Consider the following 56,836-nt stretch of genomic DNA (forward strand, 5'->3'; position numbering starts at 1 on the left):
GCCCACCACGACCCGCGGGACGTCGTCTTCGTCGACGGCTGGACCGGCAATACCCGCTCCGCGGGTAAGAGCCTGCTTCGCAGGCTCCCAGCGAACCCCCGCGCGTTGCGCGGGGGTTGACGGAGTGACACCTCCTCGCTGCGCGAGGAGGTTCGGTTCTGCGCTGCGCTTCGAACCGAAGGATTGCTTGCGCTGCGCTTCAGCAATCCGTGCGGGCTGCTAACGCAGCCTTAGGCGGCCCCGGTTTCCGGGGCCTTGAAGGTCCGTCCGCTGCGCTCCCGGACCCAAGCCCGCTTCGCGGGCTGCTGGCTAGGGGAGCCATGCGGGCTGTTTCCTTCGTGTAGAACTTTCCAGGAATCCGGATTCGGGGTTGGTGCCCCTGGGCTGGAGATCATGGTGGGTTGGACTGTGGGGGTGAGTGTGGTGATGTCCGTTCCGCTTCATTGGACAGACATCGAGGTCTGTCACCCTGTTGTGTGCGCCACGGCACCAGGCGGAGGGGGCCGATGCTCTGTCGCCTCGGCCGGGTGAACCTCCCCTCGTCCGGACTGACTCATCCCAGCATCTCGACGGAGTCGGTGACGGTGCGGCCGAGAGGGGGCAGTTCGTGTGGCGCCCGGTCCTCGCTCAGCACTCTCTGCCCTGCCTGCCGCCACAAGATCTGCTCGTCTGACGGCACGCCGAGCACGTCGAGCACAGAACCGAAGAAGAGGTCGACCGTTCGCTGTCCGGCCATGATCTGCGTGACGATGGTTTGCGGGGCCCAACGCCCTATGCCACCTATGCGGGCGGTGCGGTCGGCGATCTCCGCGTCGGTCGGGGAACCGGCCATCGTGCGCAGGACGCCCAGCTCGGCCACGAGATCATCAACGGTGCGCAGCAAGTCCAGTTTCTGGCGTAGTCGCCACAGGTGAGGCACCTTGCGCTGGACGCGTACGGGGCCGTTCAGGGTGATCACCCGGTCCCATGCCTCCATGCACTGGGCACGCAGGGGTTCGTGGACTTCAACGGCGTCGAGGAAGGCCTCGAACTGGTCCCGGTCGGCGGGGATCGTCCTCTTGGTGACGAGGCGGTGCGCCGTGGAGTGCCCGAGCCGGCCGTCCGTACGGTCCTCCACCTCGCTCATCGACGGGGCGCCGTTCTTCTCGTACAGCTCCTCGACGAGCGCGGCCAGGTCGACGACGGTACGCACCAGATGCGCGGCGGGAGCCTGGGGGCGGGGGCGGTCGGCCAGCCGCTGGTAGTAACGGGCCTGCCTCCACAGGGCGATGGCTTCCTGCTCGGGTCCGCCGCAGTGGGTGACGGCGTCCCGCGCGACGTCCCGGCGCGGCGGGCGGCGGCCGGAGGCGGCATTGCGCAGGGTGCTGGCGGACCAGCCGGTGGCGTGCGCGAGATCCTCGTACGTCAGGCCCGCCGTCGCGCGCCAGGCCCGCTGGAAGTCGGCAAGCCTGCCGACGGCGGGCACCTTCCGGACGACCGGGTTCTCCTTGCGTCCCACGGCCGTTCACTCCTCCCCGGCGAGTTTGCCGAGCTTCCCGATCCAGGCGCGTACGGGGATCCGGCCCGTCACCGACGCCAGGACCACTGCTGCCAGCCCGCCCACGGCGGCGACCATCCGCATGACCTCGCCGAACGACGACCCGGCAAGGTGCAGAACCACCGCTGTGGCGAAGACGACGGTCATCATGGCGGCCTCGGCCCCGTTGAGCCTCTTACTCCCGTTACTCCCGGGCGAGGAGACCCGGCCGGCCGGGGGCACGTCGACGGTGGCATCCGCACGCGGGAAAGGGGACACGGGGCTGTCCTCGGGGGACATCACAACTGGCTCCTGGATGCGACAGGGGCTCCGGCAGCGGGGCCCGACAAGGTTGAGGACGTGGCGTCGGACCGCGGGGCCGAGCCCGACCGCGTCCCTCCGGCACGTGTCTTCATCGTTGCAGGCATCCGGCCAAGCCCCGTACCGGAAAAGGGCTGTTGCAGCGGGTTCCGCAGCGAGCATCCCAGTCGTCCGAATGCCGCTGCGAGAACGCCGCAGTCTTGTGTCGGGCTCGTGCCGCAGACGGATCGCGTGCGCGGCCGTACCCGTTGCGTCCTCCGCCCGTCCCTCGGGCTTTTGAATTCCGCATCTGACATCCCAGCCGCCCGACGAGCACTTCGATGACCGCCGGGGTCGTCTTCCGGGCTGCGCTCCCGGCCACCAGAGATCTGGTGGCCACCTGCAGTCCCGGTGAGCGGAGCCGTCGACGTGTGAACGGACATCCTTCGGCCGTGGAGCCGCGCGCGTACGGCGGCCATGTGAGCGGTGAAAGCCGCCTGCGGCCGGACGGCATGTCGTTCTATGGGCGGTCGGGATACCAGGGGGCGAGACGCAGCAGGAGGTGGAGGGTGCGGCGCGCGGCGGTGCGGTGGGCGGGGGTGGGGGCGTAGGCGGCGCCGAGGGCGAGGGCGGCGGTGAGGACCAGGAGCAGCAGGAGGCCGGTGCCGGCGTACGCGAGTGCGATGCGGCCGCCGGCGGTGGGGGCGAGGAGGAGCGCGGTGGCGGCCGCGGGGGCCGTACGGGCGGGCAGGTTGCGGGCACGACGGGATGGGGGCGGGGACGTCGAGGGCACGCGGGCATGGGCGAGCGGCTCCTTCCAGAGACGTACGGAGGTTTCCCGGGCCCTTGTCGTGGGCCGGTGGTTTTCCCAGTTCAGCGGGTATGTGGAGGACGGCCTACGGGTACCTCGCGGGGTTCTAAAGTGAGTGGGTGGCAAGAGGAGAGCCGAGTCCGGCGGATGTGGAACTGATCGGACGTCTGGCGGCGCTCGGTATCACGGTGTCGGCGGCGCATCTGGAGCGGTGGCGGGGTCTGGGGCTGCTGCCCGGGCACGCGCGGGTGTGGCTGGGGCGCGGGCGCGGTTCGGTGTCGGTGCTCGCCGAGGAGACCGTCGCGGTGGCCGCGGCGCTCGGGCGGCACGCGCGCTCGGGGCGGGATGTGCGCTGGACGGTGATCGCCTGGTATGCCGAGGCCGGACGCCCCGTCCTAGCCGGGCAGTTGGCGGTACCGGAGCCGCCGTGGCCTGCCGTGCGCGAGGCCCTGGTGTGGGCGATGCGGCGCTCGGCGGCGCATCACCTGGTCATGGCGGCCCGCGGGGGTGAGGAGGAGCAGGACGCCTTCTACGCCGAGGCCGGGCGGGTGGTGGGGCGCGGGCCTGCCGGGCCCGCGCACCCCGACACGGTGCGGCGGGTCCTGGAGGATCCTGACGCCGAGCTCGACCAGGGTGAGGACCGCCGGCGGCGGCGCGGGGCAGTGAGCATGGTCGCGGCCGCCGCCATGGGCGCGGGCGAAGTCGGCGGCGAGCGGCTCGTCGACGCGCTCGCCACCCTCACGCCCGGCCTCGACTGGACCGACGTCGCCGCCAAGGCTCGGCAGGCCGAGGAGACGGGCGAGTTCGACGGGTGGGTCCGGGCCGGCGCCGTCGACCCGCTCGGCCTGCTCCAGGCGGCCGGTCCCGAGGAAATGGCCGCCGCACGCCACGCTGCCACCGTGCTCGCCGGGATCGGCGGCCTGTACCTGATGTACGGGTTCGGCATGCCCGACAACCCCGCCCTCGCCCGCCTGCGGGCCCTCCTGGAGGAGTCCGGGTTCGCCCTGATCGCGGCCACGATGGTGCCGATGATGATCAACCCATCGGGCGTCGTGCACGCCCTAACCATGTGCCTCGCCCCCGAAATCGCCGCGCTCGCCACCTGGGTGGAGTCAGTCCTCACCGAACAGGCCGGCACCGGGCAGGGGCTGCTGCGGCTGCCCGGTGCCGAACAAGAGGGACCGGAGGCGTTCATGCAGGCATGGATCGGCTACATCCACCAGCTCGCCGACCGGGCACGCGCCCGCCGCACCGGCGCCGCCGAGGACACCTGCGGAGCGCGGCCGTCCACCCGAGCGTCGTCAGACACCGGGCCAGCCGGGAGCAGCACGGAGCACGGCCAGTGATCGACCATGACCGAGAAGGACGGTCGAAGTCAGTCGAAGTCAAGGGACTGCTGCAGGTTGGGTGACACCTGACCTGGCTTGCTGATAGGCGGCCTGGAACGATGTCGCAGTGCCCAAGCCGTATCCCAAGGAGTTCCGCGAGGACGTCGTGAGGGTCGCGCGCAACCGCGAGCCCGGCGTCACGCTGGAACAGATCGGCGCCGACTTCGGCGTCCACCCGATCACTCTGTCGAAGTGGCTGCGCCGCGCCGACACCGAAGAGGGCGCCAGGCCCGCAATGGCATCGGATGCGTCGGCTGAGCTGCGCGAGGCCCGCAAGCGGATCCGGCTGCTGGAGTACGAGAACGAGGCGCTCAGGAGGGCGGCGATCGGGACTCTCGTCGAGCGCACCACCAGGTTCACCATGCTCGTCCACCTGCCGCGCGAGGAGGGCTACGGTGTGGTCCCGCACACGAAGAACGGACCCGCTCTGGCCGGATACGGCGCCATCACGATGAAGAACGCTCTGGCCAGGACGATGATCACACTGCCTGAGCAACTCCGGCGATCTCTCACCTGGGACCGCGGCAAGGAGCTGTCCGCGCACGCCGCCTTCACGGTCGAGACCGGCATCCCTGTCTACTTCGCCGCCCCCCACAGCCTCCGGCAACGCGGAACCAACGAGAACACCAACGGCCTACTGCGTCAGTACACCGTCTGCCACGGCCCGTACTCCGGCGGCAGATCCCTCCACGGCGCACCGGTCCGCACTCACCAACGGATCCCATTGACCAGTCTCCGGCGGCCCACCGACGGCCGTCCCAACACCGCGACCGGCAGCATCGGCTCCAGCACCGCCCACTGATCGTCAGAAAGATCCCCTCGCCCCACACCGCGATCATCACGGCGCAGGGCGAGCGGCGAAGCCCACTTCCAAAACACGGCCTAGCTGGCCGTGGCTCCGGTTGTCCGACACCTGCACGTGCTGGCGGGCGGCTACACCTGGGTCGACCCCGCCGCGGTCATCCTCAACGCCGAAGAGGTCTGACGTGGCGGCCCGTCGCGCTCGGGCGTCTGCTGGCTACCGGCGCAGGCGCGAGAGCAGGCCAGGCCGCCTGGGTGCCTTCGGATCGGCATCCGGCACGGCGGTCTCGGGAGGCTGCGCGCCGCCGATGTCACCGGTGTCTCCGAAGACGGCGTGTCGCACGGCATCCCAGTCTTCGCGGCGCCACCAGTCGAACAGGCGGGCGCTGCCGATCACCGGCACGGTCAGGGTGTCGGCGAACACGCGGTCGGTGTAGACCTCGGCGTCCCGCTGCGCGGGGTGGAGCTTGATCTGGTGGTTGACCACCAGGATGCCGCCGTCAACGGGCTCGGTCCCGGTCAGACCGGGCCAGGTGTTCAGGTGCTTGAGCAGTTTGTCGGGCAGGCTGTGCGGTGGCCGGTTGTTCGCCGACTTCACCTCGACCAGGACTCGGCGTCCGCCGTGCTCGGCCAGCAGGTCCGCCGACTTGGTGCCGTACACGTCGTCGAGGCGGGTCACCGCGGCGCCGGCCGCCACGAGGACGTCGTGCACCGCATCCTCCAGCGCGCGGCCGGTGCCGAACAGCAGACCGTCGCGCAGCGGATCGGCCACGGCCCGCAGCGCGGCGAGCTGCTGCTGCAGCTCGGTCTGCCGCCGCTCGTGGTCGCGCTGCCCCTCGGCGATCGTCTCGACCAGCCGGGCTTCGGCATCGGTGGCGAACGCCGGATCGCGCACCAGGGACGATCGGACGCGGGTCAGCGCGCCGGGCACGTACGCGGGCAGCGCTTGCTGGACCAGCCACTCCACCAGCAGCCGCTGGTCGGTGCCGTGGGGAACCACGAACCACCGGGCACCGCCGCCCGCCGGCATCCACACCCCCGCCACCGGGTCACCGAGGCCGTCGACCAGGACCGGGCGCAGCTCCCCCTCCCCTGGCGGCGGCCACACCCTTGCAACTCCGGGGCGCGAGGACCCCGATTCCTTGTGGTAGGTCAGGCGGAACCAGGTGTCCGGCGGACGGTTGAGCAGCCGGGTGCCAAGGTCGTGCTCGGCGTGGTCCAGGCCGTCGGCGAGTGCGGGACTCACGCCGAGGGGGAGCGAGTTGGCGGAGATCGAACCGAAGCGGTCGGGCAGGTGGATGCCGGGAGCGACGGTGCCGGAGAAGACGTTGTACCTACGTTCCCCCACGCCGGTGCAGGCGACGACGAGGGCGGTCTCACCGCGCTGCCGGGCCCCGGCAGCGTAGCGCTTGTAGGGCTCAAGACCGGTGGCGGGTCCGAGGACGGGGGACAGAACGGCCGCGCAGTCGCCCGTCTCCTGATCCTTCCACCGTGGCTCCACCCCTAGCGCCGCCCAGTCCACGACTCCCGGCCGCACCGCCGGGGCGGGCCGGCGTCCCGGCACAGCGGACATGCTGATCACGTCGGGGGCCGGGGGCGCCGGCGGTTCGCCATCGATGTGCAGAGGGATCAGGTCGGCGCTCGGGCCGGACGTGCTCATGGTGGAAACGGTAGCCGCTCCTGGGTCAGTGTGGCGTTGAAGGGGTTGGACACTGTGCGGGGTTCGGGCAGCGGGGTGGCAGGTGGCCGTGGGCATCGACCTGTTGGCGGCCCCATCGGGCCAGGACGTAGGCCGGGAAGTACGGAGCCTGGCCAACGCCCGTACGGCGTGGGTCACTGCGGCAGGTCTTCCGGCCGGGCGAGCAGCCCGGCGGCGGTGGCGACAAAACGTCCGTGGACCGACGGGCGCGGGCGCTTGTCCGGGTCCATCCTCATCTGGCCTGGGCTCGGGCGTGGTAGCGCTCCTGCAGCCGGCGCAGCATGATGCGGCAGTACTCGGCCAGTGGCCGGTGCTGGTCCTCGTCGATGACCAGAGCGATGGTGTGGACGCCGTCGGCTCCCGGTATCGCGGCGCGAGGCTGGGAAGCGCGCAGGTTGGGCCAGTAGCGGCCGTGCGCGAACCCGGAGGCCGCCCGCCAGGCGGCGCCCACCTCGACCGCGGTGAGGCCTGCCACGGGGGCGGCGGCGAGCAGGATCTGGTGGGTCCTGGGCGCGGTGAGCGGGGCCAGGGCGAGGTGGTCGGCGATGGCGCGGATCTCTGCCCGGCGCTGCGCTCCGCTCAGGCCGCCGCCGGTGGGGAGGTGGCCGGTGTCCTGTTCGTGCTGGTGGCGGTTGCGCATGTCCTCGTCCCACAGGGACAGTGCGCGGCGCCGTCGTTCGGCCCGGCCCGCGCCGTCCAGGAGCCACAGGCCGGTAGCGAAGTTCTCCAGGGCGCCGCGCAGCAGGGTCCAGGGGCTGGTGGGGTCGACCTCGCCGGCCGCCGTCAGGCGGCGCAGCGCGTCAGCGTGGGCCAGGCCTGCGGTGTAGGAGGCGCGGATCAGGTGAGCGGCCGCGTAGGCGCCAAGTGGTGCGTCGTCGGTGGCCAGGCTGCTGGCCGGGGCGGGGGCGGGCAGTTGCCGGTAGGCGCCGTCTGTGCGGGCCTGCTCGACCTCGTTGAAGAGGGGCAGGAGGTAGGCGCCGTTGAAGTCGCGCGTGCTCATGACCGGCCACGGTAGAAGCGGAGGAGCAGAAGGGGTAGCGGATTTGTGTGCTGCCCAGGTCGGGGGGTGTCTGCACTCGGTCTGGGCTGGCTCCCCGTGTCTCCCAGTGGGTCGGTCCATGCCGGTCCGTAGGTACGGCCGTCCTGGGCAGTGCGTCAAGTCTGCCGCCGCTGCGGGTCTGGCCCTCTCCGCCGCCGGGCCGCTCTGTCCCGGGCCTGCGTTGCTCCGGGGCAGAGCGGGTGCAGGAGGGGTTATGGGTTGGTGTCCTTGGCGGTGACGCGGTCGTCGAGGTAGATGACGGCAGTCGGCCCGTTCGCGCCGTTGGAGGGGATGACGTTGTCCAAGGCCTGGGAGATCGCGGCGCCGACACGGCGTCCGATCGAGCGGTCCAGTTCGGTCCAGGGGCTGCGCAGAGTGTCCGGCTGGATGTTGCGGCACCAGCTGAGCACGGCGGCGAGGGTGGTACCGGACAGCGGCACCGTGACCATCGCGTCGTCCTCGGCGGTGACCTCTTCCTGCGCGGGGGGGCCGGAATGCGCTGCCCTGTCCTCGTTCGTGCCCGGTGATGACCGTCTCGCTGTCTTTGGGGACGTTCTCCAGCAGGTAGGCCCAGGTGTTGCGGTGGCAGCGGATGCGTGCCACCCCCAGGCCTGCGGCCTTGGCCATGTCGCCGCGGAAACTGTCGTAGCTCGCGGGCCAGTTGCTGTAGGGCGGCTTGCCTAACAGCTTGGCGATGAATCCCAAGAGTGCTCCTTGTCTGACGGTGCACCGACTTCAGGCACCGGTGGTCGGTCTGAACGTTAGGGAAGCCTGCCACCACACGCCCAGGTCCATCCCACCGTTCACGGGCAGAGAGGCCGTCGGTGCGCGGGGGTGCGGAAGGCGGTCGCGGTCAGCAGCACGGTCGCTCCACTCCCCCGGCGTCGTCGTCGGCGCCCTGGTCTGGGAGTACGAGACCGGCCCAGGCATCTGGACTGCTGGGCTGCCCCACCCGGCCGGCTGCCTCACGCTCGCCGGCCGCACCCACGCCCTCACCGGCGCCATCCGCGTACGGCTGTGGAACCCCGCGAGGGCAACACCTGCTCAGGTGGCGGAGGCTCGCTCCTTCCTCGGCGCACGTGAAGTCCATCAGTCCTACGACCAGACCAGTCACACCGCCTGACGCCAGTCCACCCGTCGACGCGGACAACGTGCCGTCGGACGCCCGGCGGCGCGTAGCTGTGACCTGCTGGTTTGATCAAAACGCGGACGCTGTCGAGAAAGATGGCTACGCTGGCCGCGTTGTGCGGGCTGTGACCCATCTGAAGGAGCCGCCCGACCGCTGCCGCCGCTGAACCCTTGCGGCCCAGCGCCCCGTTTCCCCACCTCGACCTCTTGCACAGGGCCTCGCTGCCGTCGGCACGGGGCCCTTTTGCATGCCCGAAAACCGCCGAACCGGAGGCAACCCCGTGGCCGAGCCGCGCTTCACCGATCCCGAACTGACCGCGATCTGGTGCTTCCTGCGCCCCCACCCGACCCCCGTCCCGACTCACACGGACGTCGCCCGAGGCGCGCGCCGACGCACGCCCGACGCCCAGGACGTCGCCGCCCGCGAAGGCCTCGACCTCGGACCGGAACTGCGACGCGTCCTGCGCCGACGCCCCCAGCCGGCGAAGACACAGCCGCGGCCCGCCTCGCCGACGGGCGCGGCGCCCGGCACCGCCACGCAGCGGCGAGGCTCCACCGCCGCCCGCGCCGTGGAACGCTCCCGCGTGATGCGGCTCATCGCCCAGCTCGCACCCCGGGCTTCGCCACCACCAGCTCCGCGAACGCACGACCGCCTGGGACGCACTCAAGCTGACAGCCCCGGAGCTGGAGACCTGGATGAGGGCCCTGGGCGGGGACGGCGCCGCGGCCGCACGGGCGTGCCAGGTCTTCGGCATCGGGCCTGCCGCCCTCGATGTCGTCCTGGACGGCCGGCAAGTCCGCCGCCGGCTGCGCGAGGGCACAACGGTCACCGCCCTGCTGGCCCTGGCCACCGAGCGGGGCGTCGACCTGCGCCGGTGATGACCTACGGCGAGCCGACCCGCAGCGCGTGCCGGCCGAACCGGCACGCGGCTACGGGCACTTCGCGACACACTTCACCCAGACAGGCCGTCTGCGACCGGGGCAGGGCGGACCGGAAGAAGGGACGGGCGCCGGTGGCCGAGACGGACTGGAAGAAGGTGGCGGCATACCTTCGCGAGCTCAGCGGCGAGTTCACCCCGGCACAGCGGGACCTCGCCGCCGCCTTGGGCATGCCGCTCGCGCCCGGCACGACGATGCCGGTCGCGGCCGCACTCCTTCGCGCTCACCTCACCGGGCCGCTGCGTCTGAGGAGGGCGCAGCCGATCGACGAGGAGGAGTACAAATACCTCGAACTCGTCGCCGGTGAGGCCGCCATCAAGGTCCCGCCGCAGAACCTCATCGACCACCGGGACATCCTGGAGGCGTGGCTCGAAGTGGTCTGGGCGCACCGGTCGGTGATCCATCTCGAGCGGCTGTCACCCGAGCCGGGCGATATCGCGATCGCTCCCGGGCGGCGAGGCTCTGATCAGGTCCAGCACGACATCATCGCCTCGAGTACCGGCAGATCTGCGCGAAGATCACTCACCGGGGGAACTGTCGGCCCCGGCTCGCAGCGCCGGGTGTCGGCGGGCACCAGCTCCGGGCGCATTCGGTGCCAGCGCGCCAGGTGGCGCCAGCGTCCGGCACCGTCACGTGCGACCAGGGCGGTCAGCGGCATCAGGAGCCGGAGCATCAGCCTGCCGTGTGGTCCGAGGAGCCGGATGTGAACGTCGCGCCGCTGCTGGTGGTTCCAGCGGGCGCCCCATCAGGCCAGCCAGGGGGCGGACTCCTGAGGGAAGACCGACTGGATGACGGCCACGACCAGGACGAGGAAAAAGCAGATGAAGGCCAGGGAGGTCAGCCACCACGGGGCGCCGATCAGGACCAGGACGATCGCGCGTGGTGTTGTCCGTGGAACCGGTCAAGGCGAGGACCAGAGCGGCCAGGGGCCTGTGTCGAGGACGTGGCGGGGCAGTTCAAGCTGTCCCGTTCTCCGGCTGTATTGAGTGGCGTCCCTCTAGACACAAACGGGACGATGACCTTGATCGTGGGACGTCGAGGTCCTGGCATCTGTAAACAGCCGCCCTCGACGTCGTCGAAGCGGATGGAGGCCATCGTGTGGGAACAGAGCATCGGGACCTTCCCCGTGGACTTCACCGAGCACGGCAACGAGTGGGCCCACCACCTTGGGAACGCCATGGGCGGAGGGTTTCGCCGCATCAGCGGCACTGACAGCCACGGCGGCCCGGTGGAAATGGGGCCGCCCCTCAACGACTCCATGACGAGCATCCTGCGCGTCCAACCTCACCCCGACGGCATCAGATGCACGGTCGTCAGCGACGTCGGCACCCCGTCAGCGGACCAGATAGACCCCTGGCTGACTGGCGCGCGGAAGGCCGTGGACGAGATCGGGCACCACCAGCGGACTCACGTATGGGATGCGCTCGTTGGGGTCAGCCCGTCCGCCGGGCAGGGATTCCACCCCTTGGAGCAGATCAGGGCGACAGACATAGGGCCGCTGACCCTCGCCCCCGGTGGTGTCCACATGCGCGAGTTCCGAGGGCAGGACCGAGTCGACTCGCAGTTCATCACGATCTCCCACAGCTTCCCCGTCGTCGTCACCGGCCAGGTCGAGACCTACCACTGGGACCCCGTTGTCCCGGTCGCTCAGGCGCAGTTGCGCCGTCTCTGCGCTCTCCTGACGCTGCACCGGAGGCATCTGTGGGAGCCCCGGACACTCCCCTGGCCTCAGGGCCCCGACGGGTCGGTTCTGAAGATCCCGACTTCGGTCGGTCCCGAATTCCCCAGCCCGCACGGGGAGGAGTGGACCGGCGAGGTCCCTCCGGGGACAGGAAACTGGAGGCTGCCGCTGTGGGTGCTTGGGGCATGGGAGAGGCTGGACGGCGACCCCGAACTGGAGACCGCGCTCAGCGCGTACTACGAGGCCGTACGCCTGGGGAGACGTCATCCGTCGCTCTCGCTGCTCACCTTCGTAGCCGCGATCGAGGGCGTCGGTATGAGGTCCGTCCCAGACTCCATGTGCGATTGCCATCCCGAGTGCAAGCACCGCAAGGGAGTTGCCGAGAAACGGTTCCGGAAAGCACTCAAGACCGTGCTGACGCAGAAGCAGGTGAAGGAGCTGGCGGGCCCGCTGTACGACCAGCGCTCACATACGGGGCACCGAGGGACGTTGTTCGGATCGGAGCAGGTCCTCGGCTACGGCGGCCATGCGGGGCCGTTCCAGGTCAATCCGTACTTCCAGTTCGAGGCGGTGCAGCTTGGCCGACTGGCGCAGGTCGCCAATGCCGTTCTGGTCAAGGTGTTGAGTGAGCCGGCAGTGGACCCGGGCCATAGCTGACACGGGCGGGCAGGGGTCTCAGTCGCCGTCCTGCGGGGGACAGCCACTCAGTGCTTCTTCAACGGCCGTCGCACGGGTTGTCGCCCACAGGCATCGGCTTGGTGCCGGCTACCAGGCAGGAGGAGTACACCCTCGGCGGAGTGGGCTGCGGTTGTGGTTCCCTCTCGGCGCTCACGGCGATGATCGCCACGGCAGCGGCGCTGCTCAGCCCTGCTATCACGGCGAGCCTTGTACGGCGACTCACCGGTCGCCGCTGAAGTGGTCGAGAACTTCATCGCTGCAGTCGTCCGCACCGACCCGGGTTCGACTGAAGGCCAGCACGCCATCGTCGTTGCCTTCCCTCTTGGCCTTGGCCAGCTGCGTCTCGATGTCCGCGATGTACTCGGCGCACTCGGCGCTGACGGGCTTCTCGGGCTGCGGGTCAGGCGCCGGAAAGGCGTTCAGTGCGGCGGTGGCAGCGATGCCGGCCACACACAGCACCGCCCACACGGCAACCCACGTGCAGCGGCTCATCCGTAACGGCTTGGGCATTTAGGCATCCTACGAGCGTCGCAGCGGTGCCGTCCGCTGCTCCCCCAGAGGGGGGCAAGGCCGCATGTCTACAGGGCGCTGGGAGGCTGCTTCGGTTCGAAGACGCTTCGTGGGGTGCTCGGGTAGGGGGCGGACGCCTGGGGCAGGACCTGGGCCAGGTCGCGGTGGATCCGGTCGGCTTCCCCGCGGACCTGGACGGGGACGTCGCCGCGTTCGGCGACGAGGCGGTCGTAGACGGGGGTCTGCTGGAACACGGTGGGGCGGTTTCCCTTCAGCGGGCGGTACGCCGGACCGGCGCAGCTTACGGGCCCGGGTCACGGCGCGTGGGAGGCAGGTGGTCAGGTCAGGACGGCAAGGAGGGCGGCTTCGGTGGTCCAGTCGCCGTCGAAGAGCGTGGCGACCATGCGGACATGGCCGTCGGGGAGTAGGCCGGAGGGCAGGTCAGCCATCCGCGGGCTGGGCCTTGCGGGGCGCCCATGGAAGCGGCGTCGGTACAGACCCGCGCGCCACGTCACAGACGGTCCTTGCCGGGGAGGGTGACGCCCTGGGTAACCGAGCACGCCGGTCGGGCGCCTGTGTCACAGTGAGCGACGAGAGCGGATAGGCGACAAGGGGGCGGGCTGTCGTGCGGCGTGACCGAGGGCTTCCGGTGCTGCGGGAGAAGGAACTGCTGGCGGCCGGAGTGGACGTCGGGCCGCTGCGGCGGATCACCGTGGTCCTGGGGCGTGCGGGCGGCGGGAAGTGGCACGTCCCTGCCAAGGAGGCGGGGTGGCGGAGCCATTGCCGGTACGCGGAGCGCCTGACGGGCAGCCCGCTCGCGCTGCTGGACGTCTGCGAGCATGTGTGCCGCCACTGTGCCCCTGTGGTGAGCGTGGAACCGGGCGAGGAAGTGCTGTGGCGGGCAGCGGCCGACGTCGTGGCGGCTGACGGGCGGGTGCGCAGGCTGGAGGAGCAGGAGGCGGGTCCGCGGTCCTGGGAGGGGTATGCGCGGGTGCTGTGGGAAGCGGCACGGCACCGCGATGTGGAGGTTCGCCGCGGGCTCGAGGCGTGGACCGCTGATCCCTCGGTCGGTGCGGGCGCGCGACAGATGCTGCGGGCGTGGTCGGGGGTGCTGGAGCGGTCGGAGGCTGTGCTGGCCGGCTGGCGGGCGGCGGCGCCCGCGGCGCGGGAGGTGACGTCGGTCAGCGGGGCGTGTGATGCGGTGGCCGCCGACGGGACCGTGCAGCGCGCGGGCCAGGAGTTGGCGGCCGCGGTGCTGCGGTCCCGGTGGGCGGAGCCGTTCGACGTGTGGGCGGCCGTCCGGCGGGCGTGGAGCGGTGTGCGGGACCAGGGCGGCGAGGCGACTGCGGCGCGTGCGGCGGCGATGCGGGCGGTGGAAGCTGTCTGGGGCGGGTTGCGGGTGCGTGATGTGACGGCGCTGCCGGAGCCGGCCCTTGTGGCGGGTGCCTGGTTTGCTTCTCCCGCGCAGTGGGCGGATGCGGAGTTCCAGCACCGGTGGCAGCAGTACGTGGTGGACTGCTGCGACAGGCTGGAGGAGGCGCTGGGGGCGGCCACGGGTGACGGCGGCGAGGGGTGGCAGTTGGTGCTGGTGAGCGGCTGGCCGCTGACCAGTAAGCGGGATGCGGAGCTGGCCTACCTCGCGCAGTACGGGCAGCACGGGCCCGCTGTCCCGTTCGGTGGCCGGCGTACCGGCTACGGCTTTGAACCCGATCACGCTGTCGTGCTTGCCGTCCCCCGCTTCGCCGCCCGGCACGCCGCCGACCACACCCGCGGCGACCGGCAGCGGGTCGTCCTCGGACCGGAGCTTGTCGCGGGCACCGCCGGGCCGGACGAGCGGGACGTGCTGGCGCTGCTGCGCGGCGCCTACCCGTATCTGTCTGTTGACGCTGAGGGAGACGGGCCGGGCGCCGGGCCCACGGCCATGGTGACGACGGCCCGGGCGGTGCGGCGCGCTGCCCGGCTCGGGCGGCGGGCCGCCTACAGCGGGCCCGACTCGATGGAGGTCTACAACGACCTGGTCGTCGGCAAGTACAGCTGGGTCCCCGACGACGAGCACCCCGGCCCCGCGGCCGCCGAGATGGAGAACCTGCCCGTCCACTGGCTCAGGGACTGGATGCTGTGCCTGGACGTCGAGTGCGGGATGCGTGACGAGACCGTGCTGCACCGGCTGTACGGCACGGTGACCTCCTACGAGCCCGGCACCGGCCGGGTGGGGTTCTCCCCCACAGGCGGCCACCCGGCCATCTTGGTGCCCGTTCACCGGATCGTCGCGCTCACCGGTGACCGGCGGCGGCGCAGTGACGGACAGGTGCCCGCCTGCGAGCCGTACGAAGGGTAGAAAGGCCGTCCGCCTCGGTCCCGAGGGCGGCGTGTTGGGGACGATCCAAACGACATTCGTGTCCGTCAGATGGTGAACCGGCCATCTGCTTGGACGAGCACAGGGCCGACGAGATCTCGTGCCGGATGGTCCGGCCGGTCCTGCCGCTGTGGCCCTATCGACGCTCCGGACCGGCATCGGTCGGTTTTTACGCATCGGGTCGACTCCCGCGATCTCCGAGGCCGAACGGCTGGCATCCCGCCGCCCGGTGTTCGCGCAACGGCCGGTCCGCAGACGGTGCCGCAGGGGCGCGGATGCCCGTGCAGACCGCTGCCGGACCGTGCGGGCAGCGCGAGGTGCCGGGCCTGGGGTCCGCCATTCGGGAGGGGTGCAGTGTGGTGATCTGGCGGTGGAGGGCGTGCAGTTCGGTGCATCGCGGGGGCCCGGTTATGCCACAATGGTCTCTGCGTTCAGGGCGTTTCCCCACTCGCGTGGGGGTGTTCCGGCTGCAGCAGGAGACCTCCTGTGCATCGAGGAAGCATGCTCTGGGCAGCAATTTTCCACACTTGCGTGTGGGTTCGCGAAGTCCCGTTCCAGACCTTGGATGCGGGACTTTCGTCTTATGCCGTGCGGTGCGTACGGATCCGGCCGGTGGAGCACGGGGCGAGTGTCGGGGGTGCGGCGTGGCAGCAGGAGCGCTGCGGACGGTGCCGGTGGCCGGGGAGCTGACGGCGTCACTGATCAGCCGGGCCGCGGCGCGTTACGGCCTGCCGGCCGCGGGCGTGCTGCGGCTATGGACGTGCCGCAACTCCCCCGCCCAGCACAAGGGCGGCGGTGCGCGGGCCGATGCCGAAATCGTCCTCAACGAGGCCGGGCGGGCTGTGCTCGCCGGGCTGTGCGGGGTCACACCGGCGGTGCTGTCGCGCGCGCTTCCTGCGTTCACCGTGGAGGATCCCACAATCAGCACCGGGCGGGAGGCCGCCGTGGCGCAGGCGCGATGGCGGGCGGCGGGCACGGTGGCAGGCGATGCGGCGTTCGGCTGCCGCTCGTGCACGGCGCGGCGCACCGGCCAGGCAGTGCGTGCGGTGCGGTATCAGCCGCGCTGGCGGCGGGTGTGTGCCCGGCACGGGCGTTGGCTGCTGGACGCGGACGCCGACCAGCCTCTGGAACACCTGGAGTTGCGGTGGCTGCCGGAGGTGGCGGCCGCGCAGCGGCGGTGGGCGGGGGTGGCGCACCGTGCTGTGCGGGCGGGAGCAGAGCCCGCTCAGGTGTTCGCTCTGGCGCACGCGGTCGTGGCCCGGTGGTGGAAGGAGGCCCTGCACTGGGAGCAGGAGGAGTTCTGGCCGCAGCGGCTGCACCAGGTGGCAGGCGGCAACGCCGAGCCGGATTTTGAGCGCACAGCAGACCGCCTTCCTCCACCACCTGGCCGACCGCCTCCACCTGCCCCGCCTCGCACCCGCCGACCACGACCTGCTCTGGCACCGCCTGTACGCCCGCTGAACAAACCCCGCCCCTACCAGCCCAGAACAGCCGCCAAACCAGCCCTGCCTCTAGACACGCCGACCACCCTGCGCAAAAACCGCCGCCTCGCTCAGTTCACTGCACAGCACAAACAGCCAGCTCAGCCCATGTACCGCCCGTCACCAGCACCTCGGCTCGGCGGCGAGCCTCTCCCGGGAAACAGACGCGTCACTCAGTACATCTGAGCAACAGCAGGCCACACTCAAGATCAATAAGCAGACTCAACAGTTACGCCACAGGTGCCGTATCCGATACCGGCCGGGACGGTCTACCGTGTCGCGTCATGACGGTCTTGGTCATCGGCGGCAGCGACTTCCTGGGCACCGAGTTGATCCGGCAGACGGCAAGGGCCGGGCACACAACGGTCGCGACCTACGTGACCAGGCCCGGCACTGCTTCCCACGCCGCGTGGTACCCACTTGACCTGCGGGATCCAGGACGCGTGGATGCCGTCATGGCCGAAGTCGGCGCGGATCTTGTCGTCAACGCATCGAGCGGCCACGCCGACTGGGCGGTGACGGCTCAGGGGCCCGTCCGGCTGGCGATGGCGGCGGCGAAGTACGGAAGCCGCCTGGTCCACGTGTCCAGCGACGCGGTGTTCTCCGGCGCCCGGGTCCACTACGACGAGTCGTGCCTGCCTGACCCCGTCACCCTGTACGGGGCGGCGAAGGCGGCGGCGGAGACCGGGGTCCTCCTCGTGCATCCGCAGGCCGTTGTCGCCCGCACGTCGCTGATCATCGGCGACGGGGGTTCCGTGCATGAGCGCGTCGTGCATGAGCGCGTCGTGCATGAACTGGCCGCCGGTACCCGCGACGGCGCCCTGTTCAACGACGACATCCGCTGCCCGGTGCACGTCGCCGACCTGGCCGCCGCCCTCCTGGAGCTGGCGTGCGGCGACGCGGCCGGCGTCCACCATCTCGCAGGGCCCGACCCTGTGAGCCGTCACGAGCTCGGCATCCTCATCGCCAGGCGTGACGGCCTGGATGCCTCCCGGCTGCCCACGGGCCTGCGGGCCCACAGCACACTTCCCGGCGCCCTCGACGTACGCCTCGACAGCCGGGCCACCCAGCGGAATCTACGCACCACGCTGCGCGGTGCCCACCAGTTCTGCACCACACCAGCGTGACCACCCAGCCCGACACCGAGCTGCGGGCCCAGGCCCGGGCCGGGGCGCAGGTGGAGGTGGATGTCGCCGGGCACGCTGGACGCGTGGACAGGGTGATCCGCCGGCTGACGCGGTCAGGTCAGGCGCTGGCAGCCGGTCCGGGACGGTGAGCTCAAGACGGGTACCGCAGCGGAGCGTCGCTGGGGTCGCTTGCGTGGGTGGGTGGAGGTCATGGGCGTGCCGTCCTCGCGGCCGGTCCCACGATCCGGCGCCTGCTGGGTGGCGTGGCCACACGTGCGGGGCGCTGTGAGTGACGCGGCGCGTCTGGGGCCTACCTGTCCGCGTCGGTCGTGGGCTGACGCGGCGCTCGGCCGGGCACCGTCACAGCGCGGGCAAAGAGGCGGCACCAGCCAGGACAACGACAGTCGTCCCGCCGGAGTCACGGCGCTGCGGCACCGATCTGCCAGGCCCCAATTCGGGTGCGGTGTGAGGGCCGGCAGCCGAAGGGACGCGGCTCGGCGTGCCTGATGGCATCACTCGTCGTCCATCGACCGGAGATGTTCGGTGAAGGCCTCGTCCTCTGCGGCGCCCGGGGTGCGAATGTAGGTGCACACCAGGCATTGTCCGTACCCCACCCGGCCGAAGACAGGGTCGAGGCCCTCGACGCAGAACGTCTCGTGCCCGCAGACGGGGCAGGTGTCGAGGTCGTGCCCGTGCGGGTTGTGCTTCGGGTGGTAGGCGTTGGGGTTGGTCACGTTCTCGGCGCGCCGGGTGGCTTCTTCCTCACCGATCCGTTCGAGGTATTCGGCAGCTCGTTTCTGGGAGGTCGCGTCTTCTCTCTGCGCGATCTGCTGGATCCGGTCCTGCTGTTCCTCTCCCATCACGCCGAGGCTCCGGTGACCGTCAAGGGCTAGCAGGGCCTCGATGTGGCGACGCTGCAGCCCTCCGGCACCGCGGCCGTGGCGGGCTGCCTGACTGGCCTCGATCCCGTTCTGGAGCGTGCGCACATCGATCCGGGTGTGCGACGAAAGTCGCGGCGCTTGGAAGAGCGAGTCCGTGTCGCCTTGGGGGATGTCCGGCAACGGGTGCTTGTCATGAACGAGGACGATGCCGTCCGTGGAAGGGACGTGTTCCTCGATCAGCTTGAGCAGCGCGCTGGCCGACCGGACTCGTCCCTTGCGGTCCGCTTCCTCGCCCGGCCACTCGGAAGCGACGATCGCAGCCAGGGCGTTGGACAGCGCCTGATCGAAGACGCCCTCCCGGCCGGCCATCGACGGAGCGAAGGGATCATCACCTGTCGGGGCGGGAGCGGCGAAAGGATCCGCTTCCTCGGGATCGGCGGCCGCCGCGCCGCGGTGTCGTATCTCGCGCAACTCCGCGGCCAGCACGACGGCGCACCGCGCGAATTCTTCAGCTCGCTGATCCCTCATGGAGAGCATGGTGCCGTGTGCCACCGGACTCAGGTAGGCCACCTGCGGCTGGTGGCTCCCGTCCCGGCTCGGGGGTTACACGGGACGGGAGCCCTATGTCCATCTTCCTCGCGGTACGGGCCGGACACACTGCCAGCACACTGGTCCGACAGTTGCAGAGGTCCGGTGTGGCGCGAGCCCGACCATTTACTGCCGAGAGCGCAGGCCTAGCGGACCCAGGCTTCCCCCTTCCGTGCCAGCAGCGCCGGGACCAAACGGCCCATTGAGGCAGCACCACCGGGCCCTGAGCCCGCACCTCAAGCGCACATTTCGCGTACCGGATGTGCGCGGACGGCGTGCCCCGACCCCGCATAGTGCGTGCGCGCAGGGGCGCCTACGGGCCCGCCACTCGTTCCTCTACCAACAGTAGAGGGAAGCGGTAGAGTGAGGAACATGGCAGCAGACGAGACGAGCATCAAGGTGAGCACGGCCGCGCGGGACCGGCTCGCCCAGCTGGCGGCCGAGCACGGCACCACCATCCGCAGCCTGGTGGAGGACCTCGCGCAGAGCACGCCCACGCAGGCCGAGTACTCCGAGCGTGCCGAGCTGGCCCGCGCTGAGCTCGCCTCCGCTCTCGGCAGCGCGCCGAGCCCGGAGGCCGAGGCGAAAGCGAAGGCGCTGCTGGAGCGCCTGGGCGGCGCCGCGCACGGTCCGCGGGCAGCCGCGTAGTGGCGCCGATCGCGGTCGTCCTGGACCACACGACCGCCGCGGCGCTGTACGACCCGAAGGATCCGTTCAACGAGGCCGTCGCCGCGTTCTACGTCCAGGCATCCGGCGGACTTGGCGACCTGTACGCCCCGGTGCTCTCCCTGACGGCCGGCGACGCCGAACGGCCCGGCCTGCTCGGCTACATCAATGGGCTGCGGTTCATCCGGATCGAGGCGTTCGACACCGACGCCGCGGTCACCGCCACCGAACTGCTGCGGTTCGGGCACTCCTGGGCCGCTGTGCACGCCATCCACGCCGCCCGGCCCTCCCCCGCCCACCCCGGCGGACGGTTCCTGCTCACCCTCACCCCCAAGGCGTACGCCGGGACCGGCGTCCAAGCCGTCCACCCCGACCAGTAACCGCCAGCCTGCCGCCGACAGACCGGCACGATCGTCGCGTCGGCCCGGGCTTGGTCGGCCGCAACCTGACAGCCGCGAAGACCCGGTGCCGCTCTCTCCGGGAGCAGTACCGCTCGCACAGGGCGGTTGCGTTGCTCACCACGAGGACCTCTTCAACCGCCAGCCGCCCTGACCACCCCTCACACACGTGGTGTTCGCCCTGGCCCCGTTGCCAGCTTCGGCCCTGCCCGCGGCCCGCGCACTGGCGACGAGCGTGGAAGTCGAGTACCCCGGCGGCCTTGCGGTCGACGTCACCGGGCTTGCCTGGCGCCAGGCCGACCGGCCGTACGTGACCCACCATGCCGACTTCGCCCCCGCTGTCGCAGCCGCCATCGCCCCTTTCTCCGCGCAGTAGGCCAGTGCCGCATACCGGGCTCGCTACGACGAGGAGGGTTTCCTGCGTGCTGCGGCCTGGGGCGGCGCGCGACCCTTTGCCGACCGGGCAGCCCAGATTCAGGCCATGGCCGAACGGCTCCTGCGGGGCCAGACCGCACGTGCCCTGACATCACGGCCACCCGTCCGCGCCCCCGCAGACAGCCGTGCCGCAGCCCCCCGCACCCGAACAGGGTCCGCAGGGACCAAGCCGGCGCGCTTGAGCGGATGCGCTCGTTTCAGCCCTGCCTGCGGTTACCCCTCCGCTGCGCCACTTAGCTGTCGCTGGTTCGCCGATGAACCGGGCGGAGACGGCTCCGGATCTGTCATGCCCTTCAGCGCTTCGTATGCCACGTAGCCCTCATGCCAGATGAAGTCGTATTCGTCTGGGTCGCCTCCGAGCTTTTCGATGATGGCGAGGAACTCCGTGCGGGAGGGCATGAAGTTCTGATCATGCAGCCACCTGCTCACCGTGCGATCGGATTTGCCGATGTGGGCTGCGAGGTCGGCGTTGGTCAGTGGCTTGCGGTGGAGGTAGCGGCGCTGTTCGTCGCTCTCCTTGCGCAGCTTCTCGACGCATGCCCAGGCACCTCGCACAAGCTCTTTCAGAGCCTCATCTTCAGGTTGGGCCGCCCGTGTCGGCAGGTGCGTCCGCTCACCCGAGCTGCCCGTCTCGCGTCCCGGCGCAGACTCCTTGCCACGCTTGCGGCCGTATTGGCCGCTCGCGGGTGCTTGGGCAGAGCCTTCGACTTCGTACGCACGGGGTTGGTCGGGATCCCGACGCAGGTATCCCTTGCGTTCCAGCGCCATCAGTTGGTGAGCGACCGACGACATGCTGGACAGGCCTACGGCTTGGCCGATCTCCCGCATCGATGGGGGATATCCGCGCTGCTGCACGGAGTCACGGATGACCTCAATGATCTTCCGCTGGCGGTCGGTCAGGCCCGATTGGGCAGTCGAGCCCTGATGAGGCGCCATGGCCGAGGTGCTGCGGGGGGTGCTCCGTGGCTCCGACGGGGTAGGGGATTCAGCCTTGGTAGCCGAAGTCTGGACGTTCTCGCTGTCCTGCAGGGCCGCCAGAAGGCGCTGGTAACGCTCCGCAGCTTGGGCCTGACCGTCGGCGAACAGTTCGTCGATCGCCTGAGCCGCCTCCTTAAGGCGCTCGTTGATCCTCATGCGTCTCCCCCTTCCTTGTCGTCCCCGAGCATCGCCTCAAGGGTCTTGCGAGCCTGATGTACATGGGCGCGGACCGTGGCGGGTGAGGCGCCCATGATCTCTGCGATCTCCTTGTACGGCAGTCCGAACTGTTCGCGCAGCGCCACGGCTTCTTGTTGTCGGGGCGGGAGCTTGCTGAGGGCGGCGAGGATGTCGAGCCGCTGATCGCAAGTGGTGATGGGGTCGGGATGGGCCGTAGTGTTGTGCATCGCATCGGTGCCGATGAGGATGCCGTTGCGCCTATGCGACTCGCGGGCGTCCTGTAGTCGTTGGCGGGCCACCTTGAACAGCCAGCCGGTTGGGGGGTCCATCTGGCCGACGCGATCCCAGTATCGGAAGGCGCTGACCATGGTCAGCTGGGCGGCGTCGTCGAGGATGCTGGGTTCGGCTTCTTGCCAGATGAGATATCGGCGCACCATCGGCTCGTAGTGGCGAAAGAACTCTTCGAAGCCGGGCGGCCCGTACTGCGCTGCGCTCGTGGGAGGGTGTGGCTCGGGCGGGGCCTGGTCGGAGTCAGTCACTGGCGGCCGCCTTTCCTGCGGGACCGCGCGCGGGCCGGGGTGACCTCGTAGGTGCGCTGACGTCCGCTGTCGTCAACTTCGTCCACGCGCCCACCGTGGGGAAGCCGATCCAGGATCTCCACTGTGGTGGCGCGGCGTTCCCTCTCGGATGCCGCAGCCGAACGTGCCCGCGCAAGTTCCAGCAGGATTTCTCCCAGCCCCGTATGCCCGCGACGGCTCATCAGCCGCATCGTCAGTCCCAGCGCAAACACGGCGCCGGTTGTGACCATGGTGGCAACTTCTCCGCCCATCCCCAGCCCTTCTCTGGAGAGCTGTTCCGGGCTGCTCTGATGCAGCCCACGCTCTCGTCCCACCCCACATAAGGGTTGGCGTCTCAGGAGTGTGTAGTCGGGACCAGAAAAATGTTCCGGCTCCGCGCCCTGGCCCGCTGTGGACTGCACTCCGCCGTCGGCATCCTTGCCGGCAGCGGAGGGAGAGATGGGCGCGCGGTACCCGATACTGGCGTTCCAGACGGCGCCTGTGAGGTAGGCGTGCGGGGCGTGCTCGGCACCCTACGGGCCAGCCCTGACAACGGCGGAGCCTTCCGCACCGGTCGTCCGCCGCGGGCGGGGGCGGGCGATGTCCTCGGCCGTCCAGTCTCCATCGCAGAGTGCGGCGGCCAGACGGGTCTGGTTGTCGGGGAGTTGGCCGTCGCAGTGCCTGGTTCCGCGAGGTAGCGCGGCCTGGCGGGTGACGCGCTCGCCCCGGCTGCCGTACGACGAGCCGAGGGCGACGGTCCTGGGTGTGAGAAGCGGGCTCATGAGCTGTGGACAGGGTCTGCTCACTTCTCAGACTGGCCTGCGGCTTCGCGCCACAGGAGGGAGCAACGTCGGGTCCGGGCACAGGCTTGTGGAGGTCGCGGGAGCGGGGCGGGCGGTGCCACCATCAGCTCACCGCGCCGGGCACGCCCCGGACCGCGGACGTCCCGCCGCACCGTCTGGAGGCCCCGTCATGCTCACTCCCCCGTCCACCACCGAACCCGCCGGCACCCGGCCGGTGGCCCCGGCCGAGGCCACCACGGGCAGGATCGGTGCGGGCGAGGCGGCCGTCATCATCACCGTGGTCGCCGCGGTGACCGTGCTCGCCGTCCTCCAGCGCCCGATCCCCCTGGTGCTGACCCTGCTCGCGGGCGCCGTGGGGCTGCTGCTCGTCGGCCGTCGCGCGGCCCAGCTCCTGGCCGTCGTCGCCGGCGGCGGTCGCGGGTGAGCCGCCGGGCGGCCGAGCCGGTGGAACTGGCGCAGTTGCGCGGCTGGTTGCGCGCGGCGAAGGGACGGCGCACCTTCGCTGCCCTGGCGCGGCGGGCCGCCGCCGGGAAGCTGTCGGTCTCGGTGTGCACGCTGCGCCGGGCCCTGGACGGGCGGCTTCCCACCCTGCGCACCGTCCAGGCGTTCGCCCGGGGCGCGGGCGCCGACGAGGAGGAGGGCGCGCGGGTGTGGGCGGCGGCCGCATCTGCCGTGCGCCCTGGACCCGTGCGGAAGCCGTCCGCGTACGTGCCCGGGCGCGACATCACCACCCTGGCGGGGCTGGCCGCGGCCATGGAGAAGGTGAGGGCGGCGGCGGGAGGGCCGAGCCTGCGCCGGCTGGTCGACTCGCCCGAGGCCGCGGGCCGCCTCTCGCGCAGCGCCCTGCACAACGCCCTCACCGGCCGGCGGCTGCCCAGCGAGGAGTTGCTGGCCGGCTTCGCCGCGGCGTGCGGCGCCGGCGAGGACACCAGCCGTGCGCTGCTCGCCGCCCGGGCCCGGATCCTGGCCGGACCCCGGCCCCGGCCCTCGCTGATGTACCCGTGTGGCGTCGTCGAGGAGGCCGAGGCGCGGCGCGAGCAGGATGCGGCGGTGCGCCACTGGATCCGGGACGGGGATGACCTCGACTGGTACGAGCGGCAGTTGCGTGATGAGGAAGAGGCCGAGCAGCAGCGGGCGGAGGCCTGGGTCGACGATCTCACCGACGACGTGCTGGAGGAGTTGCAGCGGGCGCGGGACGGTCTCGGCGCAGGGCAAAGCAGCCTCCGCGCCGAACTCGCCGCGTATGCCCGGGCGGCGGGCGTGCCCGACGGCTGACGGTCGCGGTCGTTACGGCTGCGCGCGCTGGTCGCGGGCCGAGAAGAGCGCGGCGCGCAGCCGCCCGTAGGCCGTGTCCGGAATCGTGACACCAGCGGGGCCTACACCGGGCCAGCCATGCCACCTGACACCAGCCCATCGTTCGACGTGAAGTACGCGCCGTCGAACGTGCGACGGCAGGCAGCAGTGACCTGCGGCTTTGAGTAAAATGCTGGCGGTGAAGCGAAGAACGGCTACGCTGGCCGCGTTGTGCGGGCTGTGACCCCTCTGAAGGAGCAGCCCGACCAGGGCCGCCACTGAATCCCTGCGGCCCGGCATCCCCCTTTCCCCACCACGACCCCCTACTCAGGGCCCCGCTGCTGTCGGCACGGGGCCCTTTTGTATGCCCGAAAACCGCCGAACCGGAGGCAGCCCCGTGGCCGAGCCGCGCTTCACCGACCCCGAACTGACCGCGATCTACAACTTCCTGCGCCTCAGCCCGACCCACACCCCTTCTTCCGCGGACCTCGCCCGAGCCCCGCGTCGACGCACACTCGACGCCCAGGACGTCGCCGCCCGCGAAGGCCTCGATCTCGGGCCGGAGCTGCGACGCGTCCTGCGCCGACGCCCCCAGTCGGCGAAGGCGCAGCCGCGATCTGCCTCGCCGAGAGGAGAGGCGCCCGGCAGCACCCTGCAGCAGCGAGGCCCCGCCGCCGCCCGCGCCGTGGAACGCTCCCGCGTGATGCGGCTCATCGCCCAGCTCGCACCCCGGGCTTCGCCACCACCAGCTCCGCGAACGCACGACCGCCTGGGACGCACTCAAGCTGACAGCCCCGGAGCTGGAGACCTGGATGAGGGCCCTGGGCGGGGACGGCGCCGCGGCCGCACGGGCGTGCCGGGCCTTCGGCATCGGGCCTGCCGCCCTCGATGTCGTCCTGGACGGCCGGCAAGTCCGCCGCCGGCTGCGCGAGGGCACAACGGTCACCGCCCTGCTGGCCCTGGCCACCGAGCGCGGCATCGTCCTGCGTCGGCGATGACCTACGGACGGCCGCCCCGGCACCGCGTGCCTGTCAAATCGGCACGCGGCTATGGGCACTTCGCGACACACTTCACCCAGACAGGCCGTCTGCGATCGAGCAGGGCGGACCGACAGAAAGGACGGGCGCCGGTGGCCGAGACGGACTGGAAGAAGGTGGCGGCGCACCTTCGCGAGCTCAGCGGCGAGTTCACCCCGGCACAGCGGGACCTCGCCGACGCCCTGGGCGTGCCGCTCGCGCCCGGCACGCCGATGCCGGTCGCGGCCGCACTCCTTCGCGCTCACCTGACCGAACCGCTGCTCCTGAAGAGGGCGCAGCCGATCGACGAGGAGGAGTACGGCTACCTCGAACTCGTCGCCGGTGAGGCCGCCATCGAGATCCCGCCGCAGAACCTGATCGACCACCGGGACATCCTGGAGGCGTGGCTCGAAGTGGCCTGGGCGCACCGGTCGGTGATCCATCTCGAGCGGCTGTCACCCGAGTCGGGCGATATTGCGATCACTCCTGGAGAGCGAGGCTCTGAGAAGGTCCAGCACGACATCATCGCCTCGATCAGCAACAGTGGCCGCCTCAACTTCCGCGGGGGCCGGGGCCGCGGGGCGCGGCCCCACCGCGTCACGCGCCTGGTCAAACAGGACGCGCCCCACCACGCCGACCTCGTACGCAAGGCGCGCGAGGAGGCACTTGCCCGGGACCCCCGTCCGGGACGGGTGACCAGTCGCGAACTGGCCCTGCTGCGCCCCTGGCAGGTCACCCGCAGGCCCTCTCTGGCAGAGCAGGAGGCCTTGCGCGAGACCTTGGAGACAGCGACGGCCGAACGCGATCTCCAGGAGGTCCTGCAACGGCACCCCGCCCTGCTCGGACACATCCTCACGGGCAACCACGGCACCTGGGTGAGACCAGAAGTGGGGTTCGGCAACCACTACCGGGCCGATTTCCTCATTGCCGGCCGCACCTCCGCGGGCCTGCAGTGGGTGCTCGTGGAACTGGAAAGCCCGCACGCGAGGCTGACCAACCCGGGTAACGGACGCGAGTCCCCCACTCTCCGTCACGCCGTCGATCAGATTCGCGACTGGCGGGAGTGGCTGTCGACCAACCTCCTCCAGGCGCGCAATCCGCGGGAAGACAACGGACTGAGCCTGCCGGGCATCACCGCCGACGCCCGCGGGCTGATCATCATCGGGCGCGAGGACGACAGCGAGGACTCCGCACAGGTGCGCCGCCGCCTGTTCACCGACAGCAGGATCGAGGTACGCACCTTCGACTGGCTGCTGCGAGCGGCCGAGCAAGCCGATTCCCGCCTGCTCGGCAGGCTCGACCTCGAGGCAGGTGACGACACGGACGAGTGGTGACCCACTGTCCGTATACCGAGCCGGGCTTCTGGCGCGCAGGAAGGTCGCCAGTCAGGTCCCAGACATCGATGCGCGGGTAGTGGCCGGCCACTACCCGCGCCGTTTCACGTGTACTTACATCTGGTGGGCGTGGATATCTCCTGCGGTGATCGGGGCGTCATGCAGTGCAACTCCCCGCCGCGCGTCGGTGGTGTGCGGATGCTGTCCGGCTGCTCGGTGATGACTGCGGTTCGCGGATCGGCTGCCGAGCTCGCCGAGGCCGTTGTGATGTGCGTCCCGCAGCGGTGCGGGCGGTTCGCTCGGGCTGCCGCCGGGCCCGCGATGTGACGGTGCCCCGTCCGGCCTTGCAATTCTCGGCCGAGAGCGGGGACGGGGCATCTACTGTGTGGGGGCAGGGATTGGGAGGCGTCGGTGCGTGACTCGCGGCTTGTGCAGACGGCGGTGATCGGCAACGAGCATTCGGACGTGCCGGTGGTTCTGCCCGTGGCAGCCATCGAGCTGGATGCGTTCCGGCGGCGTCATCGTGGGGACTCCTTCTGGTGTGGTCTGCTGCTCGGGGGGTGCGGGGCTCGTCTGGCGGACAAGCTGTACGTCGACAGGCAGTGCCACTTCCAGCACTATCCCGCCGGGCAGCACGGGGACGAAGCGGTATGCCGGCGTCGCAGTGTCGGCGAGTCGAGCGCCGACCACCTGTACGTGAAGGGCGCGATGCAGGCGTCCTTGGCGGATCACGGGCAAGCGGCCCGGTTCTCCTATCCGGACCCGATCGGCTCCGCCCTGGACGTCGCCCTGGACGGCGGACGGCAGTTCAGGGTTCACCTCGACGGGAGGGTGCCTCCGGCCCGCAACGGCGGCATCCCGATCCTGGGGGCCGGTGTTCCGCTCGAGCCTGGAACGCTTGCTCGCTGCCGGTATGTGTACCGGGTGCGGGTGCAGAGCGAGGGGACCAACCGCCGGGTCTGGATCGGCACCGAGAGCCTCGCCCGCCCCACGGAATGGGTGCCTCTGGCAGATTGCGGGTGGACGGCAGACGGGTTTGTCACCGAGGCCGCACAGCGGATCCTGAAAGAGCTTCCGGCAGACCCGCGCACGCAGCCGCTGCCGGAAGCGGTCACACGACTGATCCGAGAACTGGAATCAGCACAGCGGTCCGGTACGGTCGAGCACGTCCGCCGGCTCTGCGAGGGCAGTGACTCCTTCCTTACCACCCTGGAGCCGCACGCGCGGACGCAAGCGCAGCAGGCCCTCGCCGAAGCCCGCACGTGGCTGGACGGCCATATGGGCTACCAGCAACGCGTGTTCGCGGACCTGGAGCGCGCGGTGGACGAAAAGCGTGCCTGGGATGTGCGCGAGCACTACAACCGGGCCACCGCCCTGACCCGGCGCGGGACCAGCGACGCCGAGCTGCGGATGCTGCAGAAGGCTCGCCTCTTCCTTCAGGAGAAGAACCACCGTCCGGCGCCGGACACGGCCGCCCGTCGACGCCAGGCGCTCGACCGACTCGCTCCGGCCCCGCCGCGCGCTGGAGCCGTGCGTCCGCCTCGGCCCGACGCGGACGACGCACGCGTGCGACGGCAGCAGGAAGCCGTGCTGAGGGTCCGGCGCCTGGTGGCCGAGCACCAGCAGACGCATATGTCGCCCAGACGCCGCGAGGAGAAGCTCCGGGAACTCCACGACGCTGTGACCGCAGCTGATGGTGCTTTGACCGGCAGACTCCTGTGGCAGATCCGGGAGGTGAGGGAGAAGTACGCCGTGGACGAGACGGCGCCCTCACGGCGCGCCCCGCGCCCTGCCGCAGGCCTGTCGGACGAAACCCTCGCCGCGGCGGCCGCAGCGGTGCGCGGTGCTCTGATGCGGGTGGCCCGTGCCCAGCAGACCCTCACCTGGGCCGCCCTGCAAGGACAGCTGGGCACCGCGTTGCCCGACATGACGGACCGGGAGCGGAAGCGCCTGATCGCCCTGGTGGATGCGGTGTCGGAGCGGGACGAGCCGCTGCTCTCCAGCGTCCTTGCGGCCGGCGATCCACATCTGGCGGAGGCGTACCGGCTGTCCGCGAACCTCCTCGGCGGTCACCTGCCCGCAGACGACCGCGAGGTCCTGCGCGATGTGATCGACGCTGACGTACGTCAGACGCACGCGTACTGGCGCTCCCGGTGACGAGGCTCGCGAGCCAGGAAGTGGCGCGCGAAGGAGGTTGTGGACCGGCGGGCGCTGCACGAGACCAACTCCTGGCGATTTCAGGTCGATTTGGCTGAAAACCGGAGACCTCAGCTTGTGACTCCCGTCACGTCGACCGGCTATGCGAGGCAGACCTCAGCGCCCTGGGGAGAGCTGACGCCGCAGCTCAGGCGAGGCGCCTCCTCTTGCGCCATGATCACCGTGTGCGACTGTTGAATTTCGGACGGTCATATTGGGGGTCGCGTGCATGCGTGTTCGGGGCGCTGGGCCGGTTGAGTGATCGTCACCGGCGTACGCCGGGCACCCGACACCTCAACGAAGAGGATCCATGCACGAAGACGTCTTCCGTGCCGACGACGGTTACGGTTCCGCCACGCAGGAGCCGCTCCCCCTGCCGCTGGACTTCGAGGCGCACTACGTGATGAGCCAGGAGGCGTGGCACTCCTACGCGCTGTACCGGCTCGGCGCCAACGACGTCGCCGAGCGCGCGGTGCACCGTGCGTTCCTGGAAGTGCTGCGGAACTGGGACGCGCTGCTCGCCGAGGCCAACCTGCCGCAGCAGACCTGGAGCATCCTGCGGCGCGTCGTCGGGGACGAGGCGCTGTGCGCGGCGCGTGAGGGGATCACGGCGATGCCGAGCACGATCGGCCTGTACCCGGCGCTGCTGAAATTGCCGCAGCGTCAGCTGGACGTGGTCATCCTGCGGTACGTCCAGGACTACAGCAGCCTCAAGACCGGCTGGTATCTCGGTATCACCGCGCGCACCGTGGACCACCACTGCCGCAAGGCCCGCGAACGCCTCGCCCCGGTCTACCACCGCCACCGTGGCACGAGCCCGCAGAAGAAGAAGGAGGAGGCAGGCCAGTGACATCTGTGAGGAACAAGCGCCCGGCCGAGGCCGAGACGACATGGGCCGAGCGTCTGCGCGAGGCGGATCCCGTCGTGCGCGAGCCGCGCCGGCCGTTCGACGTCGCCGAGGGCCTGCGCCGGCTGGCCTCGGACGCCGGGTACGCCCCGACCGCGCCGGCCCGGCCCGCCGGTGCCGGCGCCCGCCGCCAGATGGATCTGATCTCCCGGTGGACCGTCACCGAGGCCGGTGCCGCCGACCACGTCGAAGAACTCGCCGCGGTCATCGGCGACGACGGCACCGGCAGGCCCAACTGGGACGACTTCACCGAGTGGACGCCCCTCGACGTCCACGGCATCCACGTCTTCGCCTGCATCCTCCACCTCGCCCACCACCCCGAGAGCGCCGTGTTCTGGTGGCAGATCGCCGCCGGCGCAGAGCACACCGGCGCCGCCTACTGCCTGCACCTGCACCACCTCAGCCAGGGCGAGATCCGCGAAGCGGCCCTGTGGAAACGGCAGATGAGCGCCATGCGCGACCGCACCGCACAGCAGTGGTTCGACGGCCCGCCCAACGACTACACCCGCGACCTGGTCGGCGCCGTGAAGGCCTTCACCGCCTACTGCGCCCGCCACCGCGAACCGGCGCCGATCCCCACCCGCCACCTGCAAAAGCGCTACGAAGCGCTCGCCGACCGCCACGACGAGGACGGACTGGTCTGCCGGCCCGACAGCCGGCTGCCCGACCGCATCCAGGAACTCACCACACCGCACTGACCTGGCACCAACAGAGAAGCCCGGCAGGGACGAAGGTTTCCAGGCCGCCCGCCCCACCAGGCTTCACGAGCAGCACCCACGAGGAAGCACCGCCATGAACGAGACTAACCGCACCGCCCCCGCCACGCAGGCTCCCGGCCGCTTCGGCCGGGCATCGGCATGGATCCGCCGCCGTCGCAGCGCCCTCATCTCCAGCGCCCTGCGCGGCTCCGCCTACGGCTGCGGCGCCGACGTCGCCGGCCTGCTCTTCTGGTGGCTGCGTCAGATGATCTGAGCCGCCACCAGACACACCCCCGCGAACGGATCCGTCATGCCTGGATTCCGTGCCGGGCCGGGTGGGCGAGAGCCTCGGACAGGCGACGCCGTACCGGCCGGGCCCGGCAAGGACGGCAGCTCCTCACCCGCCACCGACAGTCGTCTGGCTGCGAACCATGGTCACGACGCGGGCCCTGGTCGCTCCGGTATCCGGCTCTGGTAGGCGTGAGCCTCAGCGCACAACTCACGTAGATAGTCCAGCAGAGCTGTGGGGTCGGGGTTCACCTGGGCGATTCGGGTGAGCGTAGCTACGACCGTCGCGTCATCCAGGGAGGTCACCCATGCCTTGATCGTTTCCTTGTCGGCTCTTACTGGTGCCATGGAGAGGATTTCAGGAAGGTCCCGGCGGGCAATTGTGGCCTGCATGCTCAGGGCAGCTCGTTGTGCCGCAGGTATGGTGCCCGCCGACTGGAGGGCTTGCCGCAGGTCGGGGTGTCCGATCGTGATGTCCAACTGAGGCGGGATCGCGGTGCTCTGGCGGGCTCCGGTGATGAGGATCGGGATGGCGGTGGTCCGAACCCAGTCTTCGAGGTAGTCCAGTTCCTTCAGCGCGATGTGCCAGACCTCGGTTTGCGGGCGCTGCAGGCAGACGGTCGGAACGATCGAGAGCGCGATGGGGGTGTAGCGGGGGCCGCTGGCCAGGATGTCTCCGGGCTGGAGAGGGAGACCGTGTCCGGGCTGCGGATTGTGTTCCAGAGGAAGGGCGACGGTGAGACCGGGGTGCTGGCGGTCGGGATAGACGGCGCCGAGGCGTGTCGCAGCGACGGCCGGGGTGCGGTGCTTGGCCAGGTTGGTGTGTTCGGCCAGGAGCCGGAGCGGGTGATCTTCGACGCCGCGGCGCTGGAAGGGCTGCAGTGCTCGGATGCGCTCGGCGAGCTCAGCACCAGCGGCTAGTGGGGCCAGTTGGCGCCGTCGCCCGTGTGAGAGCCAGGCGTCGAAGCGGGCCGACTCGGTGCACGCCGGCATCTCGATGCATCGCGCCTCCTGGTCAGTCAACGGGCGTTGGAGACGGTGCTCGACTTCGGCGTACAGGGTGTGTTCCAGGGCGGCGCGGAGCTGGGTGAGGGCATCCGCGACCAGGCGGGGCAGTACCTCGGGTATCGGTGCGACAGCGGTCACTTTGAGGTGGATCCGATCGCCCTGCCCGGTCTCCGCGAGGGTCAGCGGGTTCTGGTCGGTGTAGTCGTGGACGATTCGCGCGATGTGCTCGATCATCTGGTCCACGTGGGCCAGGGTGGGCACCACATGCAGTTGGTGGTCCGGTAGCCAGTCGCAGTGGGCGGCGGAAGTGCTCATGCCCGGGAGCGTAGCCAGAGCGCGTACCCGCTGGTTTTGGACCTGGTGTCCTCCGTCTCCTGTGAGATGCCCGGCGGCGTGTGCCGGTGTGGGCGGGCCTGCCTGGGCCCGGTCGGGCGCTGGCGAGGGTCGCTGCCGGCCGGCCTACGGGCGCGCGACTCCGCGGGTGGACGGCCGCGCGGTGAGCGTCGCGTCCGGGCGCGTGGTCAGGCCCGGGTGGGTGGAGTTCGTTCAGCTCACCGCACTGCTCTGTCCGAATGTGGCGGCCTCTTCCGTCTCTTCCTGTGCCGGGCAGCCTCTCGGGACAGTTCGTAGAGGCCGAATAGACCAGACTGCGGGCGGGCAGCACTGCCGTACACAGTAGAGGAGAGGGTCATTGCCCAAGTTCTGGATCGGATCCCGGGAGTACCCGTCGAAGAAGGCGGCGCAGGAAGCAGTCCGTGACGTGCTGTACGGGTACAGCGTGGGCAGCCTCGTGGACAAGGAGGCGGATCACCTGCTCCTGTTGGACCTTCTCGACATGCACGAAGAGGCCGATGCCAAGATCGGCGTGGGCGTGGAGTCCTTTGCGATCGCGCCACCGCTCCAGGGGCCGTACCCGGGTTTCGAGGTGATCCGTATCGACGGCACTCGTATCGACTTCTCCTACCTGGCCTGTCTACGGCCCCCGAGCTACCGGCAGCAGGTGTCCAGCGCAATGCGCGTCGAGGTCAAGGATGACGTGAGCGCCTACTTCACCTCACGGGTGGCGGCCAACACCCTGGTATCGGATGAATCCGGGAGGGTGCTGGACATTACTGACACTCACGTCAGCTACTATCGCGGCCCGTCGTTCGCGGAACTCGCCGCGGCGTTCGCCCACGCCAGTGGCGGATGGGACACGATCGAGCTGACCACGTCGAGCGATCCAGGGCGAGGGCAGTTCACCGACCGCGCACTGGCTGAACGATGGCGCGAGTATCACCAGGAGCACGCGGTCCTCGGGCTGCTGTCCTCGCAGGAGAACCTGCGCCGCCCGCGCCGGTGACTACCTGCGCGGGGCGCTTGTCATCCGGGCCCAGGTTGACCTGCCAGTCCTGCACGCTGGTGATCTGATCAAGAAGAAGGTCCAGCGCGGTGTAGAACCTGCTTAGTGGGCCTGCGCCTTGAAGCGCCAGACGGCGTGCTCCAGGCCTGCCCGGTCGTGTCCGAGCTGGGCGGCGGCGGCCTCGTACACTGCGCGCAGCTGCTGGTAGCTCAGGGCGGGGAGGCCGGCGTCGGAGGCGAAGGCGCGCAGATGGACGTCGACGGCGATCTGGGAGCGGCCGACGAGGTTGCCGATGTAGTCCACCGTTTTGGGGCCGACGCCGTGGAGGGTCCGCAGGGCAGCGCGGTTTGCTGTGTGGTCGAGCCAGGCGTTCAGGTCGTCGCGGGTGTCGACGTGGTGGGCGGCCAGCAGGTCGGTGATGCGGTGGGCGATGGTGACCCTGCGGGGGTCGTGGAAGTTCATGGCGGTGGCGAGGTCGCAGGTGGCCAGGCGTGTTCGGAAGCCCTGCACGGTAGAGGCGTCCGGCCAGGCGGTTTGCAGTGCGAGGAGCCGCGGGCGGATCGTCGTCTCGTAGTTGCGGCGTGCCTGGAAGCTGGCGTCGCAGATGACGGCGCCCATGTGCGTCCAGCCGCCGGGCGCGGGGAACGGTCCGTCGCCGAGGCTGGAGCGCAGGTGGTCGGTGAGCCGTTGAACGTCGCGGCGGTTTGTGGTCATGGTTGCCGCCGTTGTGGGGGCGGGGTGACGCGCAGTTTGCGTACGTCGCCGACTCCGTTGCAGCTGGTCTTGCCGTCTTTGTGGAGTTGCTTCACCGCGGCTCTGATGTGCTTATTGCGGGCCTGGCCGAGGACGCCGGCGAGGATCTCGCTTTGATGGTCGTCGATGGTGAAGGTGCCGAGCTGCTGCTGGAGGCCTTCGAGGTTCTTGCGGATCCTTGCCACCCATGCGCGGGCGCGCTGTTCTTCTTCGTCGTCGAAGGTGTCGCCGGCGTTGAAGAGCGTGCCCTCCTCGGGCGGAGGAAGACAGGCGCGGCGCCATTCGACCTGGGCGAGGCTGGCGGCTTCGCCGAACAGCCACATGCCTTCCTTGTGACGGCTGAAGTGGACCAGGCAGTAGGCGACCTGGTGGTGGGCGCGGTTGCGGACGTCGATGGTCCAGTAGCCGCCGCGGACGGCGCGGGCGACGCGGTCGGCGAAACCGGTGGTGATGCGTCTGACGGCTTCGGTGTTGTTCTGGGAGGCCAGGAACTCTTCGCGCCACCAGGAGCCTCCGCAGGCCGCGTCCATGGCGCGCAGCGTGGCCGGCTTACCGGGAGTGTCCTTGGGGCTGGTGAGCAGTCCTCCGATGCGGCGTACGGCGTTGGCGTTGAAGTTGAGCAGTACCTCCGTCGCGTGGCGTCCGGTGGTTCCGTGGACGCTGCGGGAGCCGAAGATCTGCTGGGTGAGGGTCTCGAAGCTCAGTCCGAGGCCGAAGGGGTCCAGGAAGGCGAACAGGGGTGCCCCTGCGGCGCGGTCGAGTATCTGTCCGAGGTGCTTCTCGACGTGTCCCTTCAGGGCCTGGGCGGCCAGGCCCTGGGCGCTGGCTTCGCTGACGAGGGCGGCCAGGGACTGGTAGTTCTTGGGTGCGCGTTCGACGAAGTAGCAGTCGAGCTGGCGAAAGCCCGCGATGCGGGCTGCGGAGTCCAGGATCAGGGCGGGTGAGCCGGGGGTTCCGTCCTCGTAGCGGCCGGGTCCGGCGTAGCCGTCCAGGTAGACCACGCGGCTGTCCGGGGCGTACCGGCCGACCTTGCTGGCGAAGGGCACGACGTAGCTGTCGAGAATGGCGTGCTTGAGGACGGCGGCGGCCTTCTTGCTGACGAAGAACGGGCTGCTGCTGTCGAGCCCCCTTTCCCCGGCGCTTTCACCGCTCAGATCGAGAACATCGTCGTCGAGCACTGCCTCTGATGCGCCCAAGATCCCGCCCTGCCAGCTCGAAGGACACGGTTAGGCTGATTTTGCGACAGATACCGTGGTTGTGTACCGGTGTTGCGCACAAATGGCTTGTCCAGGCCCGGCCAACTGTGCGGCTGCAGACGTGGAATGACTGCTTCCGGCCTGGTGGTAGCCGACCGGCATCCTCACCTGCATGCCCGCACGCTGTGGACGGAGTCCGGATTCCAGAGACACGGGGCGCACGGCTGCTGCGGACCACGAAGTGGGGTGACGCTGCTGGGTATCCGGCCTCAGCGTGCGGGCAGGGCCAGGGCGCGGTGAGGCATGGCGTCCCAGGTGCGGCCTTCCAGTTCGCGGCCGCCGGCCTTGGGCGTGCGTCCGCCCCACTGCTTGAAGAAGAAGGCCACCTCGGCCTGCTGGCAGGTGTCGCGGATGTGCGTGACCCAGGCCGCCTCGAGCGGCCGGTGGCCGGGGCCGGACTCGCCTCCGGCGATCACCCAGTCGATCCCGGACAGTTCCAGCCCGTGCAACGGGCCCAGCAGAGGCTCGCACGAGAGGAACTTCACCGCGGCGGGGATCTGCCGCAGGTCGTCGACGCGGGCCAGTTCCTTCGCACTCTCCACCGACACGCCCATCCAGAGGTTGGCCGGCCACTCAAGCCGGTCGGCGACCTGCCGAAGACGCCGAGCGCGCTTGGTGAGGACTTGATAGGTGTGCTGAGGGGTGTCGGCGATCACCTCGAAGACGCGGCGCACGTAGTCCAGCGGCACACGGGCATGGAAAAGGTCGCTCATGGAGTTCACGAACACCGTGCGCGGGCTCTTCCAGCCGTAGGGGGCATCCAGTGCCCCCGGGTGCAGTGTCAGCCCGAACCCCGGCCCGGAGGTGCGCGGATCGCCGTCAGCCTGATACTTCGCCGACCCCATGGCCTTCAGCCGCCTGGCCAGCGCGAGCGCGTAGCAGTTGTCGCAGCCTGCCGAGACGCGGTCGCATCCCGTGGTCGGGTTCCACGTCGCCTCGGTCCACTCGATCGCGCTGCGATCACTCACCGGCCGGCCCTCCATCCTCTCGAACCGCACCCTTTCACCGGGGTGCGGGCCATGCCCCGCCCTGCGAACGAAGCGCCGCACCATCGGATACCGGCATCCAATCATCCGGTACAGGCGATGCTCCCAGAAACCCAAGAAGCGAATACAGGTGCGAACCTGGGTGCCCGCACTACGCCAGTGCCGACCCACCAATGGGCGGCCGACAGCACCTACGCGAGGACGGCCGGGGCGACACTCTCGGTGGTCCAGTCGCCGTCGAAGAGCGCGGCGACCAGGCGGGCGTGGGCGTCGGGGAGCTGGCCGGCGCGGTGCTTGGTGCGGGCTTTGGCGAGCCAGGCGCCGAGCTTGACGGTGTCGCCGTCGACGCGGATGGTCTCGCGGGCTGTGGGGGCGCGGCCTTCGCGGTGGAGGAAGAGTTCCAGGAGCTGGACGGTCTCCTCGAAGGTGCGGCGGGCGCGGCGTGCGGGGGCGAGGGGGTTGGCATCGGGAGTGAGGCCGAGGGCGGTCATCATCTGCTGTTGGCCGGACGCGAGGGTCTGCCAGGTGGTGAGCTGGCGGTGGAGCCAGGAGCCGATCTTCACGCCGGCCAGGAGGGTGTCGCGGGTGAGGGTGGCGGGGTCGGCGCCGGTGGCGAGGTGGGCGCGCAGCAGGTGGTATTTGCGGTGCCAGTCCGGGCCGTGCGGGAGGCGCCAGTCCGGGGCGAGGCGGGTGAGGGCGTTGGCGCGGACGGGGTCGAGTTTGTTGTGGGCGTGCAGGTGGCGTTGTTCGGCGAGCCAGGCGCCGACGGGGGTGGTGGCGGGGGCGGCGAGGTGGCCGTGGGCACGGTGGTAGTCGGCGGCTGCGGTGAGGCGGGCACGCCAGGCGGCGTCGTGTTTGTCCCAGATCATGCCGAGGGCGTCGAGTTCGGCGATCCAGTCGGCTTCGAGGCGGCCGGTCTTGGCGGCGTCGCGCATGGTGGTGATGAAGGTGCCGAGTTTGTAGCCGGTGGGGTCGGTGTGGTCGGCGGGGACGTCGAGGTGGCCGTAGTGGTCGTGGTAGGCCTGGGCGGCGGCGAGGCCGAGGCGGCGGGAGCGGGAGACGCCGGGGCCGCGGGGGTCGAGGGAGATCAGGTCCATCCCGCGGGCGATGCGTTCGGGGTGGACGGTGAAGTCGAAGTGCCAGCGGCGCTGGATGACCTGGCTGGTCTCGCGGGGCAGCCGGTTGGCTTTGCCGGGGAGGCGTTCGAGGATGCGGTGGTCGTGCCCGGCCAGCGCCGAGGCGATCGCCCAGACCGGTTCGTAGGCGGTGCCGAGGATGTCTTCGCTGTCGGCGCCGGGCGGGATGTAGACGGGCACGATCAGCGAGGCGGTCTTGCCGGAGACGTCCAGGCGCAGGGCGCGGCCGAGGGCCTGGGTGCAGCGGATGACGCTGCGGGTGGGGTCGGCGAAGACGATCGCGTCGACGCTGGGGATGTCGACGCCCTCGGCGATCAGCTTCGAGTTGGCGAGGACCGCGCGGTCGGCGGCGGCGAAGCCGGTGAAGATGTCGGCGCGCTGGGCGGGGGTGTGCTCGCCGTGGGCGAAGAACAGGGCCGGGGCGGCATCCGGGGTCAGGTGAGGGTCGGTGCGGGCCAGCAGGCGCAGGGTGTGGGGGAGTTCGCGGGCGAAGCGGCGGGCGTCGGAAACGAGGTTGAAGTAGACCAGCACCTTCTTCAACCCGTGCTCGGTCATCGCCCGCAGGACAGCGAGGTGCAGGGCGGTGGTGCGCAGCGCACTGTCCCCCTCGGTTTCGTCGCCGGGCCGGGAGGCGGCGGGGGCGCTGCTCGGGGAGGGCAGGTTGAGGCGGCGGCGCAGGTCGGTGTCGGTGAGGGTGGGCACCACGATGCGGTAGTCGGCTGCGCGGCCGTCGGCCACGGCCTGCGCCAGCGGGTACTCGAAGACCTTCTTGCCGTAGACGGCCTCGTTGTCCATGGAGTTGGCGAACGCGTCCACGTCCCCTCCGGCGGCGGGGCGGCGGCGTGGGCGGGTGGTGTCGGCGGACTCCGCCAGCTCCGGCGCGGCGAAGATGCGAGGGGTGGCGGTCATGTAGAGGCGGCGCTCCGCGCGGATCCGCTGCGCGTCGTTGACGATCGCCCACTTCTTGTCCGCCCGGCCGGCGATCCGGTGCGCCTCGTCCATCACCGCCAGATCGAACGCCGGCACCTCGAACCCCGTGCTCTGCGTCGCCTCGATCTTGCCCAGAGAGTCGTAGGTGCAGATGACGGTGAGCGCGGGAATCTGGTCCTGCCCCTCCCCCACGACCGACATCAGCCCGCCGAGGGCGTGCGGGTTCGTCGTCGACATGACCCGGGCCGCGGCCAGGTCGTCGCGGCCGCTCGTGTCCATGGAGGAGACGATCACCATGTGCTCCAGGTGATGGTCACGGCGCCAGGCCAGCGCCGTCTGCGCCGCCAGATCCAGCGTCGGCACCACGAACAGCACCAGCCGCGCGCCAAGCCCGTCCGCCACCCGTACCGACACCAGCGTCTTACCCGTCCCCGTCGCCGCCACGAACAGCCCCCGGCTCCCGGGGCGGTGCAAATGCCGCACCAGCCGCTCGACCGCCTCCACCTGGTCAGGGAACAACATGGCACGGCCAGCGGAGCGAGGGGCGGCAGACTCGACCGGTGTGACCATGACCGACATCATCGCGCAGCCTCTCCACCTTCAGGCGCATTCGGCCGTGCGCTGCAGCGCCTGACAAGCAGAGGTTTTGCGCCATCCGTTGTGTATGCGGGGATATTGGCGATGTGGCAACAGGAGTCGCCTGTGGCGGATAGGTTCGGTCTCCTGGGAAGAGGCTGCGGGGGCGCCTGGCAGGTTATGGGGGGAGTTTGTCTGAGCAGGAGAGCGGCTTCGAGCAGGGTGATCTGTTCGATGGTGCCGCGGCTGGGGCTCGCGATGACCGGTTGGACTTCGTGCGGCCTTTTGTTGCGCCGGTGGCATCGACGGCCGGTGCGGTCGTTGACGATCCTGTGTCGTTACAACTGGCTGAGGCGATTCACGATGCGTTCGGGGATCTTGCCTCCGATCGGGGGCTGACCCGGTCGGAGATTGCGGCAGCGTGTGCTCTGGTGGCCTCGGGAGAGGCGTTCGATGCCCGGTTCCGGGTCTTTGTGGGGCTGGGGATGCTGGAGCAGGCCCGGGGCAAAGCCTACGAGGGGCGCTACGTCTTCAGTCCGACCAGCGGTGCGGCCTTGTTGGTCTTCGAACGCCTGGCGGAAGCCGGCGGTGTCGAGGAGATCATGACTCTGCTGGACCGTACACAGGTCGGTTTGGCACAGGGCTTGCTGAGTGAGGAGCAACTGGCCAACCGGCTGCGGCGGGTGCGACGTGACCTGTCCATCACCACCGCGCATCTGCTGCGGCTGGTGCGGTCCAAGCCCATCGAGGAGCTGGTGGGTGAACGCCACCACCACCAGTCCAAGGCCGCGTTGTTGGACCATGCGAGGCAGTTGGTTAGAGCCATCAGCAGTCGCTTTCCACGGCTGAGAGCGTCGGGGACCCGGTTGATCGATGAGGCGCTTCGCTATTCGGCGGCCGTGGATGAGTTCTCCGACCGGCTGCTGCAGCAGGTGCGAGCCCGCCGGGACTTCAGCATGCTGCTGCCGGAACAGTACCTGTCGGCGGCCTTGGGCGCGCCGGTGGACGCCTTGGCGGAGGTCTTTGCTGCCACGGTGTTTGATCCCGCCAGCGTGGAGATCACCGCGGCACAGGTGCTCGTGGCCGCCGGGGAGCGGCGACCGCCAGTTCCTCGGCGGCGGCCGGCGCGGCCGGCGCCGCTCCCGCCAGGCCCCGATCCGGTGGAAGCGGCGCGGGAGAAGGCATTGCTACTGCGCCGGCGGCGTTCGGCGTCGATGAATTCGCTGGTCAGGGGCGGGCAGGAGGCTGACCTGACGGCGACGCTGGGGACGTTGCCATGGCGTGCGGCGATTGCCACGGTGGTGGACCTGCTGCAGGCGTCTGCGGACCCGGCGACCCCGTTCTTCGTGGAGATCGGCGAGGAGGTCCTCGTCGATCCGGCTGGGGCGGTCACCTACGCCAGTCCGTTGTCCTTGTACCGGCTGCCGCAGGATGTGTCGGGTGCCGTTGGCGGAGACTCTTCGGCCGTGCAGGAGGGTCCGGCATGAACGAGGATGCCTATCTGCTGGCCTGGGCTCGGGCCGTACGGATCGTGCCGCTGACAGCAGCGGGTGCAGCCGATGGGCTGACGGCGCTGCGGCGGGCCGCCGATGGTGTGCAGCGGCGCCTTGTCGACGTGGAAGCGACCGACGGCCCGGCGGTCATGGTGCGGTGGGCGCCGGACGTGGAGCCGGTCAGCGGTGTGGTGGGCGATCCGCTGACGCACCGGGAGGCAGCGCCCTCGCAATTGCTGACGCTGGCAGCCGCTCTGCGCCTGTGCTGGCCCGATCCCGAGCTAACACTGTATCCAGGGGGCGCGGCGGCCGAGGAGGACGTGCTGGCGGCCTGCGTTCCGCCCGGGGACGGTCTGCTGCGGGAGGGCATGGCACTGATCGCCCAGACATCGGCGTATCGCAGCGCGCTGCGGGTCCTGCGCGCGTGCGGCTACCTGGCCGCCGACGCCGGGGACGGCATGGTGCGACTGGGGCCGATGGTGGCTGCCTGGAGCGAGCGGGATGTTGATGAGTTGCGGCGCGGGTATGACCTGCTGCCCTGCCAGGTGAAGGAGGGCTAGGCATGGAAGTGCGGTATCTGGAGGCGCTGTCGGAGCAGCGCCGTGCAGAGGTGCGGGCAGCGGTGTGTGCGGTGGAAACCGCGCGGCTGCCGGTGCCCGCGGCGCGTTTTCGCGCGTTGGCCGAGGTGCCGCTGCGCAGGGTGGTCGAGGAGGTACTCGCCGCTTCGGGCCGGACGCTGCTCGGTGTAGGAGGGGGGTTCCTGTCCGGCTACGACGACATGGTCAGAGCGCGGCTGGCCGATGAGGGCGTCGGTGTCCTGCCTCGTGAAGACCGGGCCGTGCTGACGCTGGTGCTGCTGTTCAGCGTCGCCGCCCCACGCGCCGGCGGCAGCGTCCTGCCGCAGGCCCTGTGGACCCAGGGGGTGCCGGTGAGCAGGGAGCGGCTGAAGCAGTCCGCGGTCCCCGACCGGGTCGTGGATGCCGCGCTGAGCCGTCTCGCCGCAGCCGACCTGGTGCGGACAACAGGTTCGGGGATCGTTCTGGGCAGCCAGTTGTTGCGGCTGACGCCAGCGGCCCAGGCCGACCTGTTCGAGCAGTTGGTGCTCCTGGCCGAGCCGCAAGGAGTCATGGCCGAGTCGATCTGGCGGCGCCGGGCCCGCGTCGCCAGCCAGGAAGGACAGAAACACTGAACGCCACCTGGTACGAGCGCGGCACCGAGAAGCCGGAGGAGGACGAGGACGGGCAGGAGGGACTGCCCGAGCTCATCGAGCACCGCGGCATCGTCGGTGACCGTCATCTGGTGGCGGTCCAGACGTTCGATATCGCCCGACTGACCACCCACGCGGTGCCGGTGGTGCCCGAGACGTTCATCGCCGTGTCCGGGATGGGCCCCAAGGACGACTCCAACGGCTCGGGCAAGACCTCGTTCCTCATCGCGGTTTCGCTGCTGCTGGCCGATCCCCAGTGGCGGTTGGAATCCAACCACGGGCGGGACGCCAGCGGAATCCTGTTCAAGCCCGACGCGGCCGGGGTGGACCGGGCCCAGCAGATTCCGGCCGCCTCGCACGGCTACGTGGTCGGCGTCTTCGCACACGACAGGCCCGACGCATCCGGCGGGCGCGAGGCACTCGCTGCGAGTGGCCCCCTGCAAGGGGCGCTGACGGTGTGGGTACGCATCGCCGCGTCCGCCCCGTACGTTCTGGCCAACTGGACCGAAGGCATCCACGTGGCCGATGCGGCCGACGATGCCGAGCGGGCGGCGCAGGCAGACACTCTCTGGCAGGAGCTGGGCAGTGCGAGCAGGCTGTCGGCACACCGCATGGCCGACGCCCTCTACGGCAACGCACCGCGGTGCCTGACCTACCTCGACACGCCGCTGCGCCCGGCGGTTCCCTCGCTGCTGAGCCAGCAGATGACCGCGATGGAACCGCACGACATCGGAGAGGCCCTGATCGCCCTGTCCGGTATGACTCATCTGCTGGAGCAGGAGGCTGCCCGCCGCGGCAAGGCCCTTGAGCACGCTGCGCAGTTGGAGAAGGCACGCGACGAGCACGCACTGGCCTTGGCGGACGAAGAAGCAGTACTCGAGGGCGTGCGGGCACGTGCTGCTGCCCGCACGGCGCTTGAGGAAGGACGCCATGCGTGGCGCCGCTATCTAGCGGCCTGTTACCTGGAGGCAGCCCAGGCCGACCGGAAACTGGCAGCGGACCTGGAGGACAAAGAGCAGCAGGTGGTGCAGGCGCAGGAACTGCTCGACGGTGCCGAGGAGAAGCTGCGCGAGCTGACGGCGGCCACCGATCTGGCCGCAGCAGCGGCCGCCGCCCGCCAGGAGTGGGTGGACGCCAAGCAGGTCACCGAGCAGGCCGCCACGCAACGGACATCGGCGGCTACCCGGCGGGACATCATCCGCCAGAGCATGGCCCCCCTTCGACCGAGCGCGGGTGTATGGCGGGGATCGCCGGTCGCTGATGCCCGCAGCGCGCTGGAAGCCGCCAGAGAGGTGCTGTATGTGGCGCGGCAGCAGAAGGCCGACGCAGACAGCGCCCTGTCCCGGGCCCAGAGGCTGGAGGAAGCGGCCCGGCAGGGACGCAGCGGGGCCGCGGGCCAGGCCTTGGAGATCCTCGACGGCCACGGCGTCAGCGCCGCAGGGCTGATGGACCAGCTGCAGCTGGAGGAGTCGGTCCGTGCGCAGTGGGAGGCGCGCCTGTGGCCCTGGCGCGACGCCGTGGTGGTGCCGTGGGGGCAGGCAGAACGCGCCCGGGAGATTCTGCGCGGCCTGCCCGGTGCCCAGGTCGTCGCCGCCGACCCCGCCGACGGGACGGGCAGTGGCGGCGGTGCCCTGCCTCAGGGTGTGCGCAGTGGCAGGGCGCTGGCCGGGTTCTTCGGCACGTTGCAGAAGCGCACGACGGCTCTGGACGACCCGCCCGCGGCCTACGACGCAGGACTGTCGCTGGCGGTCGTCGGTGGCTTCCAGGCTCCGATCGCCGGACGGGATGCCCGGGTGGCCCAGGCCGTCGCGCACCGCCGCCGCTGCGAGGACGAGGTGTCTACGGCGGCTGAGGGCCTTGCCGCGGCTGAGTCGGAGTTCGAGGTAGCCGAGATCGAGCACAAGGCAGCCGTGGCGGCGCGGGATCTGGCCGCTTTGGAAGAGCAGGCCTCCGCCTTGGACGAAGCGATCGCCGAGGCCGATGACAAAGCCACCGCCGCCCGGAGCGCAGAGGACGAGCGCCACGACGCGTGGGAACAGGCGCAGAACGCGCTGACGGCCCATGCCCAAGCGGTGACGACCGCGAAGCTCACCCGGGACGCGGCCGACAAGACGTACAAGGAGCGGGCCAAGCAGCGAACAGCGCTGAGCAAAGCCCGTGCCGAGGTCTCCTGCCCGCAGTGGCAACGTCTGTGGGGAGCCCCCGCCGAGGAGGCAGCCGAGCTCCTGCGGGCCACCGCCCCCGGCACACCGGCGCCCCGGCCCGGCCGCCTGCGGCGGAACGTGGAGGATCATCTGCGGAACGCGTACGAGCACTACGGCCTGCCGGCCGGCGCTGTAACCGGCGTCGTCGACGAAGACCTGCTCCTGGCGCAACACCTGCGGGACGCCTTCGAAGAGGAGGAGGCGTCTGCGCTACCGCGCACGGGCTTCGACGAGGTGGCCGCTCCCCTGCAGATCCGGCTTGACGGTCACAGCGACAAGGATGCCGTCGAAGCCGCCCGGATCGCCTCCGGACGCTTGCTGCGCGAGGAGGCCTTGGCCAAGCTCACTCGTGCGGCGGAGCGCAGCGGGCACACTCTCCAGGCTCTGCAGGACATGATCGAACATCACGTCGAAGGGCTGTTAGCGCAGATCAGCGACGCCTTCAATGCGTTGGACCGGCAGCGGGGCGGTGACGGTGCGCGCCTGGACTACACCAGCGTGCGACCCGAGGGCGCCAGGCCCTGGCGGTGGCAGGTGACACCGCGCTGGAAACGCTCCCCGCGGGGCGCCTTCGTGCACTACCGGGAGAACGCCAACGGCGCCCAGGTGAAGGTGCATGCCATCCAGATGGTCCTGGCTGCGGTACTGGCCGACGCCGAGACCAGGGGGCGGGTGTTGATCCTGGACGAGCTCGGCAACAGCCTGGGCGAGGTCAACCGCAAGGACATGCTCGCTGCGCTGCGGGACGTGGCGCGCCGCCAGCACCTGACCATCCTGGGCACCTGCCAGGACAGTGTGCTGGTGGATGCCGCCGACGTGTGCGACGAACTGCTGTGGTTCGTCCACGCCTCCTCCTCCGACGCCTATAACCAGCCCACCCGTACCTGGGGACACGATTCCGACGGCAAGCGCGTGGAACTGACTGCCGACTGGATCACCGCAGGACGCTCCCATGCCTGAGCCCACCGTGCCCCTCCCCCGCCCCGCCCTGCTGGTCAGCGAAGCCCACGGCCGGCGGGAAGTGCCCCTGCACGGACTTCCCTCCGGGATCATCGCCGTCACCGTGCCCCGCACCCGAAAAGACGGCGACGAGGTCCTCACCCGCGTGCCCGTGGACCGCAAACGACGCGTCAACCCCGCCGTCGTCGACCTCATCGCCTCCGACCCGGTCCCCGCCTACGACCCGCCGGCCGGCCTGACCGACCGTGACCTGATCAAGGTCCTGACCACTCGGACCCGCAAGCGGTGGACCACCATCGAGGCCGACTTCGGCCAGGAACAGGCGTGGCGTACGACCGTGTCGCTCATCCGCTGCGGCGCCGTCGTCCTGCGCTGCAAGGTCGTGCAGACCACCGGATTCACCCCCGACTCCTGGCAGCTGACCCCGTCCTGGGCATCACTGAGAGAGGACAAGCTCGCCCAGCTGCGGGGCCACCCCGACCCCTCACGGCTGCACGCCGAATTGCTGCAGGCCATGGCAGGCATCCCCCAGCTGGCGAGCGAACACGCCCTGCTGGCCGCCACCGCCCCTGGCCGCACCCTGCAGGTCCCCGCAGGCAGCACCACCGGAACCGAGGACTGGCGGGTGTACGAGGTGGCCGTCAGGTCCGCCGCGGTGTGGTGGGCCGCCCAGTCCCACCCGCAGCCGATGACCGCCAAGGTCCTGGCGGGCAAGAGCATGCGCGACACCAAGTACACGTGGACAGCGCAACGCCGGCAGGCGTTCGCCAACCTCGTCGGCCGCCCCTTCGACCAGGCGGTGGAAGAGACCGACACCGAGCTGCGCATGCGCGGGCCCCTGCGCTGGCGCGTCGATACCGTCATCGCCGACGCCGCAGCCTGCCGCCCCTGGCTGGGCCTGCCCGCAGGCGGCCTGCGCAGCCTCGGGCTCATCGACAGCTCAGCGGTGGGCGTCCTCCTGATCGAGAACGAGGACGCCTTCGCCCAGGTGTGCAAACTCCCCGACGTCGCAGACCAGTGGCTGTGTGTATGGGGCGCCGGCTACGCCACGCACGGCCTGGCCGCTTTCCTCAAGGCCATGGCACCGCTGCCGGTCGCCGCCTGGCAGGACCTGGACGCCCACGGCATCCAGATCATCGCCAACCTCACCGAACGCATCGGCCGGCCCATCACCCCCGTCGGCATGGACGTCGACCTGTACCAGCAGGGAACGAAGTACCGCCAGAAACCCGAAAAAAGGGAGGCGAACCGAAAACTCGCCGAGCGACTCGCAGCCAGCGGACCACTCTCCCTGCGCGCCCTGGCCGCCGCAATCGCCGCAAACGGCGGCGACGGTTGCGAACACGAAACGCTCTACCACGAAGTCCTGCCCACCCTGGCGCGCACGCTGGGTCAGATCACTGACGGACCCGCGCCGGACGTCCGGCCATCCAGCACCGACGGTGCCGCCTGATCACTCTTTCTACGTCTGGGAAACGCTCCTACCTGGGCGGGCGTCAAGTCGCCAGTACGCCGGTTCCGCAGGGGCCTCTAGCAGAGTCTGTAGGCGGGTGCGGGTTGGTCAGGAGAGGCTTCACCGCATTGTGTGGCTCGGTTCAATTGCGCACTCCGCAGGCTGGCCGATTCGTTTTTGATCAGACGGAGGCTGGCTTTGGGTCCAGTGGACCACTGGGGTCGATGGGAGGGGCCAGCGTGCATCTGCGGCAGGTGGACGTGCGGTTCGTCGGGCCGGACGGGGTCATGGTCCAGAGGCCGTGGCGAAGCGCTGCAGGGGGCCTGTGCCTCATGGAATGCCCGATGGTACGTAGCTTCCCACTACGGCGGGGCCGACGGTTGGCTCCGGGATGGTGGTGGTCGGCGACCACGAGCCATCTGGTGGGGTACGGGAGCGCAGCCATGCGGGACGCGGTCATGATGCTCGATCAGGATCCTCAAGTGACAGGCATGGTGAGCCGTCCGGTGGAGCTCGTGTGGGAGGAAGGCGGGCGGACCGTCACACACGCACCCGACCTGGCTGTTGCCTTGGTGGACGGGAGCATTCATTTAGTGGACTGCCCTGGCAGCAGCGGACCGTCCGCACGGCTTGCCAGCCGGGCGCGGGTGGCCGGCTTGTGTGCGCAGGACGTGGGCTGGGAGCACCGGTTCGCGGATGCCGCAGATCCGGTGGCTCTGGCCAACGGGCGCTGGCTGTCGGTCTACCGGCATCCCCGATGTTCGGCGGGTATCCCTGCAGCCCGGCTGCGCGAGGCATTCGCCTCGCCTATCGCGTTGTTCGAGGGCGCGCTGCGGCTCGGGGATCCAATCGCAACGCTGCCCGCCGTCTACCACGGGCTCTGGCACGGCCTGCTCAGTATGGCCTGGGACCACGTCCTGAGCGAGGAGACCCCCGTGGTCGCCGTGCCAGCCAGACGTCGCCGTGAAGGAGCGAGGCGGTGAAGAGGCCGTGGGGCGTCGTCGAAGTCGGGGACCGGATCCGGTTCGACGGACAGGTCCACGTCCTGGCCGGTCTGGACGGACCCCGCTGCCGTCTGGTCGCCGAAGAAGGCGCAGGTGTGCAGGTACTCCTGCTCACTCACGTGCTTGCCGCGCGGGACTTCACCATCCTGGACCGCTCCTTGCCAGGGCAGCGGCGTGTACCGGTCCACGGCCCCTTGGACGGATGCGACACCGCGGTCCGAAACAGAGCCCTGGCCTGGGAGCGGCACGTCCTGGAAGTCGAGACCGGCTACCCCGGACCCGGCCGGGAGCAGCTGCCTCGAGACGGCTATGACCCGGCCGTGTACCGGCTCGCCCAGCGGGAGGCGGCCAAGGCCGCCGAGCTGACCGCATCCGGAGAGCAGGTCAGCGTGGCCACCGTGCGCAGGATGCGAGCCCGCTACCGCGCGCAGGGAGTATGGGGTCTCGTCGACGGCCGGAGGAAGCGGGAGCGCTCTGTGTTCGGGCGTGCCGATCCACGTGTGGTCGCCGCGATCAAGCAGGCGCTGGAGGAGCAGCAGGGGCGTTCGACTGGAACATTGAGCCGGCTACGGCACGAGGTGGGGTGGCTGCTGGAAGACACCCAAGGGCCCGGGAAGGTGGCGGTGCCCCCGGTGGCCACGTTCAACCGGCTGGTACGGGCTGTCGCCGAGCAGGAAGGACTGGCATTGACGGCCGAAGGGCAGCGCCGGCGCGCGTCCCGGCCGGTGCCGGTGTTCACTCCCACGGCCGCGACGTTGCCCGGGGAGTTGGTGATGATGGACAGCACTCTGCTGGACGTGATGGTCGTGTGCGAGGACGGAAAGACCCGGCGGCCGGAGCTGACCATGGCGGTGGACGTGGCTACCCGCAGCATCACCGCCGCCGTCCTGCGCCCGAAGGGCACCAAGGCAGTGGACGCGGCCGTGCTCCTGGCCCAGACGCTGGTGCCGCAGCCGATGCGGCCCGACTGGCCCGAGTACCTGTCCATGGCCGCTTCCGTCATCCCCTACACACGGCTCGCCTCTATCGACGCCCGCATGCAGGGGGCCGCGGCCAGGCCGGTGATCCGGCCGTCGACCGTGGTCATCGACCAGGGCAAAGTGTTCGTGTCCCGCTGCTTCCTCGCTGCCGCCGAGCACCTAGGAATCACCGTCCAGCCGTGTCCCCCCGCGTCCGGGCACGCCAAGGGGCATGTGGAGCGGGGCTTCGGGGCGATCGGCACGCTGTTCGCTCAGTACGTCGCCGGCTACACCGGAAACCGCCTCGCCACACGCGGCAGCAGCGTGGAGGACGAGGCATGCTGGACGATGCCTCAGCTGCAGGACCTGCTGGACGAGTGGATCGTCTGCGGGTGGCAGGAACGGCGCCATGCGCGGCTGCGGCATCCCCTCATGCCCCGGCTGACGCTCACCCCCAACGAGATGTGGGCCGCGCTCACCGGCATCGCGGGACACGTACCCATCCCTCTGACCGGAGCAGACTGGATCGAGCTGCTGCCCTCCCGCAGGTGCGCGATCACAGACGAAGGCATCCGGTTCGAGTACCGCACCTACGACGGCCCGGCGCTCAACGGACACCGGCACCGCTCCCCCGCTGCGGACGGCAAATGGGAAGTCCACCACAACCCCTACGAGCCCTGGCAGTGCTGGGTCAGGCTCCCAGACGGCTGGGCGCAGGCCGAGTGGATCCACCGAAGCCTGGTGTCGAAGCCCTTCACCGACACCACCTGGCGGCACATCCGCACCGTGGCCACACGGCATACGGACCGGGCCGAGCACGAAGAGCACCTCGCCCGTCACCTAGACGAGTTACTCCGCCGCGCCCACACAGGACAAACAAGCGCCACCCGCCCCCACAAGAGCAGCAGCCTCGCCGACGTCCCCGGCCAGCGGGCAGGAACCAGACGCGCACGGCGACGGACCGCGGACACCGGCACGCGGACAGGCCCCGCCGAGCACCTTCCGCCTGCGGACGAGAACACGCCCCCTGTCCCGGGTTCCGCCGGCACAGCAGCATCGGCCGGGGCCTGGAGCATCTTCGACGCCCACCAGGAGGCGCAGCAGTGGTGACGGCCGCCGACCAGGAGACGGACAACGGCCCGTACGCGTCACCGACGACCTGGCGCGAATGGACACGGTTCGTCGACACCGAACCACCCTGCCTGCCTGGGCCCGGACCATGGAACGCCGAGGAGCGTCTGGATTACCACTCCCAATTCGTGATCCTCTCCACCCCGACCATGGCCAAGATCTCCCTCACCCTGCGCCGGCTCATGATCCTCAACCGGCGGCACAACGGCACCGCCCGGCGAGGACTACTGATCTCCGGGCCGCCCACCACGGGAAAGACCACCACTCTGCAGCAGCTCGGCCGGTCCTTCCACCTCGCCGACCGGGCCCGCCACAACAGCTTCGACGAGCGACTGCCGGTGGCCTTCCTGTCCGTCCCCCCGGCCGCCACCCCGAAAATGCTCGTGTCCGAACTGGCCCGGTTCCTCGACCTGCCCATCGGCAAAGCGATGAACCAAGCACGGATCACCGACATCGTCTGCGGTGCACTACGTGATCTGTCGACCCAGCTCGTCCTCGTCGACGACGTCCATCTGCTCAATACCCGCACCCGCATCGGTGCTGAGACCTCCGACCAGATGAAGCACCTCAGCGAGCGCCTCCCCGCGACCTTCGTCTACGCCGGCGTCGCCATCGAGGCCTCCCCGCTCCTGACGGGAAGTCGCGGCGCGCAGCTCGCCGGACGGTTCAAGATGGTGCGCAACCCGCCGCTGGCGTACGGCAGCCCTGCACAGCGAACGGCCTGGGAAGGCCTGGTCCGCGGCATGGACCAAGCCCTACGCCTCCAAGCACACCGCCCCGACACGCTCACCCGGCACGCCCCCTACCTCCACCAGCGCACCGGCGGCCGCATCGGGAGCCTGTCCGCCCTCGTCCGGGAAGCAGCGATCGCCGCCATCCTGGACGGCAGTGAGAAGATCACCAAGCAGCTGCTCGACGACATCGACCTCGACGAACTCGCCGAACAGGCTGCGCGCCCACCGGCACAGGCCTGAGACGCCGCGCGTGCACCGCTCCGTCCCGCGCCCCAGCATCTGGTGTGTGGCCCCCTTGCATTGGGAGACCACCACCTCGTACATCCAGCGCCTGGCACGCCGACATCACCTGACCACCGCGGAACTCCTCCACGCCCTCGGCATCCCCCGGCCCCAGGCGAACAAGGAATGCGCCCAACCGCACGGCCCCTACACCAGCATCGAGCTCTACCTCAACGCACCCAGCCGCCGCCTGATCGCAGCGTTCGCCGGCATCCCGGACGAACACCTCGCCCACGCGCTCCCCGAATGGAACCGCTACCGCGACAAACCCGACCCGCAGTCCGCCCGCGCCCGGCTCCGCCTGGCCTCTGCGCACGCCGTGACCGGCTGCCCCCGCTGCACGATCGCCCGCACCGGCGACCCCCACCCCGTCCCGCAGTACCTGCCCGACACCCGCCTCGTCTGCCGCCGCCACCACACCTGGATGCTCGGCCGCCACACCCTCGCCGGCATGCCGCTGCCCATCGAGCACGCCGACCTCACACGAACCCCCGAAATCCTCGCCGCCCACCGCATCCACATCCGGTTTCTCCGCCGCTGGGGCGCAGCCGCCGACCACGCCCTCACCCTGGCCATGAACCTCACCGAGAACTGGCGACGCGCCGCACCCTCAGAAGAACGCATCTGGCCCGCACGCGCCCGCCGCATCGGCAACAACAAGCGCGCCCGCCTCTGGTACGCCCTCGCCCGAGAAGCTGTCACCTACCCCGAGACCATCACCCTCGCCCGATTCTTCGCCCACCACCCCCGTGCGCTCCACGTCCTCGAACGCCCCGGGCACACCCACCCTCTCCACACCGCCGTCGCCTCCCTCCTGGGCCGGCCCTGGCTCGAAAACCCCGCCCTGTACCCGGACCGATTCGGCGACCGCATCAGCTACACACCCGGCCGCAACCCCCGCGCCCGCGAGCGATGGCCCTACCGGCACAGCCCCTACGCCCCAGGCCCCACCGAACTCACCGAACTCGGCTACCAACCACCCCCTCAGCAGCCCTCATCACACATCCAGGCACGCCGAAAGGACAGGAAGGGAAGCCGGAAGTCAGCGCCCAGGACAGGCACTGTGAGCGTGTTCCGCTTTGACGGACACCATTGGTGTGGTGGTCAGGCTGCGAGGGCGGTCTCGTATTCGGCGGGACTGCGATAGCCGAGGCTGCTGTGCAGACGGTGCAAGTTGTACCAGCCCTCGATGAAGTCGAAGATCGCGGTGCGGGCGGCGGCCCGGCTGCGCCAGGAGGTGACGCTGAGCAGCTCCCTCTTGATGGTGGCGAAGAACGACTCGGCGAGTGCATTGTCCCAGCACTGTCCGGTGCGGCCGACTGACAGACGCACCCCCAACTGGTCTGCCAGCACGGCGAATTGCTGGCTGGTGTACTGACAGCCACGATCCGAGTGAAAGATCACCGGACCGGTGGGGCGGCGCTTGCGGCAGGCGGCCGTGAGGGCATCGGCGACCAGATCGGTTCGCAGGTGGTCGGCCGTCGCCCAGCCGACCACGCGACGGGAGGCGATGTCGATGACGGTGGCCAGATAGAGCCAGCCCTCTTCCGTCGCGACGTAGGTGATGTCGCCGCACCAGCGGGCATCCAGGCCGGCGGGGTCGGGCTGGAAGTCCCGGACGACGAGATCGGGCCGCAGGGCAGCTCGTGGATCGGGGACCGTCGTCTGGTGCCGACGTCTGCGGTGTCGGCCCCGCAGTCCGGCAGCCCGCATCAGCCGCGCGACACGCTGGCGGCCGCATCCGGCGCCTGCCCGCTTGAGCACGGCATGGACGCGCGGGGCGCCGTAGGTTCCCGGCGATCTCGTGTGGACGTCGGCGATCTGTTCCGTCAGCTCGGCGTCACGGACCGCGCGGGGACCGGGCTCGGCAGCGCGGCGGGCATAGAAGGCGGTCCGGGAGACCTTCAGCAGCTCACACGCTCGTTTGACGCTGTGACCTGCACGCTTCTCCGCCTCGATGAACGGGTGCACCGTCACCGGGTCTCCTTCGCGAAGAAAGCCGTGGCCCGCTTGAGGATGTCGACGTCCTCCCGCAGCCGACGGTTCTCCCGCCGCAGTGCGGCCAGTTCCTCGCGTTCGCTGCTGGTCAGGCCGTCCCGCTCGCCCGCATCGACCTCGGCCTGCTTCACCCAGTCCCGCACCGCGGTCTCGGTCAGATCGAAGTCCTTGGCGATCTGACCGACCGAGCGGTCACCGCGTCGGCACAGCTCGACGATCTCCGCCTTGAACTCCGGCGTGAACGTGCGACGAGGGCGAGGCTTCTTCTTCCCCATGCTCTCCATGATGGACATCCTCCCGGGGTTGAACCCCTGATCTCGGATGTCCGCCAAAGCGGATCAAGCCCACTGAGCCTCCCCTTCCCACTACCTGGCTCGACACCAACCCCACCCCATAGCCATCACATACCGGTGGCCAACAAAACTGCGCACTGCTCAACCAACCTGCGCAGCACACAGCGACAACCAGGAAACCCCAGGTCACCCGTGTAAGGCGTTCGCGTACGACTCAGAACGAATGAGCAACACCGACCCGAACACGACCACTCATTCCGCGAAGCCCCAGGTCAGAAATCCACCTTCTACTCAGATCCACCGGCCGACGACACCTTCTGCGCGAACCGGCTACCTCCGTGCGCCCCCGAGAACTAAATAGAGCGTTCGCCCTAGAACTGTGCTACGTTTTCCCGCGCCGCTAGAGCGCTCGTTCCAGTAGCCAGCAGACCAACGGAGGTTCTCCGACCATGAGCAGCAACCAGTCCGTCACCGTCATCGGGCTCGGGCCCATGGGACAGGCGATGGCCGACGCCTTCCTCGACAACGGACACGAGGTCACCCTCTGGAACCGCACCGCTTCCCGGGCCGACGCCCTGGTGGCCCGTGGCGCCGTTCTGGCCAAGAGCGTCGAGGACGCCGTTCAGGCCAACGAGCTGGTGGTCCTCAGCTTGACCGACTACGACGCCATGTACGCCGTCCTGGAGCCGGCGGCCGACGTGCTGAAGGGCCACGTGTTCGTGAACCTCAGCTCCGACACCCCGGAGAAGACGCGGGCCGGCTCCCGCTGGGTCACCGAGCGCGGCGGCGCGCACCTCACCGGCGGGGTGACGGTTCCGCCGGCGGGCATCGGCAAGCCCGAGTCGAAGACCTTCTACAGCGGCCCCCGTGCCGCGTTCGACCGGCACCGCGGCAGCCTGGAGGTGCTCACCGGCACCGACTTCCGCGGCGAGGAGCCGGGGCTCGCGGCCCTCATGTACCAGATCGGCATGGCCATGTTCTGGCCGTCCATGCTCAGCTACTGGCAGGCGATCGCCCTGGCCGAGGCGAACGGGCTGAAGGCGGCGGACATCCTGTCCCACGCCAACGACACGATGCTCGCCATGCCGCACTTCCTCGGCTTCTACGCCGGGCGCATCGACGCCGGCAACCACGAGGGCGACGTGGACCGGCTGGCGATGGGCCTGGCGAGCGTCGAGCACGTCAAGCACACCATCGGGGACGCCGGTGTGGACACCTCGTTCCAGTCCGCGGTGGTGGACCTGTTCCGCCGCGCGATGGACGCCGGACACGCGGCCGACAGCTTCTCCAGCATCGTGGAGCTGCTGAGGAAGCCCGCGTGAGGTCCCAGGCACCCGCCTGACATCCGCGGTAAAGGGCCCTTCTGGCCCGGGCGCCGGCGCTTTGGCCGTCGCCCGGGCCAGGAGGGCTCCGGCGTTGCCCGAGGACGGCGAACGGCCGTCGCGGAAGGCCCCGTCGGTGCCGAGGGGTGACCGGCGGGCCTCGCGGAGCCGGCGGAGGCGCGGTGGGTGACGAACGGACATCCGGTGGAGGCCTGCCGGGCCTGCCGGGGGACGCGCAAGGGCGCCGTACGCGTCGCCGTGACGTGCCGGCGGTGCGTACGGCGCCCCTCGCGGCGCGCGGAGCCGTGCAGCTACGGCACCCTCACCTCCCGCTGCCGGACGCGTCGGCCCGGGCGAGCCGGACCGCTTCCGTCGGACAGACGTCCAGTACGCCGGTCGCGGCCTCGATGTCCTGAGGGCCCGTCAGTTCCGTTCGGCTCACCACCGCGTGACCCTCGGGTCCGACCCGGAACAGTTCCGGGTGCATCGCCTCGCAGGTTCCCGCGCCGGTGCACACCGTCGCGCCGGTCGACAGGAGCAGGGGCCCGCCCCGCCCGTCGGTCCCGGGCGGACCGGACACGTCCGGCCCCGGCCCGCTCACAGCTCCACCGGCAGGGACGGCAGGCTGCGCAGCAGCCAGTTCTCCTCGAAGAGGATCTCCTCGCGGGGCACCGCCAGGCGCATCCTGGGGAACCGCTCCAGCAGCGCCGGGACCGCGACACCGGTCTCCAGGCGGGCCAGCGCCGCGCCCATGCAGTTGTGCAGCCCGTGGCCCAGGGCCCGGTGCCGCTGCCCGGTGCGGGTGATGTCCAGGCTCCGGGGATCGGCGTACTTCTCCGGGTCGTTGTTGGCCGACTGAAGGCCCGCCACGACCCACGACGGGGGGTCCCGGCGGGTATCGGCACTCCCCCGATCTCCAGGTCCTCCTTCGCCGGCCGGAACAGGCCGACGCAAAAGGCGCCGTCGTAGCGCAGGAACTCCTCGACCGCCGTAGGCGTGTGCTCGGGGCGCTCACGCAGCAGGCGCAGCTGGTCGGGGTGGTCCAGCAGGGCGAGGACCGCCGAGCCGATCAGATTGCGGGTGGTGTCGGTCCCCGCCATGATCATCACGGCCACCAGCGAGACCAGCTCGTCCTCCGTCAGCTGGTCCTCCCCGTCCCTGGCGTGGACGAAGCGGGAGGTGAGGTCGTCGCCGGGGCTGCGGCGCTTCTCGACGATCAGCTCACGGCCGTAGTCCACGAGTTCCTCGAACGCGGCGGCTACCACGGCCTCGTGGCCGGGGTTGTCGGGGCCGGCGTGGAACGCGCGCTCGATGGCGTCGAGCCGTGCCGGAGCTTCCGGGCGGCGCGGTTGCCGGCCGTCCGGAAGCTCCCCTTCCACGACTGAAAAGAACGCTCTACTGTTAGCATGGGGAAGGTGAAGATGAAGCCACCGGACGACCCCAATCGATCGGCAGCCGCCCCGGAGCCCGTGCCCGCGACACGCGAGCGCATCATCCGGGCGGCGTCACGGCTCATGCAGCGACAGGGCTACGACGGCACGGGCATCAAGCAGATCTCGCAGGAGGCCCAGGCCACCCTCGGCTCTGTCTATCACTTCTTCCCGGGCGGCAAGCAGGAGCTTGCTCTCGCGGCCATCAGCCGCGGGGACCAGGAATTCGTGGAGCAGCTACGGGCGGCACTGTACAGCGACCCGGATCCGGCCCGCGCGATCGTGGTGCTCTGCCGGAGCCTGGCCGACAGCCTGCGGCTGTCGGACTGGCTCGACGGCTGTCCGATCACGACCACCGCCCTGGGCACCGTCGGCCGCCTGCCCGACATCCAGTCGGCCGCGGCGGACACCTTCGCCCGCTGGCGCGGCGTGGTGTTCGACCGGCTGCTGGAGTCCGGTATCCGTGAGAGCGACGCCCGCGACCTCGCGCACACGGTGATCAGCACGCTGGAAGGTGCCGAACTGGCTGCCCAGGTCTCCCGCAGCAGCCGGCCGCTGGAGGTGGCCGGAATCCATCTGTCCCGGCTGATCACCTCGTACCGCTAGGGTCTGTCGTCAAATGATCTTCGGTCGGGGATCATGGTCGGGTGATACGTCGCCATGAACTGTCGGATGCCGAGTGGGAGTTCGTCCGGCCGCTGCTGCCCGAGTCGCTGCGGGGCAGGAAACGGTTGGACGACCGCACGGTGCTCAACGGGATCGTGTGGAAGTTCCGTACCGGGACTGCCTGGCGGGACGTGCCCGAGCGGTACGGCTCCTGGGCCACGCTGCACACCCGCTTCCGCCGGTGGGCCAAGGACGGCACCTTCGAGCGCATGCTCCGGGCCGCCCAGGCCAGGGCCGACGCAGCCGGGGACATCGAGTGGCTCGTGTCGGTCGACTCCACGATCGTCCGGGCCCACCAGCACGCCGCCGGAGCGCGAAAAGGGGGCTCCGCAGCCCGGGACTCGGCCGGTCCAGAGGCGGCCTGACCAGCAAGATCCACCTGGCCTGCGACGCTGTGGGGCGACCGCTCGCCTTCACCGTCACCGGCGGGAACACCAACGACTGCACGCAGTTCACCGCCGTGATGAAGGCGATCCGGGTGCCCCGGCCGGGGCCGGGACGACCCCGGGTCCGCCCCGACCACGTCATCGGCGACAAGGGCTACAGCTCCAAAGCCATACGCAGCTGGCTGCGACGGCGGAACATCCCACACACCATCCCGGAACGGTCCGACCAGATCCGCGACCGGCACCGGCGCGGCAGCCGTGGCGGACGCCCGCCGGCCTTCGACCAGCAGGTCTACAAACGGCGCAACGTCGTCGAGCGGTGCTTCAACCGCCTCAAGCAGTGGCGCGGCATCGCCACCCGCTACGACAAGACCGCCGAGTCCTACCAAGCAGCCGTCACCCTCGCAGCCCTGCTGATGTGGGCGTGACATTTGACGACAACTCCTAGTCGGCGCGGGCCCCAGCAGGAGAGCATGCGCCTCGGGCTGTCGGCACCTGGACCAGGACACAACGGCGCCGCGCGTGGACAGAGCCTGCGTGTCCGTGCAGTGAGGGCCGTTGCAGGAATGTCCCGGCGTGCTATGCCTCGGCGTGGACCACGGAGTTGGATCCTTCTGCGGCGACGACCTTGATTCCCTCCTCTTCGTTGCAGAGCAGG

Annotated in this window: 52 protein-coding genes and 5 pseudogenes (1 of these 57 cut by a window edge); 33 read left to right on the plus strand and 24 right to left on the minus strand. The window is 70.3% G+C overall.

Annotation, left to right across the window (positions count from 1 at the left end; all coding sequences use genetic code 11):
• Positions 1 to 553: 553 nt before the first annotated feature.
• From VKA29_RS36540 to VKA29_RS36550, 3 genes are all read right to left on the minus strand, one after another.
• The gene (locus VKA29_RS36540) at positions 554 to 1,498 is read right to left on the minus strand and encodes a helix-turn-helix transcriptional regulator (RefSeq protein WP_324790390.1); all 945 of its coding nucleotides are present in this window, start codon (positions 1,496 to 1,498) and stop codon (positions 554 to 556) included.
• A gap of 6 nt (positions 1,499 to 1,504) precedes the next feature.
• The gene (locus tag VKA29_RS36545) at positions 1,505 to 1,687 is read right to left on the minus strand and encodes a hypothetical protein (RefSeq protein WP_324790391.1); all 183 of its coding nucleotides are present in this window, start codon (positions 1,685 to 1,687) and stop codon (positions 1,505 to 1,507) included.
• 649 nt (positions 1,688 to 2,336) lie between these two features.
• Positions 2,337 to 2,609 (minus strand): hypothetical protein, encoded by a 273-nt coding sequence (locus VKA29_RS36550; protein WP_324790392.1) that lies wholly within the window; start codon positions 2,607 to 2,609, stop codon positions 2,337 to 2,339.
• Between the two features lie 137 nt (positions 2,610 to 2,746).
• On the opposite strand from VKA29_RS36550, the gene VKA29_RS36555 reads away from it, so the two are divergent.
• The 3 genes and pseudogenes from VKA29_RS36555 to VKA29_RS36565 all read left to right on the plus strand — a co-directional run.
• A complete protein-coding gene (locus tag VKA29_RS36555; RefSeq protein WP_324790393.1) occupies positions 2,747 to 3,973 on the plus strand; it encodes a hypothetical protein in 1,227 nt (408 codons plus the stop codon).
• 109 nt (positions 3,974 to 4,082) lie between these two features.
• Positions 4,083 to 4,286: pseudogene (locus tag VKA29_RS36560) on the plus strand (transposase); the annotation flags it as partial.
• Positions 4,287 to 4,325: 39 nt separating this feature from the next.
• Positions 4,326 to 4,664, plus strand: a pseudogene (locus VKA29_RS36565) (transposase); the annotation flags it as partial.
• Here the strand turns inward: VKA29_RS36565 and VKA29_RS36570 are convergent.
• The 4 genes and pseudogenes from VKA29_RS36570 to VKA29_RS36585 form a co-directional block, all read right to left on the minus strand.
• Positions 4,661 to 4,843 (minus strand): annotated as a pseudogene (locus tag VKA29_RS36570) (transposase); the annotation flags it as partial. The pseudogenes VKA29_RS36565 and VKA29_RS36570 sit on opposite strands and share 4 nt — an antisense overlap.
• Before the next feature lie 190 nt (positions 4,844 to 5,033).
• Positions 5,034 to 6,476, minus strand: a complete 1,443-nt coding sequence (locus tag VKA29_RS36575) for a hypothetical protein (protein WP_324790394.1) — start codon at positions 6,474 to 6,476, stop codon at positions 5,034 to 5,036.
• Between the two features lie 271 nt (positions 6,477 to 6,747).
• Complete coding sequence (locus VKA29_RS36580) at positions 6,748 to 7,515, minus strand: hypothetical protein (RefSeq protein ID WP_324790395.1); 768 nt, start codon at positions 7,513 to 7,515, stop codon at positions 6,748 to 6,750.
• A 251-nt stretch (positions 7,516 to 7,766) separates the two neighbouring features.
• The gene (locus VKA29_RS36585) at positions 7,767 to 8,003 is read right to left on the minus strand and encodes a hypothetical protein (RefSeq protein WP_324790396.1); all 237 of its coding nucleotides are present in this window, start codon (positions 8,001 to 8,003) and stop codon (positions 7,767 to 7,769) included.
• A gap of 1,375 nt (positions 8,004 to 9,378) precedes the next feature.
• Between VKA29_RS36585 and VKA29_RS36590 the strand changes: the two genes are divergently transcribed.
• From VKA29_RS36590 to VKA29_RS36600, 3 genes are all read left to right on the plus strand, one after another.
• A complete protein-coding gene (locus tag VKA29_RS36590) occupies positions 9,379 to 9,561 on the plus strand; it encodes a hypothetical protein (RefSeq protein ID WP_324790397.1) in 183 nt (60 codons plus the stop codon).
• Positions 9,562 to 9,695: 134 nt separating this feature from the next.
• Positions 9,696 to 10,328, plus strand: coding sequence for a hypothetical protein (locus tag VKA29_RS36595; protein ID WP_324790398.1), 633 nt, complete (start codon positions 9,696 to 9,698; stop codon positions 10,326 to 10,328).
• Between the two features lie 308 nt (positions 10,329 to 10,636).
• A complete protein-coding gene (locus VKA29_RS36600) occupies positions 10,637 to 11,959 on the plus strand; it encodes a hypothetical protein (protein ID WP_324790399.1) in 1,323 nt (440 codons plus the stop codon).
• A gap of 240 nt (positions 11,960 to 12,199) precedes the next feature.
• On the opposite strand, the gene VKA29_RS36605 is transcribed toward VKA29_RS36600, so the two are convergent.
• Positions 12,200 to 12,490, minus strand: a complete 291-nt coding sequence (locus VKA29_RS36605; protein WP_324790400.1) for a hypothetical protein — start codon at positions 12,488 to 12,490, stop codon at positions 12,200 to 12,202.
• Between the two features lie 68 nt (positions 12,491 to 12,558).
• Positions 12,559 to 12,744, minus strand: coding sequence for a hypothetical protein (locus VKA29_RS36610; protein WP_324790401.1), 186 nt, complete (start codon positions 12,742 to 12,744; stop codon positions 12,559 to 12,561).
• A gap of 371 nt (positions 12,745 to 13,115) precedes the next feature.
• Between VKA29_RS36610 and VKA29_RS36615 the strand changes: the two genes are divergently transcribed.
• The 3 genes from VKA29_RS36615 (at position 13,116) to VKA29_RS36625 (ending at position 17,454) form a co-directional block, all read left to right on the plus strand.
• Positions 13,116 to 14,828, plus strand: coding sequence for a hypothetical protein (locus tag VKA29_RS36615; RefSeq protein ID WP_324790402.1), 1,713 nt, complete (start codon positions 13,116 to 13,118; stop codon positions 14,826 to 14,828).
• A gap of 662 nt (positions 14,829 to 15,490) precedes the next feature.
• Positions 15,491 to 16,513, plus strand: a complete 1,023-nt coding sequence (locus VKA29_RS36620) for a TniQ family protein (protein ID WP_324790403.1) — start codon at positions 15,491 to 15,493, stop codon at positions 16,511 to 16,513.
• A gap of 98 nt (positions 16,514 to 16,611) precedes the next feature.
• A complete protein-coding gene (locus VKA29_RS36625; protein WP_324790404.1) occupies positions 16,612 to 17,454 on the plus strand; it encodes an SDR family oxidoreductase in 843 nt (280 codons plus the stop codon).
• Positions 17,455 to 17,966: 512 nt separating this feature from the next.
• Here the strand turns inward: VKA29_RS36625 and VKA29_RS36630 are convergent.
• A complete protein-coding gene (locus VKA29_RS36630) occupies positions 17,967 to 18,863 on the minus strand; it encodes a hypothetical protein (RefSeq protein ID WP_324790405.1) in 897 nt (298 codons plus the stop codon).
• Between the two features lie 432 nt (positions 18,864 to 19,295).
• On the opposite strand from VKA29_RS36630, the gene VKA29_RS36635 reads away from it, so the two are divergent.
• The 3 genes from VKA29_RS36635 (at position 19,296) to VKA29_RS36645 (ending at position 20,363) form a co-directional block, all read left to right on the plus strand.
• Positions 19,296 to 19,571, plus strand: a complete 276-nt coding sequence (locus VKA29_RS36635; RefSeq protein ID WP_324790406.1) for a hypothetical protein — start codon at positions 19,296 to 19,298, stop codon at positions 19,569 to 19,571.
• Entirely contained in the window at positions 19,571 to 19,969 is a 399-nt protein-coding gene (locus VKA29_RS36640) for a hypothetical protein (protein ID WP_324790407.1), read from the plus strand. Before VKA29_RS36635 ends, VKA29_RS36640 begins: the two co-directional genes overlap by 1 nt.
• A 208-nt stretch (positions 19,970 to 20,177) precedes the next feature.
• A complete protein-coding gene (locus VKA29_RS36645; protein WP_324790408.1) occupies positions 20,178 to 20,363 on the plus strand; it encodes a hypothetical protein in 186 nt (61 codons plus the stop codon).
• A 749-nt stretch (positions 20,364 to 21,112) separates the two neighbouring features.
• Here VKA29_RS36645 and VKA29_RS36650 read toward each other — a convergent pair.
• The 3 genes and pseudogenes from VKA29_RS36650 to VKA29_RS36660 form a co-directional block, all read right to left on the minus strand.
• Positions 21,113 to 21,358 (minus strand): annotated as a pseudogene (locus tag VKA29_RS36650) (hypothetical protein); the annotation flags it as partial.
• Positions 21,359 to 21,552: 194 nt separating this feature from the next.
• Positions 21,553 to 22,116 (minus strand): sigma-70 family RNA polymerase sigma factor, encoded by a 564-nt coding sequence (locus VKA29_RS36655; protein ID WP_324790409.1) that lies wholly within the window; start codon positions 22,114 to 22,116, stop codon positions 21,553 to 21,555.
• Positions 22,113 to 22,385, minus strand: coding sequence for a hypothetical protein (locus VKA29_RS36660; protein ID WP_324790410.1), 273 nt, complete (start codon positions 22,383 to 22,385; stop codon positions 22,113 to 22,115). Before VKA29_RS36660 ends, VKA29_RS36655 begins: the two co-directional genes overlap by 4 nt.
• 721 nt (positions 22,386 to 23,106) lie before the next feature.
• Between VKA29_RS36660 and VKA29_RS36665 the strand changes: the two genes are divergently transcribed.
• From VKA29_RS36665 to VKA29_RS36700, 8 genes are all read left to right on the plus strand, one after another.
• Positions 23,107 to 23,361 (plus strand): hypothetical protein, encoded by a 255-nt coding sequence (locus VKA29_RS36665; RefSeq protein WP_324790411.1) that lies wholly within the window; start codon positions 23,107 to 23,109, stop codon positions 23,359 to 23,361.
• Entirely contained in the window at positions 23,358 to 24,212 is an 855-nt protein-coding gene (locus tag VKA29_RS36670) for a hypothetical protein (RefSeq protein WP_324790412.1), read from the plus strand. The genes VKA29_RS36665 and VKA29_RS36670 overlap by 4 nt, the downstream gene beginning before the upstream one ends.
• Before the next feature lie 830 nt (positions 24,213 to 25,042).
• Positions 25,043 to 25,228, plus strand: a complete 186-nt coding sequence (locus tag VKA29_RS36675) for a hypothetical protein (protein WP_324790413.1) — start codon at positions 25,043 to 25,045, stop codon at positions 25,226 to 25,228.
• Positions 25,229 to 25,359: 131 nt separating this feature from the next.
• Positions 25,360 to 26,580, plus strand: a complete 1,221-nt coding sequence (locus tag VKA29_RS36680; protein WP_324790414.1) for a Shedu immune nuclease family protein — start codon at positions 25,360 to 25,362, stop codon at positions 26,578 to 26,580.
• Positions 26,581 to 26,991: 411 nt separating this feature from the next.
• Positions 26,992 to 28,737, plus strand: coding sequence for a hypothetical protein (locus tag VKA29_RS36685; protein ID WP_324790415.1), 1,746 nt, complete (start codon positions 26,992 to 26,994; stop codon positions 28,735 to 28,737).
• A 349-nt stretch (positions 28,738 to 29,086) separates the two neighbouring features.
• Entirely contained in the window at positions 29,087 to 29,626 is a 540-nt protein-coding gene (locus VKA29_RS36690) for an RNA polymerase sigma factor (protein ID WP_324790416.1), read from the plus strand.
• Positions 29,623 to 30,381 carry a hypothetical protein gene (locus VKA29_RS36695; protein ID WP_324790417.1) on the plus strand — a complete coding sequence of 253 codons (759 nt, stop codon included), beginning with the start codon at positions 29,623 to 29,625 and terminating at the stop codon, positions 30,379 to 30,381. Before VKA29_RS36690 ends, VKA29_RS36695 begins: the two co-directional genes overlap by 4 nt.
• Before the next feature lie 94 nt (positions 30,382 to 30,475).
• Positions 30,476 to 30,655 carry a hypothetical protein gene (locus tag VKA29_RS36700; RefSeq protein WP_324790418.1) on the plus strand — a complete coding sequence of 60 codons (180 nt, stop codon included), beginning with the start codon at positions 30,476 to 30,478 and terminating at the stop codon, positions 30,653 to 30,655.
• Between the two features lie 161 nt (positions 30,656 to 30,816).
• On the opposite strand, the gene VKA29_RS36705 is transcribed toward VKA29_RS36700, so the two are convergent.
• Positions 30,817 to 31,992 (minus strand): hypothetical protein, encoded by a 1,176-nt coding sequence (locus tag VKA29_RS36705; protein WP_324790419.1) that lies wholly within the window; start codon positions 31,990 to 31,992, stop codon positions 30,817 to 30,819.
• Between the two features lie 376 nt (positions 31,993 to 32,368).
• Here VKA29_RS36705 and VKA29_RS36710 point away from each other — a divergent pair, with 376 nt between their 5' ends.
• Positions 32,369 to 33,019, plus strand: a complete 651-nt coding sequence (locus VKA29_RS36710; RefSeq protein ID WP_290010727.1) for a DUF3223 domain-containing protein — start codon at positions 32,369 to 32,371, stop codon at positions 33,017 to 33,019.
• A gap of 102 nt (positions 33,020 to 33,121) precedes the next feature.
• Here VKA29_RS36710 and VKA29_RS36715 read toward each other — a convergent pair whose 3' ends face one another.
• The 4 genes from VKA29_RS36715 to VKA29_RS36730 form a co-directional block, all read right to left on the minus strand.
• Positions 33,122 to 33,733: a hypothetical protein gene (locus tag VKA29_RS36715; protein WP_324790420.1), complete on the minus strand. Its 612-nt coding sequence runs from the start codon at positions 33,731 to 33,733 to the stop codon at positions 33,122 to 33,124.
• Complete coding sequence (gene tcmP, locus VKA29_RS36720; protein ID WP_159311658.1) at positions 33,730 to 34,968, minus strand: three-Cys-motif partner protein TcmP; 1,239 nt, start codon at positions 34,966 to 34,968, stop codon at positions 33,730 to 33,732. The genes VKA29_RS36715 and tcmP overlap by 4 nt, the downstream gene beginning before the upstream one ends.
• A gap of 269 nt (positions 34,969 to 35,237) precedes the next feature.
• Positions 35,238 to 35,996, minus strand: coding sequence for a DUF5131 family protein (locus VKA29_RS36725; RefSeq protein WP_159311659.1), 759 nt, complete (start codon positions 35,994 to 35,996; stop codon positions 35,238 to 35,240).
• 209 nt (positions 35,997 to 36,205) lie between these two features.
• Positions 36,206 to 38,602 carry a DEAD/DEAH box helicase gene (locus tag VKA29_RS36730; protein ID WP_324790421.1) on the minus strand — a complete coding sequence of 799 codons (2,397 nt, stop codon included), beginning with the start codon at positions 38,600 to 38,602 and terminating at the stop codon, positions 36,206 to 36,208.
• Positions 38,603 to 38,847: 245 nt separating this feature from the next.
• On the opposite strand from VKA29_RS36730, the gene VKA29_RS36735 reads away from it, so the two are divergent.
• From VKA29_RS36735 to VKA29_RS36775, 9 genes are all read left to right on the plus strand, one after another.
• Positions 38,848 to 40,143, plus strand: a complete 1,296-nt coding sequence (locus VKA29_RS36735; RefSeq protein ID WP_324790422.1) for a hypothetical protein — start codon at positions 38,848 to 38,850, stop codon at positions 40,141 to 40,143.
• Positions 40,140 to 40,709 (plus strand): hypothetical protein, encoded by a 570-nt coding sequence (locus VKA29_RS36740; protein WP_324790423.1) that lies wholly within the window; start codon positions 40,140 to 40,142, stop codon positions 40,707 to 40,709. Before VKA29_RS36735 ends, VKA29_RS36740 begins: the two co-directional genes overlap by 4 nt.
• Positions 40,710 to 40,711: 2 nt before the next feature.
• Entirely contained in the window at positions 40,712 to 41,338 is a 627-nt protein-coding gene (locus tag VKA29_RS36745; protein WP_324790424.1) for a hypothetical protein, read from the plus strand.
• Between the two features lie 110 nt (positions 41,339 to 41,448).
• On the plus strand, positions 41,449 to 44,520 hold the full coding sequence (locus VKA29_RS36750; protein WP_324790425.1) for a hypothetical protein: 3,072 nt from the start codon (positions 41,449 to 41,451) through the stop codon (positions 44,518 to 44,520).
• Positions 44,513 to 45,973 carry a Wadjet anti-phage system protein JetD domain-containing protein gene (locus VKA29_RS36755; RefSeq protein WP_324790426.1) on the plus strand — a complete coding sequence of 487 codons (1,461 nt, stop codon included), beginning with the start codon at positions 44,513 to 44,515 and terminating at the stop codon, positions 45,971 to 45,973. Before VKA29_RS36750 ends, VKA29_RS36755 begins: the two co-directional genes overlap by 8 nt.
• A gap of 332 nt (positions 45,974 to 46,305) precedes the next feature.
• On the plus strand, positions 46,306 to 46,956 hold the full coding sequence (locus VKA29_RS36760) for a TnsA-like heteromeric transposase endonuclease subunit (RefSeq protein WP_268977833.1): 651 nt from the start codon (positions 46,306 to 46,308) through the stop codon (positions 46,954 to 46,956).
• Entirely contained in the window at positions 46,953 to 49,046 is a 2,094-nt protein-coding gene (locus VKA29_RS36765; protein ID WP_324790427.1) for a transposase, read from the plus strand. Before VKA29_RS36760 ends, VKA29_RS36765 begins: the two co-directional genes overlap by 4 nt.
• The gene (locus tag VKA29_RS36770; RefSeq protein WP_385420452.1) at positions 49,040 to 50,041 is read left to right on the plus strand and encodes a TniB family NTP-binding protein; all 1,002 of its coding nucleotides are present in this window, start codon (positions 49,040 to 49,042) and stop codon (positions 50,039 to 50,041) included. The genes VKA29_RS36765 and VKA29_RS36770 overlap by 7 nt, the downstream gene beginning before the upstream one ends.
• 46 nt (positions 50,042 to 50,087) lie before the next feature.
• A complete protein-coding gene (locus VKA29_RS36775; protein ID WP_324790429.1) occupies positions 50,088 to 51,230 on the plus strand; it encodes a TniQ family protein in 1,143 nt (380 codons plus the stop codon).
• Here VKA29_RS36775 and VKA29_RS36780 read toward each other — a convergent pair.
• Both VKA29_RS36780 and VKA29_RS36785 read right to left on the minus strand, forming a co-directional pair.
• Positions 51,188 to 52,060, minus strand: a complete 873-nt coding sequence (locus tag VKA29_RS36780; RefSeq protein WP_324790430.1) for an IS3 family transposase — start codon at positions 52,058 to 52,060, stop codon at positions 51,188 to 51,190. The genes VKA29_RS36775 and VKA29_RS36780 overlap by 43 nt on opposite strands.
• The gene (locus VKA29_RS36785) at positions 52,057 to 52,365 is read right to left on the minus strand and encodes a transposase (RefSeq protein WP_420718650.1); all 309 of its coding nucleotides are present in this window, start codon (positions 52,363 to 52,365) and stop codon (positions 52,057 to 52,059) included. The genes VKA29_RS36780 and VKA29_RS36785 overlap by 4 nt, the downstream gene beginning before the upstream one ends.
• Before the next feature lie 458 nt (positions 52,366 to 52,823).
• On the opposite strand from VKA29_RS36785, the gene VKA29_RS36790 reads away from it, so the two are divergent.
• Positions 52,824 to 53,696 carry an NAD(P)-dependent oxidoreductase gene (locus VKA29_RS36790; RefSeq protein WP_324790431.1) on the plus strand — a complete coding sequence of 291 codons (873 nt, stop codon included), beginning with the start codon at positions 52,824 to 52,826 and terminating at the stop codon, positions 53,694 to 53,696.
• Between the two features lie 322 nt (positions 53,697 to 54,018).
• On the opposite strand, the gene VKA29_RS37110 is transcribed toward VKA29_RS36790, so the two are convergent.
• From VKA29_RS37110 to VKA29_RS37115, 3 genes and pseudogenes are all read right to left on the minus strand, one after another.
• On the minus strand, positions 54,019 to 54,297 hold the full coding sequence (locus VKA29_RS37110; RefSeq protein WP_420718651.1) for a ferredoxin: 279 nt from the start codon (positions 54,295 to 54,297) through the stop codon (positions 54,019 to 54,021).
• Complete coding sequence (locus VKA29_RS36795) at positions 54,294 to 54,566, minus strand: hypothetical protein (RefSeq protein ID WP_324790432.1); 273 nt, start codon at positions 54,564 to 54,566, stop codon at positions 54,294 to 54,296. The genes VKA29_RS37110 and VKA29_RS36795 overlap by 4 nt, the downstream gene beginning before the upstream one ends.
• Before the next feature lie 74 nt (positions 54,567 to 54,640).
• Positions 54,641 to 55,075: pseudogene (locus VKA29_RS37115) on the minus strand (cytochrome P450); the annotation flags it as partial.
• A gap of 42 nt (positions 55,076 to 55,117) precedes the next feature.
• Here VKA29_RS37115 and VKA29_RS36805 point away from each other — a divergent pair.
• Together VKA29_RS36805 and VKA29_RS36810 are read left to right on the plus strand one after the other, a co-directional pair.
• The gene (locus VKA29_RS36805) at positions 55,118 to 55,732 is read left to right on the plus strand and encodes a TetR/AcrR family transcriptional regulator (protein WP_324790443.1); all 615 of its coding nucleotides are present in this window, start codon (positions 55,118 to 55,120) and stop codon (positions 55,730 to 55,732) included.
• 44 nt (positions 55,733 to 55,776) lie between these two features.
• A protein-coding gene (locus VKA29_RS36810) for an IS5 family transposase (protein ID WP_420718652.1) occupies positions 55,777 to 56,606 on the plus strand; the annotation gives its coding sequence in 2 pieces (ribosomal slippage) (positions 55,777 to 56,116 and positions 56,116 to 56,606; 831 coding nt in all).
• 151 nt (positions 56,607 to 56,757) lie between these two features.
• Here the strand turns inward: VKA29_RS36810 and VKA29_RS36815 are convergent.
• Positions 56,758 to 56,836 carry the 3' portion of a hypothetical protein gene (locus VKA29_RS36815; protein WP_324790434.1) on the minus strand. Its footprint extends 914 nt past the window's final position, so only the last 79 of its 993 coding nucleotides appear in the window; its start codon lies off the right edge, out of view — the gene reads right to left on this strand; it ends in the stop codon at positions 56,758 to 56,760.

It is taken from the genome of Streptomyces sp. H51, assembly GCF_035656535.1.
Taxonomy (GTDB): Bacteria; Actinomycetota; Actinomycetes; order Streptomycetales; family Streptomycetaceae; genus Streptomyces.

Excerpts from the sequence above, each read along its gene's own strand:
- VKA29_RS36635 (WP_324790406.1), top strand. The coding sequence starts at position 19,296 with ATGGCAGCAGACGAGACGAGCATCAAGGTGAGCACGGCCGCGCGGGAC.
- VKA29_RS36575 (WP_324790394.1), bottom strand. The coding sequence starts at position 6,476 with ATGAGCACGTCCGGCCCGAGCGCCGACCTGATCCCTCTGCACATCGAT.
- VKA29_RS36755 (WP_324790426.1), top strand. The coding sequence starts at position 44,513 with ATGCCTGAGCCCACCGTGCCCCTCCCCCGCCCCGCCCTGCTGGTCAGC.
- VKA29_RS36790 (WP_324790431.1), top strand. The coding sequence starts at position 52,824 with ATGAGCAGCAACCAGTCCGTCACCGTCATCGGGCTCGGGCCCATGGGA.
- VKA29_RS36730 (WP_324790421.1), bottom strand. The coding sequence starts at position 38,602 with ATGTTGTTCCCTGACCAGGTGGAGGCGGTCGAGCGGCTGGTGCGGCAT.
- VKA29_RS36630 (WP_324790405.1), bottom strand. The coding sequence starts at position 18,863 with ATGAGGGATCAGCGAGCTGAAGAATTCGCGCGGTGCGCCGTCGTGCTG.
- VKA29_RS36660 (WP_324790410.1), bottom strand. The coding sequence starts at position 22,385 with ATGGTCACAACCGGCGCCGTGTTTGCGCTGGGACTGACGATGCGGCTG.
- VKA29_RS36700 (WP_324790418.1), top strand. The coding sequence starts at position 30,476 with ATGAACGAGACTAACCGCACCGCCCCCGCCACGCAGGCTCCCGGCCGC.
- VKA29_RS36600 (WP_324790399.1), top strand. The coding sequence starts at position 10,637 with ATGACCTTGATCGTGGGACGTCGAGGTCCTGGCATCTGTAAACAGCCG.
- VKA29_RS36785 (WP_420718650.1), bottom strand. The coding sequence starts at position 52,365 with ATGGAGAGCATGGGGAAGAAGAAGCCTCGCCCTCGTCGCACGTTCACG.
- VKA29_RS36580 (WP_324790395.1), bottom strand. The coding sequence starts at position 7,515 with ATGAGCACGCGCGACTTCAACGGCGCCTACCTCCTGCCCCTCTTCAAC.
- VKA29_RS36805 (WP_324790443.1), top strand. The coding sequence starts at position 55,118 with ATGAAGCCACCGGACGACCCCAATCGATCGGCAGCCGCCCCGGAGCCC.
- VKA29_RS36690 (WP_324790416.1), top strand. The coding sequence starts at position 29,087 with ATGCACGAAGACGTCTTCCGTGCCGACGACGGTTACGGTTCCGCCACG.
- VKA29_RS36745 (WP_324790424.1), top strand. The coding sequence starts at position 40,712 with ATGGAAGTGCGGTATCTGGAGGCGCTGTCGGAGCAGCGCCGTGCAGAG.
- VKA29_RS36605 (WP_324790400.1), bottom strand. The coding sequence starts at position 12,490 with ATGCCCAAGCCGTTACGGATGAGCCGCTGCACGTGGGTTGCCGTGTGG.
- VKA29_RS36545 (WP_324790391.1), bottom strand. The coding sequence starts at position 1,687 with ATGATGACCGTCGTCTTCGCCACAGCGGTGGTTCTGCACCTTGCCGGG.
- VKA29_RS36665 (WP_324790411.1), top strand. The coding sequence starts at position 23,107 with ATGCTCACTCCCCCGTCCACCACCGAACCCGCCGGCACCCGGCCGGTG.
- VKA29_RS36705 (WP_324790419.1), bottom strand. The coding sequence starts at position 31,992 with ATGAGCACTTCCGCCGCCCACTGCGACTGGCTACCGGACCACCAACTG.
- VKA29_RS36760 (WP_268977833.1), top strand. The coding sequence starts at position 46,306 with ATGGAATGCCCGATGGTACGTAGCTTCCCACTACGGCGGGGCCGACGG.
- VKA29_RS36740 (WP_324790423.1), top strand. The coding sequence starts at position 40,140 with ATGAACGAGGATGCCTATCTGCTGGCCTGGGCTCGGGCCGTACGGATC.
- VKA29_RS36590 (WP_324790397.1), top strand. The coding sequence starts at position 9,379 with ATGAGGGCCCTGGGCGGGGACGGCGCCGCGGCCGCACGGGCGTGCCAG.
- VKA29_RS36675 (WP_324790413.1), top strand. The coding sequence starts at position 25,043 with ATGAGGGCCCTGGGCGGGGACGGCGCCGCGGCCGCACGGGCGTGCCGG.
- VKA29_RS36715 (WP_324790420.1), bottom strand. The coding sequence starts at position 33,733 with ATGACCACAAACCGCCGCGACGTTCAACGGCTCACCGACCACCTGCGC.
- VKA29_RS36585 (WP_324790396.1), bottom strand. The coding sequence starts at position 8,003 with ATGGTCACGGTGCCGCTGTCCGGTACCACCCTCGCCGCCGTGCTCAGC.
- VKA29_RS36625 (WP_324790404.1), top strand. The coding sequence starts at position 16,612 with ATGACGGTCTTGGTCATCGGCGGCAGCGACTTCCTGGGCACCGAGTTG.